Origin of the sequence: Mycobacterium pseudoshottsii JCM 15466, from assembly GCF_003584745.1 — a bacterium.
GTDB classification, from domain to species: Bacteria; Actinomycetota; Actinomycetes; order Mycobacteriales; family Mycobacteriaceae; genus Mycobacterium; species Mycobacterium marinum.
This window is the reverse complement of sequence record NZ_AP018410.1, coordinates 2,420,718-2,478,388: the sequence shown is the minus strand read 5'-3', so window position 1 is coordinate 2,478,388 and position 57,671 is coordinate 2,420,718. Positions and strand designations below refer to the sequence as shown.

Below are 57,671 nucleotides of genomic sequence, written 5' to 3'. Positions count from 1 at the left end.
GGCTGCTGTATTTTCCGTCTTCTCTGTTGCCTGTGATTCGGTGATTTCCAGTTCGTGTTCAATGGCGCCGGTCAAGCGTTCCCGCACCTCTGGAACCGCGATTTTGGAGATGATCTCGCCGAAGAAACCACGGATCACCAACCGGCGGGCCTGCTCTTCGGGGATGCCCCGAGAGCGCAGGTAGAACAGTTGCTCATCGTCGAAACGCCCGGTCGCACTGGCGTGGCCGGCGCCGGCAATCTCGCCGGTCTCGATCTCCAGATTGGGCACCGAGTCCGCACGAGCCCCGTCGGTGAGCACCAGGTTGCGGTTCACTTCGAAGGTGTCGGTGCCGGTGGCGGCGGCACGGATCAGCACGTCACCCACCCACACGGTGTGCGCGTCCGGCAGGGCCGACCCCGGATCGCCTTGCAGTGCACCCTTGTACAGCACGTTGGACTTGCAGTCCGGCTGAGCGTGATCGACCAGCAGCCGCGACTCCAGGTGCTGGCCGTCGTCAGCGAAGTACAGGCCCAGCAGGTCGGCATCGCCCCCGGGTGCGGTGAAGCGCACGTTGGCCGACATCCGCACCACTTCGCCGCCCAATGTCACGGTCACGTGGCGCAATACCGCGTCCTTGCCCAGCTTGGCGTGATGTGCGCTCAGGTGAACGGTGTCATCAGCCCAGTCCGCGATCCACACCACGGTGAGCCGGGCACAGTCGCCGACCACGAACTCGACGTTGTCGGCGTAGGTTCCACTGCCGCGGTGGTCGACCACCACGACGGCTTCACCCAGCTCCTCGACCCTGATCTGCAGGTGCCCGTAGGCAACCGCGCCTTCACCGGGGCCGGTGATGGTGATGTTTACCGGCTCGCCCAGCTGGGTGTCCCGCCCGACGGTGACCAACGTTGCCGAGTTGAACGATGAGAAAGCCTGGGCGGCAACACGATCGGCGGGAACACCGCCCTGGCCCAACCGCTCGTCGCCGCGGCGTACCGTCTCTACCCGCAGACCGGCCTGTTCACCGACGGTGAGCTGGGCACTGCCCGAGGCAGCTGCGGAGCCGTCGTGCAGACCGCGCAACCGCTTCAGCGGAGTGAACCGCCAAAGCTCGTCGCGGCCGTGCGGAACCTCGAAGGCGTCGACGTCGAAAGATGCGAAGAGCTCACCTTTGTTCAGTGCGGCGGCCGTCGTCAGATTGTCAACGGTCATCCGACCGCACCCTCCATCTGCAGCTCGATTAGCCGGTTGAGCTCGAGCGCGTACTCCATCGGCAGTTCCTTGGCGATCGGCTCGACAAAGCCGCGCACCACCATCGCCATCGCCTCGTCTTCGGTCAACCCACGGCTCATCAGGTAGAACAGCTGGTTTTCACTGACCTTGGACACGGTGGCCTCGTGGCCCATCGTGACGTCGTCCTCGCGGATGTCAACGTAGGGGTAGGTGTCACTGCGGCTGATCGTATCGACCAGCAGCGCATCACATTTCACACTGGACCGCGACCCGTGTGCACCCTTGTTGACCTGAACCAGGCCCCGGTAGGAGGTGCGGCCGCCACCGCGCGCGACCGACTTGGACACGATGTTGCTCGACGTGTTGGGCGCCAGGTGCAGCATCTTGGCGCCGGTGTCCTGGTGCTGGTCCTCGCCCGCGAACGCCACCGACAGCACTTCGCCCTTGGCGTGTTCGCCGGTCATCCACACCGCCGGGTACTTCATGGTGACCTTGGATCCGATGTTGCCGTCGATCCACTCCATGGTGGCGCCGGCCTCGGCGCGGGCCCGCTTGGTGACCAGGTTGTAGACGTTGTTCGACCAGTTCTGAATGGTGGTGTAGCGCACCCGCGCATGCGGTTTCACGATGATCTCGACGACGGCCGAGTGCAGCGAGTCCGACTTGTAGATCGGCGCGGTGCAGCCCTCGACGTAGTGCACGTAGGAACCCTCGTCGGCGATGATCAGCGTCCGCTCGAACTGACCCATGTTCTCGGTGTTGATCCGGAAGTAGGCCTGCAGCGGGATGTCGACGTGCACGCCCGGCGGGACGTAGATGAAACTTCCGCCCGACCACACCGCGGTATTCAGCGCGGAGAACTTGTTGTCCCCGGCCGGGATCACGGTGCCGAAGTACTGCTTGAAGATCTCCGGGTGTTCGCGCAGACCGGTGTCGGTGTCCAAGAAGATGACGCCCTGGGCCTCCAGATCCTCGCGGATCTGGTGGTAGACCACCTCTGACTCATACTGGGCCGCCACACCGGCGACCAGGCGCTGCTTCTCGGCTTCCGGAATGCCCAGGCGATCGTAGGTGTTGCGGATGTCTTCGGGCAGATCGTCCCAGCTGGCAGCCTGCTTCTCGGTGGAGCGCACGAAGTACTTGATGTTGTCGAAGTCGATGCCCGCGAGGTTGGAGCCCCAATTCGGCATGGGCTTGCGCTCGAAGATGCGCAGCGCCTTGAGCCGAGTTTGCAGCATCCATTCGGGCTCGTTCTTCTTGGCGGAGATATCGCGGACCACGGCCTCGGACAACCCGCGCTGCGCGGCCGCGCCGGCCGCGTCGGAGTCCGACCAGCCGTAGCCATAGTTGCCCAGTGAGGCGATGGCCTCATCCTGGGTCAGCGGTTCGGCCGCGGTCTTGGCTTCTGGTGTGAGTGTCATGCGGACGCTCCTCCGGTGCTCGTCAGGTGTTGGCGCGGGCTGGGCGCCGGGGTTAGGGGCACGTGGGTGGTGCAGGCACAGTCTCCGTTGACGATGGTCGCCAACCGCTGTACGTGAGTGCCGAGCACCTCCGCGATGGCCTGCTGCTCGGCTTCACACAACTCCGGGAATTCCTCGGCCACATGGGACACCGGGCAGTGGTGCTGGCAGATTTGCACACCGTGGATCGGCCCACCCACCCGGGTGGTTGTGGCGACGTAGCCCGTCTTGGTCAGTGCACTGGCGACACGCTCGGCCGCCGCTTCGACCGCGGCGTCGTCAGGGCTGGCAGCGGCCGGCACACCGGCCAGGATGGCATCGATCCGGCGCCGGGCGAACGTGCGCACCGCGTCATCACCACCGATTTCACGGAGTTGGCGCATCGCCGCCGCCGCCAGGTCATCGTAGGAGTGCTCGAGCTTGGCCCGGCCTCCCGGCGTCAGCCGGTAGCGCTTGGCGGGCCGTCCACGTCCCGCCTGCTGCCACGGGGCGGCAGGCGCGGATTCGGCGTCGCCCGCGTCGATCAAGGCATCGAGATGGCGACGTACACCGGCAGCCGAGAGCCCGAGCCGGTCCCCGATCTCGCCGGCGGTGATGGATCCGGATTCCAGGAGCAACCGCACGATGGCCCTGCGGGTGTGGCCATCCGACCCGGCCACCAGAGCTGCACTGTGGGCAGCACTGAACTCCGGTTGGATTTTCACAACACCAGTGTGACGCAATTCCGGGCATCGGTCTAGCAAGGATGCCCTGGCTAGGGGGTTGCGCTGGTCACACCCGAGCGACGCGACGGCACCGCGTGGTGTGCCGCTACGCTGCTCTGATGGCAGCCCGCCACCACACGCTGAGCTCATCGATCGCCAGCTTGCACGGCGACGAGCAGGCGGTGGGCTCGCCGCTGAACGCCGCCGAACTCACCGCACTGGCACGAACTCGCCTGTTCGGGGCCACCGGAACCGTCCTGATGAGCATCGGCGCGCTGGGTGCCGGCGCCAGGCCAGTAGTCCAGGACCCCACGTTCGGAGTGCGGTTACTCAACCTTCCGTCGCGAATACAGACGGTGTCATTGACCATGACGACCACCGGTGCGGTCATGATGGCGCTGGCTTGGCTGATGCTCGGCCGGTTCGCGCTGGGCAAGCGGCGGATGTCGCGCGGGGAACTGGACCGCACGCTGGTGTTGTGGATGCTGCCGCTGCTGATCGCACCACCGATGTACAGCAAGGACGTCTACTCCTACCTGGCCCAAAGCCAGATCTCGAGGGACGGGCTGGACCCCTACCGGGTGGGACCGGCATCGGGTCTGGGACTGGGCCACGTCTTCACGCTGTCGGTCCCCAGCTTGTGGCGGGAAACGCCGGCACCCTACGGCCCCCTGTTCTTGTGGATCGGCCGCGGAATCTCGGATTTGACCGGCGAGAACATCGTCGCCGCGGTGCTCTTCCACCGACTGGTGGTGTTGATCGGCGTGGCGTTGATCGTGTGGGCAACCCCACGCCTGGCCCAACGCTGCGGGGTGGCCGAGGTCAGCGCGCTATGGCTGGGCGCGGCCAATCCGCTGCTGTTCATGCACCTGGTTGCCGGCATCCACAACGAGGCACTGATGCTCGGACTGATGCTGACCGGCGCCGAGTTCGCGCTGCGAGGTCTTGACGCGCCGCGGCTCATACCGCTTTCCGGGCGGCCCCGTCCGGCGCCCAGGCGCGCCAGTAGCGCGGAGCGCAGCCGGGCAATCAAGGCTCGTGCCGCCGCCTGGGAACCGCTGGGCATGCTGGCGGGCGGGGCGATCCTGATCGCGCTGTCGTCGCAGGTGAAGTTGCCGTCGCTGCTGGCGCTGGGCTTTATCACGATGGCATTGGCGTACCGCTATGGCGGCACGATCAAGGCGCTGCTGGTGTGCGGCAGCGCGATGTCCGCGCTGGCGCTGTCGGTGATGGCCGTGGTCGGCTGGGCCAGCGGGCTGGGGTTCGGCTGGATGTCCACCCTGGGAACCGCCAACGTGGTGCGCAGCTGGATGTCGCCGCCAACGCTGCTGGCGCTGGGCACCGGGCAGGTCGGGATCCTGCTGCGCCTGGGTGATCACACCACCGCGGTGCTGTCGCTGACCCGCGCCATGGGCGTCTTGATCATCATGGTGATGGTCAGCTGGCTGCTGCTCGCCGTGTTCCGCGGCCGCCTGCACCCGATCGGAGGGCTTGGCGTCGCGCTGGGCCTCACGGTGCTGTTGTTTCCGGTTGTGCAGCCCTGGTATCTGCTCTGGGCGATCATTCCGATGGCCGCCTGGGCCACCCGCACCGGATTCCGGGTGGCAACCATCATCATCACCCTCATCGTCGGCATCTTCGGCCCTACCGCCAATGGCGATCGGTTCGCGCTATTCCAAATCGTTGATGCCACCCTGGCCAGCGCGATCATCGTGTTGGTGCTGATGGCCCTCACCTACCACCGGTTGCCTTGGAGGGCGCTGCCGGTCGAGTCGCCCCCTCCGGCCGAGGTGACCCAACCGGCGGAAGCGAGTCAGCAGGCCGAACCAAACCAACAGGGCGAATCGAATCAGCCGGAGACCGCGGACCCGGCCGCCAAGCCTCCGGCGACCCGGCGACCGACGTCGACAACCGACGCCTACGCTGACTCGACGTGAGCTCGGACCCCAAATACCCCGCAGCAGGCCGGGGCACCGAAATCGTGGTGAGGCTGCGCGGGGTCGGCAAACAGTACGGCTCTGTGACGGCGGTCTCCAACCTCGATTTGGAGGTGCGCGCCGCAGAGGTGATGGCCCTGCTGGGGCCTAACGGAGCCGGGAAGACCACAACCGTCGAGATGTGTGAGGGCTTCGTGCGCCCGGACGCCGGCAGCATCGAGGTGCTGGGGCTGGACCCGATCGCCGATAACGCACGCCTGCGGCCCCGCATCGGTGTGATGCTGCAGGGCGGGGGCGGCTATCCGGCGGCACGCGCCGGCGAGATGCTCGACCTGGTCGCTTCCTACGCCGCCGACCCGCTAGATCCACGCTGGTTGTTGGACACCCTCGGACTGACCGATGCGGCACGGACCACCTACCGGCGCCTGTCCGGGGGACAACAGCAGCGCCTCGCCCTGGCCTGCGCCCTGGTGGGGCGTCCCGAGCTGGTGTTTCTGGACGAGCCCACCGCCGGGATGGACGCTCATGCCCGCCTGTTGGTGTGGGAATTGATCGACGCCCTGCGCCGCGACGGGGTGACGGTGGTGCTGACCACCCACCAACTCAAGGAGGCCGAGGAGCTCGCCGACCGGCTGGTCATCATCGATCATGGCGTCATGGTGGCTGAGGGAACCCCGAGCGAATTGATGCGCAGCGGCGCTAAAGACCAATTGAGATTCACCGCGCCACCGCGGCTTGACCTGTCGTTGTTGGTGTCGGCGCTGCCGGAGGATTACCGGGTCACCGAGGTGACTCCGGGCGAATACCTGGTCGAAGGCAACGTCGATCCGCAGGTGCTGGCGGCGGTCACGGCGTGGTGCGCGCGCATCGACGTCCTGGCCACCGACATGCGGGTCGAGCAACGCAGCCTCGAGGACGTGTTCCTCGATCTCACCGGTAGGAAGTTGCGATCGTGACGCAGACCAACGGCGAAGGCACCTTTCCCGTAGGCACCTTCACCCCGGACCCGCGGCCGAGTGCCGTGCCCCGGATGCTGGCCGCTCAGTTCGGTCTGGAGCTGAAACTGCTGCTGCGCAACGGTGAGCAGCTGCTACTGACCATGTTCATCCCGATCACCCTGCTGATTGGTCTGACACTGCTGCCCCTCGGCTCTTTCGGCCAGCACCGAGCCGCCACCTTTGTGCCGGTGATCATGGCGCTGGCCGTGATCTCCACCGCATTCACCGGGCAGGCCATCGCGGTGGCATTCGACCGCCGATACGGGGCACTCAAACGGCTCGGAGCAACCCCGCTGCCCGTCTGGGGGATCATCGCCGGCAAGTCGCTGGCCGTCGTCGCCGTGGTGTTCCTGCAGGCAATCGTGCTGGGCGCCATCGGCTTCGCCCTGGGCTGGCGCCCGGCGCTGGCCGCGCTGGCGCTGGGTGGCGCGGTGATTGCCCTGGGTACCGCCGGTTTCGCGGCTCTCGGCCTGCTGCTCGGCGGCACGTTACGGGCCGAGATCGTGCTGGCGGTCGCCAACCTGATGTGGTTCGTGTTCGCCGGCTTCGGCGCGCTGACGGTCGAAACCGATGTGATTCCCACCGCGGTCAAGTGGGCGGCGCGGCTCACTCCGTCGGGTGCGCTCACCGAGGCGCTGTCGCGGGCGATGGTCCTGTCGGTGGACTGGTTCGGCGTGGTTGTGCTGGCCGTGTGGGGAACGCTGGCGGCGCTGGCGGCGCGGCGCTGGTTCCGCTTCACCTGATACCCGTTCTACTACGTGACGTAGTTGTCGCTACGATCGGGCGGTGGCCCTCGGACGAGTCTTGCTGCGGTTGGTTGACCTGCTCCCCGACCCGAGCCTGCGCGTTCAGCGGATCATCGCCGCGGCCGTCATCCTGACCCAGGGCGGCATCGCCGTCACCGGCGCAATCGTCCGCGTCACGGCCTCGGGCCTGGGTTGTCCGACCTGGCCACAGTGTTTTCCCGGCAGCTTCACCCCGGTGGCGGTCGCCGAGGTGCCCCGAATCCATCAGGCCGTCGAGTTCGGAAATCGGATGATCACCTTCGCGGTGGTCATCACCGCGGCGCTGGCCGTGTTGGCCGTCACCCGGGCACGGCGGCGCACCGAGGTGCTGGTCTATGCGTGGCTGATGCCGGCCTCCACGGTGGTGCAGGCCGTGATCGGTGGCATCACGGTGCGCACCGGGCTGCTGTGGTGGACGGTAGCCATCCATCTGCTGGCATCGATGACGATGGTCTGGTTGTCGGTGTTGCTCTATGCCAAAGTCGGCCAGCCCGACGAAGGCGTTGCGCACGAACTTGTGGTCAGGCCGCTGCGCGCCCTCGCCGTGCTCAGCGCGGTGAATCTGGCCGCGGTCCTGGTAACGGGCACGTTGGTGACGGCGGCCGGCCCGCATGCGGGCGACAAGAGCCCCAGCCGGACGGTGCCGCGACTGAAAATCGAGATCACCGATCTGGTGCACCTGCACTCATCGCTGCTGGTTTCCTACCTCGCGTTGCTGGTCGGGCTGGGGTTCGGGCTCCTGGCCGTCGGCGCCACCCACGCGATCCTGCGGCGGCTGACCGTCCTGGTGGTGTTGGTTTTCGCCCAAGCCGGTGTGGGCACCGTGCAGTACTACACGGGAGTGCCCGCCGCTCTGGTTGCCGTCCACGTGGCGGGGGCCGCGGCCTGTACCGCAGCGACCGCGGCGCTATGGGCGTCGATGCGAGAACGGACCCAGGCCGAGGCCTCCCAGGGCTGACTGGACGCTCAGCGCGAACTCACGCTGGGCCCGGTCTCGGGTGGCTGTGTCCAAGCGCCGCCAGCCCAACGACGGGTCGATCAATTGCAGTTCCAGTAGCCGAGTACCGACCAGGTGGGCCCGGGCGCAGAGCAGCTCCCCCGCCTGCACGCCGGCCGCGGCGGCCGCGGCCCGCAACGCCGCAGCACCGATATCCCAGATCTCGAAGTCCGGCTCGCCCTGACGTAGCGCGTTTTCCTGGGTGGTGAACGCGTGCGAGGGCCGCCCACCCACAAAAATCAGCACCGCCTCGGGAACCGGATCACCGACGTGCACCAGCGCCGATTGTCCTGCCGCGTGGAGTTCATCGACATATTCCGCGGCCTTGGCGTGATCACTGAAACGCCGCGTGCCGGTGCCTACGCCGGGGCCGATGAACACCTGAGGTGCTGGCAGCGACCGCAACCGCTCCCCCGGCCGGCACATCTGGCTGGGTAGCATCGGCACGCCCCTGTTCGCCAGGTCGTCCAAGTAGCGCCGGTGTGCATTCCAGGCCACCACCGCGGGCGGGTTGAGCAGATTGCGGACGCCGCCGGTCCAGGCCACAAACTCGTCGAGCCGACGGGCGTAGTCGCGGGTGGCCCGCAGGATCACCAGGTCCGCGCCACTGATGTCGGGATCGTCCCACGACAACCAATGCGCGTGCAGACCGCGGCGGCGCAGGGCCGCAACCAGCCCGGCGTCGTCGCCATCACCGGCTGGTTGGTGCGGCCAACCCGCCAAGACGACGCGCGGATGGAAGACGTCCGGCCGGGCCAACTTCATGGTCGGGCATGATAGCGGCGTGCACGCAATTGAAGTCAGCCAAACAGGCGGTCCCGAAGTCCTCAGCTACGTCGAGCGGCCGCAACCCGAGCCCGGTCATGGCGAGCTGGTGATCAAGGCCGAGGCGATCGGTGTCAACTTCATCGACACCTACTTCCGGTCGGGAAGTTATCCACGGGAGCTCCCGTTCGTCATCGGCTCGGAGGTATGCGGAACCGTGGTAGCCCTCGGCCCGGGCGCCACGGCGGCCGATGCCGGCGGGATTGCTGTGGGCGACCGCGTGGTCGGCGCCTCCGCGAACGGCGGCTACGCCGAATTCTGCACTGCACCGGCGGCTCTGACCGCCAAGGTGCCCGACGGTGTCAGCGCCGAAGTGGCCGCATCGGCACTGCTGAAGGGCCTCACCGCGCACTATCTCCTGAAGTCGGTGTACCCGGTTGCCGACGGCGACGCCATCTTGGTGCATGCCGGCGCCGGCGGCGTCGGGCTGATTCTGACGCAATGGGCTACTCACCTGGGGGCACGGGTGATCAGCACCGTCTCAACTCCGGAAAAGGCCAAGCTCCCCAGGGATGCCGGCGCGGCCGAAGTGCTGGACTACCCTACCGACGCTTGGCAGTTCGGCGGACAGGTGCGCGCCCTGACTGATGGTGCCGGTGTGGCCGCCGTCTACGACGGAGTCGGGGCAACGACGTTCGACGCCAGCCTGGCCAGCCTGGCCGTACGCGGGACGCTCGCATTGTTCGGCGCCGCCAGTGGTCCCGTTCCTCCAGTCGAACCGCAACGGCTCAATGCGGCCGGCTCGGTGTATCTCACCCGTCCGTCGCTGTTCCACTTCATCCGCACCGCCGAGGAATTCAGCTGGCGGGCCAGCGAACTTTTCGACGCGATCAGCAGCGGGGTAATCACCATCGAGGTTGGCGGGCGGTATCGGCTGGCCGATGCGATGAAGGCCCATCAAGATCTGGAAGCCCGCAAGACTATTGGGTCGGTCGTGTTGTTGCCCTAGCCATTTCGGGGCAACTCGGGCAGCAACTGCCGAAGCGCCGGACGCCCCCAGACTCAGGGCCGCTGTTCCGGCGGGGTGCGGTCGTCTGGTTTGCCTGCCCCACTCGCGGCGGGATTGCCGGGTTGTTTGCTGCGCCACTGCAAAACCTCGAGAGCGACGGCAACGCGAACCGTGGTGTCCTCGAGAGGCTTGGGAAGCAGGCGCTGCGCGGTTTCGAGTCGGTGCATCAACGTGTTGCGATGGGTGTACAGCAGCCGCGCGGCACGAGATGCATTGCACTGTTGGCTGATAAAGGTCAGCAGGGTGTGTTGCAGAGCCGGGGAGGCTTCCTCGAAGTCGCCGAGCGTGTTCTTGATGAATTCATCCGCACCGTCCGGGTTCTCGGTGAGCAGGGCAATCATCTCGACGTCGCCGAAGAAGGCAACTTGCTGGGGTGAGCGCAGCCGGATCAACATGCGTGCGGCGGTAAGCGCATCGCGGCGGCTACGACGGAACCCGTCAACTCCCGGTTCGGTGGTTCCGATGGCGATGCGCACGTGCGGCAATTCGCGCATCACCTGACGAATCTGACTGCAGTCGAAGACATCTACGTCACGCACCCAGACCCAGCGTGTCGTGGCGGCAGACATGATGGCCAGCGAGCTTGCGCACCCGACGGCATTGCAGAACGCGTCCACGGCTCGGTCCAGGTCGCGGTGGTCACCGTTGGGGCGGTCACTCCAAATGATGGCGGCGGTATGCGACCGATCCAGGGGGTAACCCAACCGGGATTCGGCGGAATCGCGGCTGATGGGTGCGCCATTGAGAAGCAGCACGACAATGCGGCGGCGCTCGGCGCAGATATTGCGCGACAGCTCGTGGTGCTCGAGCTCCATTTGCGCGGCGATGCCCGCAAGCGTGGTGTCGATGAACGCCGCCGCCGACCGAAACGGCACATCGAGCAGTTCGCGCAGCTCCTGGGGGTCGGTGGTGAGGCCGAACACAATGTCGGTCCACCGCTGCCAAGCCACGTTTTGCCCGACGCGGTAGACATCGAGAGCCAGCGTGTCAAGGCCGAGGCGTACCAAATCCCTGGCCATCCGCAGCGGCTCGGCACCCAGGTTCGCCGGTACCGGGTCGCCCGGATTTCGCAGGTTGGACGCCGCGAAGTGGCGTAGGTTGGCGCGACTCGCCCGGCTGATGACGGTCGCCAAATCCGGGTTCTCGGCGATTGGCGGCGCTGCGGCCAGCGTCGCACGGTCGAATTCTTCGAGCCATTGTTGACTGGGGTTGAGCGCAACCCGCGCCGCTTCACGGATCAGGTCACGCACCCGCGGCGATAACTCGCGTGACTTCACAGGACGATATTAAGTCACTTGGGCCAAATTCATCGGCTCTTTGTACTGCATAGAGCAGCTCGCGGGACACCGGCGCGACGGCGCCAGTGGAACAACGAGTTACGGCGCTGCCGGGGTTGACGGCCCGCTAGCTGAATCGAACGGTGCTTCCCGGCAACAGCCGCTCCACCCGTCCATGGCATTCCACTTCGACCGGCGGCACATCACGCGGCTCGACGCTGATCTCCGCACCCTTCCCACTTACCCTCAGATGTAGGTGGTTACCACGGTAGTGAATCGGAAATCCAAGTGCACCAAGGTATTCCGGCCAGTGCGGGGACAACACAATGCGATCGGCACGGATCTCCAGTCCGGTGAAGCAGCGTTGCACGAAGTCCACGCTGCCGGCCATCGCGGCCAGGTGGACGCCCTCCGCGGTGGTGCCGCCCTGGATGTCGGCAACGTCGGACTCGAGCACCTGCTGAAAGAACTCTAGGGCGCGATCCCGATTGGCGCGGGCCAGCACCCATCCGTGAACCGCGGCGCTCAGCGTCGACCCATGGGAAGTACGCGCCATGTAATAGTCCACCATCTCCGGGATCTGGTCCCGTTCCATGTGGTAGCCGAGCCGGTCCAGCAACTCCCCCAGTTCGTCCGCGGACAACAGATAGAGCAGCATCAGCGCGTCGGCCTGCTTGGACGCCCGATAGCGATTGACATCGTCGTCCTCGGCTTCAAGGATGCGGTCGAGCCGCTGGATGTTGCCGTATCGCTGCCGGTAGGCGTCCCAATCCAGTTCCGCCAACTGCTCATATCCGTCAAACTGGCTGATCACGCCGTCGTGGAACGGGACGAACATGCGCCGGCTCACGTGGTCCCACTGCGCCAGCTCCTCTTCGGTCAGTGCCAGCTTTTCGTACAAATCCAACCGGTTCGGCAGCGGCATCAGCAGCAGCGCGTCGATCGCCCGCAGGATCACCCAGGCCGCCATCACATTGGTGTACGCGTTGTCGTCCACGCCGTCGTAGGGCCGGTCGGGGTAACCGGAATGGAATTCATCGGGTCCGATGACGCCCTTGATGTGGTACCGATCGCGCTCGGCATCATAGGTCGCCCTACTCACCCAGAATCGGGCTATCTCGGCCATCATCTCGGTCCCGTAATCGATCATGAACGCGAGATCGCCGGTGACTTGGTAGAACTGCCAGACGTTGTATGCGACGGCGATGCCGATATGGTGCGCACGGTGGCTGGCATCGGGTATCCATCGGCCCGACCGCGGGTTCAGGTGCTGCTCGGGGCTTTCCTCTCGCCCGTCGCTGCCGGACTGCCACGGATACATCGCACCGCGGTAGCCGGCCAGTTTGGCCGCGCGCTGGGCCTCGAGCAGGCGCCGGTAGCGATACAGCAGCAGCGATCGGGTCACCGCGGGAAGGCGCAGGTTCAGCACCGGGAAGATGAACAGCTCGTCCCAGAAAATGTGTCCCCGGTAGGCCTCACCGTGCAGCCCGCGGGCTGGGACTCCGACATCGAGATCCGCACTGTTGTAGGACACCGTCTGCAGCAGGTGCAGCAGGTGCAGGCGCAATACGCGCAGTTCTTCGGTGTGGTTGGAGAATTCGATCGACAACCGTTCCCATAGATGCGACCAGGCAATCCGGTGGGCGTCACAAATCTCGGCAAACCGTCCCTGGCGACCGAGTCGGCGCTCGGCTCCGATGGCCGGGTGTGAGGTGGCCACATCAAGCCCGCTCACCAAGGTGACGATCTTCTCCACGGTCAACGGCTGGCCCAGTTTGGCCTCGGTGAAGATCTCGTGGCCGATTTCGAATTCCTCGTCGAGCAACCGGTACGTTGCCGCGACCGGCTCGTCCGCGCGCCACAGGCTGGTCCTGGCCGCCACCGCGACCGGGATCTTCGACTGCGTGGTCTCCACGGCCATCGACACCGAATTCTCAGACAGCACAGCCTTTTGCAGACCCTGCAGATGATTGCTGGCCAGATTTCGGTACCGCTCCACCCCGGAATTGCGGACGTTGCCGTCGATGGTGGACCGGATTTCGATCGTCCCCGACCAGTCGTGGCCGACGATGGTGGTTTGCAGCGCCGCCACATGCGCCTGGTTCATCGAAACGAAGCGGTGCTGGGTTACCGAACTGGTGCGCCCGGCGTCGTCACGGAAGGTCAGCTCCCGGGTCAGCACCGCACCGCGCAGGTCAAGCGTCTGACGGTAGGACAACAACGTCACCGCGTCGACGTCAAACCAGTCGCCGCCGTCGATCCGGAAGGTCAGTGGCAGCCAGTTGGGCAGGTTCACCAGGCTTTCGTGAGCTGTCCTGGTACCCCCGATCAGGTCGTCCAGCCGGTTGAACACGCCGCCGGCATATGTTCCCGGATAGTGGACCTGCCCCGCCTTCGATTCGGGTGCGGCACCGCGGGTGGCGAAGTAACCGTTGCCGACGGTGCACAGCGCTTCGCGCAGCTTCTCGTTGGGCGGATCGTAGCCTTCGAATGTGAAAGTCCAACCGCGCGACTGCGTCTCGTGCGCATGCGCCAGCCACCCGGCGCCGCGTCGAACGAAGTCACGGACTTCGTTTGGGTTGCGCAGCGTGAAGTTGGCGGCGGTGGGTCGGTCACCGTCCTCGTCGTGACGGACCACGATCCCCACGCCGCTGAACCGCAGCGCATCGAACGCGTCCTCATCGGTGAGGTCATCACCCACGTACATCGGCAGCACCCGCGAGTCTTCGAAGATGAGCGAGCGAATCCAGGCCAGCGCGGCACCCTTGTCCCAGTCGATGTCGGGTCGCAGCTCGACGACCTTGCGGCCACTGGTCACCCGAAGGCCATATTCGCGGCGGTATCGGTGGGTGGTCGCGATCACCTGGGCCACGTGCTCACGGGCGACATTGCGATAGTGCACCGCGACGCCAAAACGCTTGTGTTCGACACTCACGCCCGGGATCTGGGCCAGCTCGTGACGAAGGTCCTTGGCCGCACTCGCCAGCACGTCAACCGCGGCGGCGGCCGCCTCATGCTGGTGGTGAGTACCGTCAGGCGCGATCAGCTCGAAGCCGTGGCTGCCCGCGTACCAGATGCCCGGTACCCCTACCCGGTCGCGGATGTCGGTCAAATCGCGGCCGGACAGAATCGCGACCGGGCATTGGGTCGACAAGTGCGCCAGCGCCTCGGCGGCGCCATCGACCAGGGTGGCGGCATCGGGCTCCGACACGATTTCGGACAGCGTGCCGTCGTAGTCCATACAGACGAACAATTGCCGACCGGCGACCATCCCGATCACCTGACCGTAGGAATCCAGCGCGTTGGGGCACTGAGATAGGCGTTCGTCGCCGGTACGCACGGTGACTTCGGCAAGATCGGCAGCGACGACGTCCGCGCCGCGGCGCAGGAGTTCCTCGGCCCGCCCGTCCCGGTCAAATCCGATGACGAAGGCGAAGCCGCACTCGCGGGCAGCCTCCACCCCGCCATCCATGCCGGCCACGACTGCCAACCGTTGGACAGCGGCCCCCAACTTGGCGGCGGCAGCCGAGAGGCCGACGCAGTAGGGCTTCGCCCGCGAGGCTTCTGGCGGTGCACTGACTTGCTCTGGCTCGAACAACCCTGCCGCATCGAGCACTCGCACGCTCTCATCCGCGGGCGAATAGACGGCGGTTCCCACTCCGACCTGCCAGAGCTTTCGGGCCAGTGCGACGGTCGGCTCCCAGATCGACTGTTCGTGTCCGTCCCCGTCGAGGACGAAGATCACTCCATCGTGGCGACGCGGATCGATCGTGAACGACTTCATCTTGGCGATCCCCTAGCCCGAGTGTGTTGTCGCCCCATGGTCGCGCGCACCCGCAGCGAAATGAACGTCTTCGCACCCATCGGAGCACTTCGGCCAAGGATTGGTGACAAAAGTCCCGGCCGCTGACCCCATCCTGCTGGGCGCACAGCGCTACCCGGCCTAGTAAGCGCGCTACCTCCAACCCGCTAGTTGGCTCCCCGGGATGCAGGGCTCCGGCGTTGTTGATTAGCAGGCTTGTGAGCTGGGTTGATGATCTTTGGTGCCGCGCTATTGGGGCCGGAGTGTAGGCACGGGCTATCTGGAGAACGATCGAGTTGGTTACTGTTCGTCGTTGGTCTGGAGTTGCCCGTGCCTACCGTTTCAGTATTGCCTGTGTCGTCGGTTCCAGCAGGGCTCCGGCGTTGTTGATTAGCAGGCTTGTGAGCTGGGGGATTGTGGATTGAGGAGGTCTAGGCGGCGGTTGGCGGTCAAAGCGGTGATCCGGCAGGCTTCGGCGATGTTGTCGGCGCCGTTGAGGCGGTGCAGATTGATCGCGGTGTTGCGTAGCGTTGCTAGGACCTGTGCGCCGTTTCCGGTATGTGCCCTTTGACGGTCTTCGTCGAAGGTGACGTCGCGTATCCAGTGCAGGCTGTTCTCGATTCCCCAGTGTTGACGCATCCAGGTCATGATCGCGGTAGGGCGGGCGTGCTCGAACGGCAGGCTGCAGATGGCATAGACCACCTCCACGCTGCGCTGGTCGGTGGCGGTGATCAAGCGTTCACGAGTGATCCGGATGATTTGTTTTGCGTAGGGGAAGCCGATTCCTCGTGCAGCGGTGATGATTTGCGGGGTGCGGGTCTCGACACGGCCGTGGCCGCGGGAGTCGTCGGTAGCGGCTGCGGGCACCTCGGCCCAGGGCAGCGCGGTGATACGCGCAAGTATTTTGGCTTGGTTGGACTTGACGATCATCAGGTAGTGCGACTTCAAGGTGGCGCAGATCAACTTCGCGGTGACGACCTGGGTATGCATCGCATCCACGGTGACCAGCCACCGCAAGCTACCCGGCAGCAGCGTGAGCAGGGCACGTACGCAGGGAATTTCATTGCTTTTCTCGGCGACAGCGAGTTGACCGAGCACCAATCGGGCACGGTGGGCGAACACCGACACGAGATGCGTGGCTGTCGCTTTGGCGCGTAAAGCACCACGCAGCATCTTGCCGTCCAACGCGATCGGCACCAATCCACTGGGGTCGCTGCTGGCCACGTGTGCAGTGAAGTAACTGCCCATCCTGGCGTTGAGGTCGGCGGGGTCTAGCCGAGACAAAACAGCGCGGAAGGTCTTCTCACTGGGCCGCCGGAACCGGACCCCTAATTGGGCCAACACATCATCGGGAGCGGTGGCCGCCCATGTGGCAAAACCAGCATAGCCGCGCATCCCCGCGGCAGTGGCCAGAACCGCGATCGCCAACAAAGCCATCAGCGAATACCTCCGACCGCGTGGGCCCCTCGGGTCTGGCACCGAGGCCAACACATCGAGAAACTCCGATCCGATGAGCTCGCTGCGCTCACCAGGACTCCAGCAGTCGAACACCTCTGGAACCGACGACACAGGCAGTACTGAAACGGTAGGCACGGGCAACTCCAGACCAACGACGAACAGTAACCAACTCGATCGTTCTCCAGATAGCCCGTGCCTACACTCCGGCCCCAATAGCGCGGCACCAAAGATCATCAACCCAGCTCACAAGCCTGCTAATCAACAACGCCGGAGCCCTGCGGGTCACCTGAACAGCCGGGATGCCAAGAAGCGGCCCTGGGTGAATTACATACCCAACTCAAAAAAGTTGGTGTGACGCTGAAGACCACCGTTCTGACGAAGGCATGGCCGAAGTTTTTCCCCCATGTGTCGCAATCCGCGATCGCGAACGGCTTCTACGACGATCTGGAGTCGCTGCAAGGCCAGGGTGACATTTTCTACCTCGGCGGCGCCCCGGGTTTCGAGAGTCTCGAGCACACGATCACCTATAGCTACGGGCTGGTCGACCAGCATTTCCCGGCAATCCGCTCGGGCAGCTAGCGATCGATCACCGAAAGGCAGCGGGAAATACCGGTTGAGATTCACCACGCCGGGCCGGTGCCACCGGTGCGCTGCACGGTTAGCCGAGCAGCGTCGGCAGCCCGATCGCCGAGTCGACGGCCAGCGCGCAGAACACCAACGCCAGGTAGTTGTTGGATTGCAGGAACAACCGCAGCGGCTTGACCGCCTCGCCGGCGCGCACTCCGGCGTAGAGCTGATGCGCCATGGTCAAAAACCACGCCCCCGCCACCGCGGCAACCGCCGCGTAAAGCCACCCAGCCGCCGGCGTCAGCGCCAACGTTGCCAACACGGTCAGCCAGGTATAGATCAGGATCTGCTTGGTTACCTGACGTTCGGTCGCCACGGCCGGCAGCATCGGCACGCCGGCCTCTTTGTAGTCGTCCTTGTACCGCATCGCCAACGCCCAGGTATGCGGCGGCGTCCAGAAGAAGATGATCGCGAACATCGCCAGCGCCGGCCAGGCGAGGGTGCCCGTGACCGCGGACCAACCGATCATCACCGGCATGCACCCGGCGGCCCCGCCCCACACCACGTTTTGCGACGTGCGGCGCTTGAGCAACAGCGTGTAGATGAACACGTAGAACGCCACGGTGGCCAGGGCCAACAGCCCGGACAACAGATTGGCACTCAACCACAGCCAGAAGAACGAAATCACGGTCAGCGCCAAACCGAAGATCAGCGCGCTTCTGGTCGGCACCGCGGCTCGTGCGAGCGGGCGGCGCGCCGTGCGCTTCATCACCTTGTCGATATCGGCGTCGGCCACACAGTTGAGCGTGTTGGCGCCGGCGGCAGCCATCATGCCGCCGATCAGCGTGTTCGCGATGATCAACCGATGAACGGCACCGCGGTCGGCCAGCAGCATCGCCGGGATCGCGGTAACCAACAACAGTTCGATGACCCGCGGCTTGGTCAACGCCAGATAGGCCAGCACCGTACCGAGCACGCGGCTCCTCCACGTGCCGGTACCCGGCTCGCTACGCTGCCGGGCGGTGCCAGCTACCTGGCCCGGCGCGACGCGCCCGTGAACGCTCACGCAATAACTCCTCGAGGATTCGCAGCCGCGCACAGCTTCTACTACGCACGATGGTAGACGGCACCACCACAGCAGCACTGCCGCAGGGTCGATTCACAGTAATTTCCCCGCCAGAACGGCACTGTCTGTAACGCCGCTGTGGCCGGCAGGATATTTTCACTGTGCTTATCCGAGCTTTTCCTGACAGGCCCGATGGGTACTCCAGATCGAGGCCTGCAACCACCTGCAATCCCACACTAGGGTGGGGTTGATCAGTTTGATGACCCTGAGAACTGAGGACTGTATTTGTGACCACTCTCGAAGAGATCTCTGCGCTCACCCAACCGCGCCATCCCGACGACTGGACCGAGATCGATTCGGCTGCGGTTGACACGGCCCGAGTGCTGGCAGCCGACGCCGTGCAAAAGGTCGGCAATGGACACCCGGGAACGGCGATGAGCCTGGCCCCGCTGGCCTACACGTTGTTTCAGCGCGCGATGCGCCACGACCCCAGCGACACCACTTGGTTGGGCCGGGACCGGTTCGTCCTGTCCTGCGGACACAGCAGCCTGACCCTCTACATACAGCTCTACCTGGGCGGCTTCGGGCTTGAATTGTCCGACATCGAGTCGCTGCGCACCTGGGGGTCCAAGACTCCCGGGCATCCCGAGTTCCGCCACACCGCCGGGGTGGAGATCACCACGGGTCCGCTGGGCCAGGGCCTGGCTTCAGCGGTGGGCATGGCCATGGCGGCACGCTATGAGCGTGGCCTGTTCGACCCCGACGCCAAACCCGGAACCAGCCCCTTCGACCATCACATTTACGTGATCGCCTCCGACGGTGACATCGAAGAGGGAGTCACCTCCGAGGCGTCGTCTCTTGCGGCCGTTCAACAGCTGGGCAACCTCATCGTCTTCTACGACCACAACAAGATCTCGATCGAGGACGACACCAACATCGCGCTGTGCGAAGACACCGCTGCTCGCTACCGCGCCTACGGCTGGCACGTGCAAGAGGTGGAGGGCGGCGAGAACGTCACCGGCATCGAGGAGGCGATCGCCAACGCGAAGGCGGTCACCGATCGGCCCTCGTTCATCTCGCTGCGCACCATCATCGGCTACCCGGCGCCGAACATGATGAACACGGGCAAGGTGCATGGTGCGGCGCTTGGTGACGAGGAAGTGGCGGCCGTCAAGACAGTCCTCGGATTCGATCCCAACAAGGCGTTCGAAGTGCGCGAAGACGTCATCACGCACACCCGCGGGTTGGTGGCGCGCGGCAAGGAGGCGCACGAAAGCTGGCAGGCCGACTTTGAGGCCTGGGCGCAGCGGGAACCGCAGCGCAAGGCCTTGCTGGACCGTCTGACGGCCCAGCAGCTGCCCGACGGCTGGGATGCCGACATGCCGCGCTGGGAGCCCGGTTCCAAAGCACTGGCCACGCGGGCAGCGTCCGGACAGGTGCTGGCCGCGATCGGCCCCAAACTCCCCGAGTTGTGGGGCGGTTCGGCTGACCTTGCCGGCAGCAACAACACCACCATCAAGGGCGCGGACTCATTCGGCCCGCCAGCGATCTCTACCGATGACTACACCGCGCACTGGTACGGCCGCACGCTGCACTTCGGTGTTCGCGAGCACGCGGTGGGCGCCATCCTCTCCGGGATCGCGCTGCACGGACCCACCCGCGCCTACGGTGGCACGTTCCTGCAGTTCTCCGATTACATGCGCCCGGCAGTGCGGCTGGCGGCACTGATGGACATCGACCCCATTTACGTCTGGACCCACGATTCGATCGGACTGGGTGAAGACGGCCCGACCCACCAGCCGATCGAGCACCTTTCGGCGTTGCGCGCGATCCCCCGGCTCGCGGTGGTGCGCCCGGCCGACGCCAATGAGACGGCGTACGCCTGGAGCACGATCCTGGCCCGGGGCGCCACCAGCGGTCCGGTCGGGCTGATCCTGACCCGGCAGGGTGTGCCGGTGCTAGCGGGCACCAACGCCGAGGGCGTTGCCCGCGGTGGCTACGTGCTCAGCGATGGCGCCGATGGTGACTCGTCCGAAGACCCCGACGTCGTTTTGATCGCCACCGGTTCCGAGGTGCAGCTTGCGGTCGAAGCACGGAAGTTGTTGGCGGATAACGACATCATCGCGCGAGTGGTATCGATGCCGTGCGTGGAGTGGTTTGAGTCCCAGCCTGAGGAATACCGCGACAGCGTGTTGCCGCCGTCGGTTTCGGCCCGGGTGGCCGTCGAGGCCGGCATCGCACAGTGCTGGCACAAGCTGGTCGGTGACACCGGCAAGATCGTTTCGATCGAGCACTACGGAGAGTCCGCCGACTACAAGACATTGTTCCGCGAGTACGGCTTTACCGCCGAAGCTGTTGCCGCTGCCGCGGAACGAGCATTGGAAAATTGAGAAAGGGTGGTTCAGATGGCCAGTCAGAACCCAAACCTCGCCGCACTCAGTGCCGCGGGCGTATCAGTGTGGCTCGATGACTTGTCCCGCGACCGGTTGCGCTCAGGCAACCTGCAAGAGCTGATCGACACCAAGAGTGTCGTCGGCGTGACCACCAACCCGTCCATCTTCCAGAAGGCGTTGTCGGAAGGCCACGACTACGACGCCCAGGTTGCCGACCTCGCCGAACGCGGCGCCCATGTCGACGCCACCATCCGCACCGTCACCACCGACGACGTGCGCAACGCCTGCGATGTGCTGGCCCCCCGGTGGGAGGCCTCCGGGGGGGTCGACGGGCGGGTGTCGATCGAGGTCGACCCGCGGCTGGCGCACGAGACCGACAAGACAATCCAGCAGGCTGTCGAGCTGTGGAAGATTGTCGACCGGCCCAACTTGCTCATCAAGATCCCGGCGACCAAGGCCGGCTTGCCGGCTATTGCCGCCGTTCTGGCCGAAGGTATCTCGGTCAACGTCACGCTCATCTTCTCCGTCGACCGCCACCGCGGGGTGATGGATGCCTACTTGACCGGTATGGAGAAGGCCGCCCAAGCCGGACACGATCTATCCAAGATTCATTCGGTGGCATCGTTTTTCGTCTCCCGCGTGGATACCGAAATCGATAACCGACTGGAACAGATCGGCTCCGCGGAGGCTCTCGCGTTGCGCGGTCAGGCCGGTGTCGCCAACGCCCGACTCGCCTACGCGGCCTATCAAGAGGTGTTCGAAGGCGATGCGCGCTACCAAGCGCTCAAGGAACGTGGTGCCCGGGTGCAGCGCCCCCTGTGGGCGTCCACGGGCGTGAAGAACCCCGACTACTCCGACACCCTCTACGTCACCGAGTTGGTTGCACCGCACACGGTCAACACGATGCCGGAGAAGACCCTCGACGCTGTCGCCGATCACGGTGTGGTCAAGGGAGACTCGATCACTGGCACTTCCGGCGATGCCCAACAGGTATTCGACAAGCTCGAGGCGATCGGCATCGATCTGTCCGACGTGTTTGACGTGCTGGAGAGCGAAGGCGTGGAGAAGTTCGAGGCGTCGTGGAAAGAGCTGCTTGATGCAACGCAGGCGCAGCTCGACGCGCTCGCCAAATGAGCTCGCCTCACTCTGAGTCCGGGGTCGCGCAGTGGCAGAACCCATTGCGCGACAAGCTGGATAAGCGTCTGCCTCGCATCGCCGGTTCTTGCGGCATGGTGATTTTCGGTGTTACCGGCGACCTGGCCCGCAAGAAGGTGATGCCGGCCATCTACGATCTGGCCAACCGCGGGCTGCTACCACCTACGTTTGCACTGGTCGGCTTCGCCCGCCGGGACTGGGATACCGAAGATTTCGGCCAGGTGGTCTACCAAGCGGTCAAGGAGCACTGCCGAACCCCGTTCCGGCAGGCGAACTGGGACCGGCTGGCCGAGGGATTCCGTTTCGTCTCAGGATCTTTCGACGACGACGAAGCGTTCGGCCGGTTGGCCGAGACATTGGAGAAGCTCGACACCGAGCGCGGCACCGGCGGCAATCATGCCTTTTACCTCGCGATTCCGCCCAAGTCCTTTCCCGTGGTCTGCGGCCAACTGCACAAATCCGGGCTGGCGCGCCCGCAGGGCGACAGGTGGAGCCGGGTCGTCATCGAAAAGCCGTTCGGCCACGATCTGCAAAGCGCGCGCGACCTGAACAGGGCGGTCAATGCGGTGTTCCCGGAGGAATCGGTCTTCCGCATCGACCACTACCTGGGCAAGGAGACGGTTCAGAACATCTTGGCGCTGCGGTTCGCCAACCAGCTGTTTGATCCGATCTGGAACGCGCACTACGTCGACCACGTGCAAATCACCATGGCCGAGGACATCGGACTGGGCGGACGCGCCGGTTATTACGACGGCATCGGCGCGGCCCGCGATGTCATTCAGAACCACCTGATGCAGTTGTTGGCGCTGACCGCAATGGAAGAACCGGTCAGCTTCAATCCGACCGCCCTGCAGACCGAGAAAATCAAGGTGCTCTCCGCCACTCAACTTGCCGAGCCGCTCGACGAGACCACCAGCCGCGGCCAGTACACGGCCGGTTGGCAGGGCGGCGAGAAAGTGGTCGGTTTGCTCGACGAGGAGGGGTTTTCCAAGACCTCGACCACCGAGACCTTCGCGGCCATCACGCTCGAGGTGAACAGTCGCCGCTGGGCCGGCGTTCCGTTCTATCTTCGCACCGGAAAACGGCTGGGCCGCAGGGTAACCGAGATCGCACTGGTGTTCAAGCGGGCTCCGCACCTTCCGTTCGATGCCACCATGACCGATGAGTTGGGCACCAACGCGCTGGTGATCCGCGTTCAGCCGGATGAGGGAATGACGCTGCGGTTCGGTTCGAAGGTGCCGGGCAGCGCGATGGAAGTCCGCGACGTCAACATGGACTTCTCGTATGGCTCAGCGTTCGCCGAGGACTCGCCGGAGGCCTATGAACGGTTGATCCTTGATGTGCTGCTCGGCGAACCGTCCCTTTTCCCGGTCAACGCGGAAGTCGAATTGGCTTGGGAGATCCTGGATCCGGCGCTGGATAATTGGGCGTCCAGCGGCAAGCCCGACCCCTACGAAGCCGGCACCTGGGGCCCGGAATCGGCATTCGAGATGCTGCGACGCACCGGCCGGGAATGGCGACGGCCGTGATCCCCGCCAGCGACGATGCAGAGCGAAGCGATGAGAAGGAGCGGCGCAGATGATCGTCGACCTGCCCGACACCACCACCACCGCGGTCAACAAGAAGCTCGATGAGCTTCGCGAAAAGATCGGTGCCGTCACGATGGGGCGGGTCTTGACGCTGATCATCGTGCCGGACAGCGAGACCATGGTCGAAGAGTCCATCGACGCGGCCAACGATGCCAGCCATGAACATCCCAGTCGCATCATCGTGACGATGAGGGGCGACCCATACGCCGACGAACCGCGTCTGGACGCACAATTGCGCGCGGGTGGGGACGCCGGGTCCGGCGAGGTCGTGGTGCTGCGGCTATCCGGGCCGCTGGCCGGCCATGCCGAAAGCGTCGTCACCCCGTTCCTGCTGCCCGACATCCCGGTGGTTGCCTGGTGGCCTGACATCGCCCCGGCCGTGCCTGCGCAAGATCCACTGGGCAAGTTGGCGATTCGGCGCATCACCGATGCGACCAACGGGATCGACCCACTGTCGGCGATCAAGAGCCGGTTGCCCGGATACACCGCGGGCGACACCGATCTGGCCTGGAGTCGGATCACCTATTGGCGGGCGCTGTTGACCTCGGCCGTCGATCAGCCGCCGCACGAGCCGATCGTGTCCGCGCTGGTTTCCGGATTGCGGACCGAGCCGGCGCTCGACATCCTGGCCGGCTGGCTGGCCAGCCGGATCGACGGTCCGGTGCGCCGCGCGGTGGGCGAGCTCCGAGTGGAGTTGGAGCGCCCCAGCGAAAACATCGTGCTCAGCCGGCCGCAAGAAGGGATCACCGCAACCCTGAGCCGCACCGCCAAGCCCGATGCCCTGGTTCCGTTGGCGCGCAGGGTCGTCGGGGAGTGTCTGGCCGAAGATCTGCGCCGGCTCGACGCCGACGAGATCTACTTCGCCGCCCTGGAGGGCATCAAGAAAGTGCAATACGTGTGAGCCTGGACGTCGAGATCTTCCCTGACAGCGACATGCTGATCGGAGCCGCTGGACAACGCCTGATCCAGACCATCGGCAGCGCGGTGGCCGAGCGTGGACAAGCCCTGATCGTGCTGACCGGCGGCGGCAACGGTATTGGGCTGCTGCGGTATCTGGGCAGTCAAGGCCCGCAGATCGACTGGTCCAAGGTTCATCTGTTCTGGGGCGACGACCGCTACGTTCCCGAGGATGACGACGAGCGCAACGACAAGCAGGCGCGCGAGGCATTGCTCGATCACGTTGACATACCGGCGAGCCAGGTGCACCCGATGGCCGCCAGCGACGGCGAGTTCGGCGCCGACCTGGACGCCGCGGCCCTGGCCTACGAACAGGTACTGGCGGCCAGTGCAGTCCCCGGAAACCGGGCGCCGGACTTCGATGTGCACCTTTTGGGCATGGGGCCAGAGGGCCATATCAATTCGCTTTTCCCGGGCACTCAGGCCGTGCGTGAGACCACCCGTCTGGTGGTCCCGGTCGGCGACTCCCCCAAACCACCGCCACAACGAATCACCCTGACGCTTCCGGCAATTCAGCGTTCACGCGAAGTCTGGTTGATGGTTTCCGGTGGGACCAAAGCGGAGGCGGTGGCCGCTGCCATCGGCGGTGCGGACCCGGTGTTGTTGCCGGCGGCGGGTGCCATCGGGCGCGAAAGCACGCGCTGGCTGCTGGACCGCGATGCCGCGGCCAGGCTGCCTGGCTGACATCAGGGCTGTCGCCGCACGGTGAGTTATCCCTTGTCAAGGGGTGATAATGACCGTTATGGCAGATAGAGGCGGCCGCCCGACGCCAGCTCGACAGCGGATGAAGACCCTGACCCAGGCGGCGTTGAACGCCGACAAGACGGTGGAACAGGTCGAAGACGTACTCGACGGATTGGGTAAGACCATGAACGAGCTGAACAGCTCGTTGTCGGCCCTCAACGCCACGGTCGAACGCCTGGAGGGCGGCCTGGATCACCTGGAGGGCACGCTGTCCAGCCTGGACGAGCTGGCCAAGCGCCTCATCGTGCTGGTGGAACCGGTGGAGGCCATCGTCGATCGGATCGACTACATCGTCAGCCTGGGGGAAACGGTGATGTCCCCGCTGTCGATCACCGAGCACACCGTTCGTGGATTCCTGGACAAGCTGCGGAATAGAACAGCGTACTAGAACGCCCGTCCAGGTTTGGGCCGTTCCGGCAAATTAGTGCGGACCGGTCACGACAATTCGGCATTTGGCCGGGAAAAACCGCATACACTGCGGCGATGTCGGCAGTACTAGTGGTGGCCCCGGAGGCGTTGAGCGCGGCGGCAGCGAACATAGCGGGAATCGGTTCGTCACTGGGTGCGGCCAATGCGGCCGCGGTGACCCCGACCACCACGGTGCTGGCCGCTGGCACCGACGAGGTCTCGGGGGCCATCGCAACCCTGTTCTGCGGCTACGCCCGCGACTACCAAAACCTCAGCACCCAGCTGGCCGACTTTCACCAGCAGTTCCTGCAGGCCCTGACCGGAAGCGCAAACTCCTACACGGCCGCCGAAGCCGCCAACACCAACCCATTACAAGCCCTCGAACAGCAACTACTCGCCGCGATCAACGCACCCACCCAAACCCTGCTGGGCCGCCCCCTGATCGGCAACGGCGCCAACGGGGCGCCCGGCCAAAACGGCGCCGACGGCGGACTGCTGTGGGGCACCGGCGGCACCGGCGACGCCACCCACCCGGCCGGCGGCAACGGCGGCAACGCCGGACTGATCGGCAACGGCGGCGCCGGCGGCACCGGCTACAGCCCGGCCACCGGCACCGGCGCCGGCGGCGGAGCGGGCGGCAGCGGCGGACGCGGCGGCTTCTTTTTCGGCAGTGGCGGCGCCGGCGGGGACGGCGGTGCCGGCGCTGGCGGCACCAGCCCTGGGGGCCAAAGCGCCGGCGCGGGTGGCAACGGCGGCAGCGGCGGTGCAACGGGGCTGTGCGGCACTGGCGGCGCCGGCGGCAAAGGCGGGTCGTCAGGCGCTACCGCTAGCCTCGGCGGGATCGGGGGCAGCGGCGGCGCCGGTGGTGACGGCGGGTGGATGTACGGCGACGGTGGGGCGGGCGGCGCTGGCGGCAAAGGCGGCACGGGCGGTCAGGGCTTGGGCATCGGCGGCATCGGCGGCATCGGCGGCGACGGCGGCGGCGGGGGCGATGGAGGCGCGGGCGGCAATGGCGGCTGGGTGGTCGGCAACGGCGGCATTGCCGGCGCGGGCGGCCACGGCGGCACTGCGGGCTCCGGCGGCCAGTCCAGCGGCAACGCCGATGGCGGTGACGGCGGCAACGGCGGAGCCGGCGGCACCGGCGGACGGCTGCTCGGCAGTGCCGGTGACGGCGGCGGCGGCGGAGATGGCGGCTTGTCCGTTGGCCCCCACAGCGGCCGCGGCGCGGGTGGCGGTGGCGGTGGCGGCGGTAGCGCGCTGCTGATCGGGAACGGGGGCAATGGCGGGGCCGGTGGCACCGGCTTACCGGAGGGAACCGGCGGCAACGGCGGCACCGGCGGACTGCTCTTCGGCACACCCGGGATGCACGGGTAGCCGTCCAGGGCGGCCAGCCGCGATCAGCCGCTGTTTCTTAGCGCGCTGGCCAGCCCGTTCATCGTCAGCAGAATGCCGCGCAGCACGGATTCGTCGTCCTCACCGCTGCGGTAACGGCGGAGCAGTTCGACTTGAAGGTGGTTGAGCGGTTCCAAGTAGGGGAACCGGTTGAACACCGAGCGCGCCAGGGCCGGGTTGTCGGCAAGTAGGTCGTCTTGTCCGGTGATTCGCTTGTACATGGCGATGGTGCGGTGGTGCTCGTCGGCGATTTTGTCGAACACCCGGCGCCGCAGCGTTTCGTCGGCCACCAGTTCGGAGTAGCGGGCCGCCAGTTCCAGGTCGCTCTTGGCCATCACCTGCGCCATGTTGGACAGCACGCTGCGGAAAAACGGCCACCGCTGATACAGGTCGTGCAGCACCTGCAGCCGGTCGGCCTCACTTTCGGGACCCGCCGCTAGCCATTGCTCGAATGCCGAGCCAGTGCCGTACCAGCCGGGAAGCATCACCCGCGACTGGCTCCAAGCCAGCACCCACGGGATGGCCCGCAGGTCGGCGATGGAAGCGGTGGGTTTGCGCGAGGTCGGCCGGCTGCCGATGTTCAGCGCCCCGATTTCGCTGACTGGGGTGGAAGCCTTGAAGTACTCGACGAAACCCGGTGTCTCGTGCACCAATTCGGCGTAGGCACGTTGCGCCAATGCCGCCACCTCGTCGAGCACCGCATAGGCCGGCGCCGCCGTATCGCCCAACCCCTCGACGTCCAGCAGCGTCGACTCCAGGGTGGCGGCCAGCAGGCTCTCCAGATTGCGTCGGGCCATCTGCGGTTCGGCGTACTTGGCGGCGATCACTTCACCCTGTTCGGTGAGCCGCAACGATCCGCTTACCGCACCCGGCGGCTGCGCCAGGATGGCCTGGTAGCTGGGTCCGCCACCGCGGCCGACCGTGCCGCCACGGCCATGGAAGAGCCGCAGCCGGATTCCGGTCTTGCGCGCCGTCTCCACCAGCGCGAGTTCGGCTCGATACACCGCCCAGTTGGCGGCCAGATACCCGCCGTCCTTGTTCGAGTCCGAGTAGCCGAGCATCACCTCCTGGCAACCACCCCGGGCCGTCACCAAAGCGCGATAGAGCGGAAGATCCAACATCGCTTGCAGAATGGCCGCCCCGTTGTGCAGGTCCTCGATCGTCTCGAACAGCGGCGAGATACCCACCGGGCAATAGGGTTCCGACTCGGAAGCGTCCAGTAGGCCGACCTCTTTGAGCAGGACCGCGGCTTCCAGCATGTCCGATACCGACCGGCACATCGAGATGATGTAGTTGGGCACCGCGGCGGGACCAAAGGTCCAGACGGCGTGGGCGGCGGCCGCCAGAACGCCCAGTTCGCTGCGAGCCAAATCGGAAAGCTGCGCGCCATCGCGGATCAGCGGCCGGCGGGTGCTCAGTTCGGCCGCCAACAGCTCGACCCGCTCCGCTTCGGCCAGCGAGGTGTAGTCCGGGTGCACGCCCGCCCACGCGAGCAGCTCTCCGACCACCTGCTCGTGGACGTCGGAGTTCTGTCGCATGTCCAGGCCGGAGAGATGAAATCCGAAGACCCGCACCGCTTCACGCAGCCGGGCCAGCCGGTCGTCGGCCAACAACCCGGCGCCGTGGTTATGCAGTGAGGCATCGATGGTGTCCAGATCGGCCCGCAGTTCGGCCGCGGTGGCATATGGCGGCAAGCCCAACTCCAGCGTGTGCTGCGGTTGCTGGTCCAGGATTTCGGCCGCGGTGGCGCTGAGCCGGCCGCGCACGACCTGCAAGGCGCGCCGGTACGGCTCGTCGGGGCGGGCACCCGCCGGACAGGCATCGGCCAGCGTGGCCAATTCGGGGGTGACGGTGATCAGTCGCGCCGACATCGAAAGCTCCTGCGCAAGTGCCGTCAGTTCGGCCAGGTAGTGCGCCAGCGCGGTGAAAGCGGCACTGCCGGTGGCCAGCCGAACCACCTCGGCGGTGACGTTCGGGTTTCCGTCCCGGTCCCCGCCGATCCACGAGCCCGGCCGCAAAATGGGTTCGGAAAGCAGGTCGGCATCGGGCCAGCGGGCTCGCAACGCATCCCGCACCTCGGCATTCACCTGCGGAATCACCTCGAAGAGCGCCGCCGGGTAGTACCGCAACCCGACCTCGATCTCGTCGGAGATCTGTAACCGAAACAGCCGGATCAGCGCGGTCTGCCACAACCTCAAGACCTGCCGACGCAATTCGACTTCGATGCCGCGCCCGTCGTCGGTTTCGGTGTGGCCTTCCGCGTGCAACCGCATCAACTGGGTGATCCGGTGCTGGGTCTCGAAAATGGTGCGCCGCCGGGTCTCGGTCGGATGGGCGGTGATGACCGGAGACACTAGTGCGCCCTTCAGCGCTTCGGCGATGGTTGCCGAATCCAACTGGGCCGCGTCAAGTTTCATGTACGTGGCGGCCAGACTGCTGTCCTGCGGCGGCTCACCGGCGGCGACGTGAATGCTGCGACGGCGCTCCCGGTGGATGTCTTCGGCCACATTGGCCAGCAACGCGAAGTGACTGAACGCACGGATGATCGGGATGGCGTGGTGGATGTCGATGCCCTCGAACATGCGCGCCATCTCGGCGCGGTCGATCTCGGAGTGCCGCACCCGAAAGGCCTCCACCCGCGCCCGCTCCACCAACTCGAAGACCTCGTCACCGTTTTGCTCACGGACGGTATCCCCGAGGATGGCGCCCAGCAGTCTGATGTCGGCTCGCATTGGTTCGGTAGCCTCGCGGCCAATCCGGGTCCGGTGGACGTCGCCAATGGGCTCGAGTGCGGTATCGGACACCTCAACCATGTGTCCCAGTATCAAGGACCAACTCGCCCGGCGCCTGTTGTCGATCGGTTGTTCGGTAGGCTGCTGGTCATGGAGTTGGCCCTGCAGATCACCTTGGTGATCACCAGTGTGCTGGTGGTGTTGCTGGTGCTGCTGCACCGCGCGAAGGGTGGCGGCCTGTCAACGCTGTTCGGCGGCGGTGTGCAGTCCTCGCTGTCCGGGTCCACCGTGGTGGAGAAGAATCTCGACCGGTTGACCCTGTTCATCACCGGGATCTGGCTGGTATCGATCGTCGGCGTGGCATTGCTGATCAAGTACCGCTGACGCGGCACACCTCGGTGAGCTATCCCCACCAACCGGCGCCGTACCCGCATGATCGCCCCCACATCAGGCTTATCCGCCCGCACCGCACGGCTACGTCCAGCCGAGCCCGGGTTCCGGCGGAATCGCGGTAACGACTCAGTACTTCCCGCTGGGGTTCATGTTGGCGCTGTTCAAGCCCAAGATTTTCATCAATGGCTTCGAGGTACCGGTTGCCGGTTGGGGTCGTACGGTCGTGCCCGTGCAACCGGGACGGCACCGGGTGCACGTGCATGTGCCCTACTGGTTGCCGTCGCAGATCGGGCCGGCGGACACCCTGGTGGATGTCTACCCTGGGCACTTGGCCGAATTGGAGTACAAGGCGCCGGTTTGGGGGTACAGCGCCGGGTCGCTGGGCACCCCGCCGCAAAGCTACAACGGCGTCGGAATCACCATCGCCGTGCTCACGATCGTCGCGGCCTTGGTGTTCGTACTGCCGATCATCGTGGCGTTGTTTCTGGCCTGACTCAGCGGACCCGCAGCACTGCAGCCGCTGCAGTCAGCTGGCGACAATCCGGATCAGGACGTCGCGGTTGATCCGAAGATGTTCGGAGATTAGCTGCGTCGAACGTTGCTCGTCGCGGTCGCGAAGCGCCTCATACATTGCTTTGTGCTCACCGAATGCCTTTGCCGCATCGGTCTTGTACTCGCCCTCGCTAGCCTCGAGAATGGCCAGCGCATAGAGCATCTCGGCCTCGATCGCCGCAAAAAAGCGATCCACGCGCGGGCTGTCGAGGAGGCCGATGATTGCCGCGTGGAAGTCAAGGTCAGACTTGACGATCAGCCCGGAATCGGTCCCCCGCGAGGCCTGCTCCAGCCGGCCAAGCGCCTCGGCCAGGCGGTGGAATCGGTACCCGGAATCCACCTCGCCTGCCCTACACCACCGTTTTGCGGCATCGAGTTCGAGGACCTCGCGCGACCGGTACATATCGGTGATGTCTTCAGCACTGAAGTCGACCACGGTCGAGCCCTTGTGCCGCTGATGGCGAACCAGCCCGTTGGACTCCAATACCCGAAGCGCATCTCGAACCGTGCGACGAGACACCTGATACCGGTCGGCAATCAATTCTTCGCGCAGCGGCGCACCGCGCTTTGCCTCGCCGGACAGGATCGACTCCTGGATCAGATCCGCGACCTGTTCGCCGATGGTGCCGCGCGCCGGTAACCGCCCGCACGTCTGATCTGGACTATCCGCCCTTGGGATCACCACCGCTTCTTCCTCGAGCATTCGTCGTTTCAAAACATTGTTACCACGACGGTTTACACCGCCAATGAGCACGCGCCCGGCGGCCGGCCGAAGTCTTCGGTTCGCGCTTACCGAGATCGGCGCGTATCGTCTACCGACGAATCGTGTTATTGTGATATTGGTGATCAATCTTTCCTCGCAAATCTACACACCTCTAGGTGGGAGGCCAAGCATGCAAGACGGTTCGACGCAGTTGATCAGACCGGTGCCATCGTGAGTCAGCCCACAGGCGAACCACGGCTGCGCCGGGCGTTGGGCGTGGCCGGGCTGGTTGCATTCGGCTTGGCCTACATCGACCCGCTCGCCATGTTCGACACATTCGGCGTCGTCAGCCAAACGACGCACGGCCACGTGCCTACCGCCTACGTCGTGACATTTGTTGCGATGCTGTTCACCGCCGCAAGCTACGCCGTGCTCGTCCACGCCTACCCCAGCGCCGGGAGCGCCTACACTTTCGCGCGCCGCTCCTTCGGCGGCAACGTCGGCTTTCTGACCGGCTGGGCATTGATGCTCGACTACCTGCTGTTGCCCCTGGTCAACTACCTATTGATCGGGATCTACCTCAACGCGCAGTTCCCCGCCGTCCCGGCGCCCGTCTTCTGCTTGGCCGCAATCGCCTTGGTCACCACCGTCAACATTGTCGGCGTCGTCATCATGAACCGCCTCAACTTCGCGCTCGTCGGTTTGCAGCTGGCGTTCGTCCTGGTCTTCATCACGGTGTCGCTGCTGTACCTGCGCGACCACCCGGACGCGTCGCTGCTACAGCCGCTCTACAGCGCCGGATTCCGCGGCGGAGACATCCTCGGCGGGGCGGCCGTCGTCGCCTTGAGCTTCGTTGGGTTCGACGCGGTGTCAACGATGGCTGAGGAGGCGCGCAACCCGCGCCGCACGGTTCCGCTGGCGATCATCCTCACGGTGCTCATCGGCGGTGCGACCTTCTTGTCAGTCTCCTACTGTGCCACCCTGGTCGAGCCGGACTACCGCGCAATCACCACGCCAAACTCGGCCGCATTGCAGATTGTCGTCTCCGCCGGCGGCCATTCGCTGCAAACATTTTTTATCATCGCCTACATGTGCGCCTGCAGCGCCGCCGCGCTGTCATCGCAAGTCAGCGTCACCCGCATCCTCTACGCCATGGGACGCGACGGTGTGTTGCCCCGTGCGGTGTTTGGCCGGATCAGCCGACGATTCCGCACCCCGATCGGAGCGGCGCTGGTCGTCTCGGCAGTCTCCACGCTGGCGCTGATCGCGGACCTCGAGACGATGGCGTCGATCGTCAGTTTCGGCGCATTGGCCGCCTTCACCCTGGTACATCTCGCGGTCACCAAACACTTCCTGATCGATCAGCGCCGGCGCGGCTGGCGAAGCTGGGCGCTGTACGCAGCTATGCCTGCCGTCGGTGTGGTCCTCACGGGCTGGCTTTGGACCAGCCTGTCCGTCGGTGCCTTTGCCATCGGGTTTGCCTGGCTCGGGATCGGAACCAGCTACCTGGCCGTACTGACGCGCGGATTTCGCAAGCCAGCACCGGCGGTGGATTTCGACGCCGACGCCGCGCCCATCCAGACCGAAATTGATCTCACCAAAGAAGGGACCCTGCAGTGAAACCCGTGAAAGCCGCGACGGGCTTCGACTTCTTCGCGCACCCGGAACTGCCGGGGCCGCCGGTCAACGAACGCGATGCCGAGAAGTTTGTCGTCGAGAACTACGAAATCAGCGCTTGCGCCAGGAGTCTGGGAAGCCAGCAGGACGCCAACTTCTTGATGACAGATCCCCACGGCAACACGGTCGGGGTGCTCAAGGTGGCCAACGCGGTGTTCAGCACCGAAGAGATCGACGCCCAGGTCGAAGCCGTTGAATGGGTGGCCGAACGCGACAGCGCACTACGACTCCCCCGCGCCATCCCGGACCGCCGGGGCCAGCGCCACGCTCCCATGTCGATCGGGCAGGAAATGCTGGGAGTGGCCCGCCTGCTGACCTTCCTACCGGGCGGCGCCATGTCGCAGTCCGGATACCTCGCACCGAAGATTCTCGCCGGGATGGGCAATGTGACGGGTCGTGTCAGCCGGGCGCTTGCCTCATTCGAGCATCCTGGGTTGGATCGCGTGCTGCAGTGGGATCCACGCTTCGCGAGCGAGTCCGTCGATGCCCTCATCGGGCATGTAGCCGAACCCGCGGAGGCTCACCGCCTAGCGGTCGCCACCGCCACGGCGGTCAACAGCCTGCAGCGCCTTGACCCACAACTGCCGCGACAGGCCGTTCATCTCGATATCGCCGACACCAACATGGTGGGGTCCCCGGGCAGCGACGGTCGCCGCCACCCCGATGGCGTCATCGACTTCGGCGACCTGACCAAGACCTGGGCGATCGCCGAGCTTGCCACCACCGTGGCCTCCTGCCTGTACCACGCGGGCGCCGAGCCGGCCACCATTCTTCCGGTCGTCGCCGCCTTCCACGCCATTCGTCCCCTCAGCGGCGACGAGATCGAAGCGCTGTGGCCCATGGTGATCGCGCGGGCTGCCGTGCTACTGGTCAGCGACCTGCAACAGATCGCCATCGACCCCGGCAACGAATACGCCGCCAACACCGTCCAACGCGAACGGGTCATCCTCGACCAGGCTCTGCTGGTGCCGGCCCCGGTGATGACCGGCCTCATCCGCGACCGGCTCGGCATCGCGCAACCGCAGCACCACCCGCTCCCCAAACCGCACCGACCGATCATCGATATCGACCCAAAGTCCATTGTGAGATTGGACTTTTCCGTGGAGTCCGACGCGGCGAACCGGGGCGCCTGGCTCGATGGCGCCCTCGCCCACGAGCTGGCAGACTCCGCACTTTCATCCAACGCACTCGCCGCAGCGACGCGCTACGCGGCCACCCGCGCGGATTACATCGCACCGTTGCACCCACGAAGCAGCCCCACCATCGCCACCGGCATCGATTTCTGGCTACGCGAAGACACGGAGCTCGTTGCCCCGTGGGCCGGGGACGTCGTCGCCAGCACCGGGGCCATCACCCTACGCACCGACTCCCATGAGCTGCAGCTCACCGGCGCAGAGCCGGTGCCGACTAGCGGCCAGCGGGTCCAAGCGGGCCAGCCCTGGGCCAAAGCCCCCTTTGGCCAACGCATTCACCTCGCGCTACGCCCGACCGACGCGCCCACCGCGCCCCACACGGTACGTCCCGAGTACGCACCTGGCTGGTTGGCCGTCACCGAAGATCCGGCCGCGCTGCTGGGCTTGGAGCCAGCCCCCTCTGATGGGCTCGACGTGCTGGAACGGCGCGCCGCCACATTCGCCGAAGTGCAGGAGCACTATTACGACGACCCGCCTCAGATCGAACGAGGCTGGCGGCACTACTTGCTGTCCACGGCGGGGCGAAGCTATCTGGACATGGTCAACAACGTCACCGTTCTGGGACATGCCCACCCAGGTGTGGCCGCGGCGGCGGCGCGCCAACTGGAGCGGCTCAACACCAACTCGCGATTCAACTACGCGGTGGTGGTCGAGTTCTGCGAACGACTTACCCAGCTGCTGCCGGATCCCCTCGACACCGTATTCCTGGTCAACTCCGGTTCGAAGGCCGGCGACCTCGCATTGCGGCTGGCGATGGCGGCCACCGGCCGGCGCGATGTCGTCGCGGTCGGCGAGGCGTATCACGGCTGGACCTACGCCACCGACGCGGTATCCACGTCGACCGCGGACAACCCCAACGCGTTGAACACCCGCCCGGACTGGGTGCACACCGTGGAGTCCCCGAACAGTTTCCGCGGAAAGTACCGCGGTGCCGGGGCGTCCCAGTACGCCCACGACGCCGTCGCCGCCATCGAGGACCTGGTGCAGTCGGGCCGTGCGCCCGCGGCATTTATCGCCGAAACCGTCTATGGCAGCGCCGGAGGGATGGCACTTCCCGATGGATATCTGGACGCGGTATACACCGCCATTCGTGCCGCGGGCGGCCTGACCATCGCCGATGAGGTCCAGGTCGGGTACGGCAGGCTCGGCAAGTGGTTCTGGGGATTCGAGCAACAAGGCGTTGTGCCCGATATCGTGGCGATCGCCAAAGCGACGGGCAACGGTCATCCCGTCGGCGCCGTCATCACCAGCAAGGCCATCGCGCAGCGATTCCGTTCGCAGGGCTACTTCTTCTCGTCCACGGGTGGCAGCCCGCTGTCGAGCGCAATCGGGATCGCGGTACTCGACGCCCTGAAAAGCGAACGGCTACAACACTATGCCCTGGCCGTCGGCAGTCACCTGATCGCCCGGATACGCAAGCTGGCCACCAAACACCCGCTGATCGGTACCGTCCACGGTTTCGGCCTCTACATCGGCGTCGAGATGGTCCGCGACCGCAAGACACTGGAGCCAGCGGCCGAAGAGACCGCTGCCATCTGCGACCGGATGCTCGAACTCGGAGTCATCATCCAACCAACCGGCGAGCGGATGAACATTCTGAAGACCAAGCCACCGCTGTGCATCGACATGACCGCGGCGGACTACTTCGCCGATACGCTGGACCGAGTGCTCACCGAGGGTTGGTGAGCACTCGGTGAGCACTCGCGGGACCGCTCGCCGTGACTGCCCGGTTACGGCAGCGGTCCCCCGGCGGCGATGGCCGCCAGCGTCGCAAACTGTTCACCGTCCAACGACGCGCCACCCACCAGGCCACCGTCGACGTCCGCCTGCGCGATCAGTTCGCCGATGTTCTTCGCGTTGACCGAGCCGCCGTAGAGCACCCGAACCGCGTCGGCGATCTGCGGCGAGGCCAGCGAACCAAGCTCGCTGCGGATTGCCGCACAGACTTCCTGGGCGTCGGCTGCGCCGGCTACCCGCCCGGTGCCGATCGCCCAGACCGGCTCGTAGGCGATGACCACCTTGCTGATCTGCTCTGCTGAAAGCCCGGACAGCGAACCGCGCAGTTGTTCGACGTTGTGCGCCACGTGATTTCCCGCCTCACGCACATCGAGGTGCTCGCCGGTGCAGACGATCGGAGTCAGGTCGTGCTTGAGCGCCGCGGCAGCCTTGGCGGCCACTAGAGCGTCGTCCTCGTTGTGGTAGGTGCGCCGTTCCGAATGCCCCACGACGACGAAGCTGCAGCCCAGTTTGGCCAGAAATGCCCCACTGATGTCACCGGTATAGGCACCGGAGTCGTGCTGGGACAGGTCTTGACCGCCATAGGTCAGGCGCAGCTTGTCACCGTCGACCAAGGTCTGTACACTGCGCAAGTCGGTGAACGGCGGAATGACCGTCACATCGACTTTGTCGTAGTACTTGTCCGGCAACGAGAATGCGATCTTCTGCACCAGAGCGATCGCCTCGAAGTGATTGAGGTTCATCTTCCAGTTGCCGGCGATCAACGGCTTGCGGCTCATGCGGGTCCTCCGCCCTCGGTTTGGCCGGGCTGGGGTCTACCGAGCACCTCGATGCCGGGCAGCGTCTTGCCCTCCAGGTATTCCAGCGACGCGCCGCCGCCGGTGGAAATGTGCGAGAACGATCCCTCCGAAATGCCAAGCGCGCGAACCGCGGCGGCGGAGTCACCGCCGCCGACCACGCTGAACGCACCCTTGCCGGTCGCCGCGACAATCGCCTCGGCGATGCCCCTGGTGCCCGTCGCGTACGCCGGGAATTCGAATACGCCCATCGGGCCATTCCAGAAGATAGTCTTGGCGTTGGACAGCAGCGCGGCGAACCTCTTGACCGATCCCGGCCCGATATCCAAGCCCATCGTGTCGGCCGGGATCGCATCCGCGGCAACGGTTTGAGGTGGTGAATCGGCGGCGAACTTCTCGGTCACCACCACGTCGACGGGTAGCCGCAGCACATCGTGGTAGGTGTCGAGCAGCCTTCGACAGGTGTCGATCATCTCTTTTTCCAGCAGCGACGTGCCGACCGAGTAACCTTGGGCGGCAAGGAATGTGAAACACATTCCGCCGCCGATCACGATGCTGTCGGCCTTGGTTGCCAGCGACTCGATGACACCGAGCTTGTCGGATACCTTCGACCCGCCCAGCACCACCGCGTACGGCCGCTCGGTCGAACTGGTCAACTGCTCGAGCACGCGGATTTCATCAGCCACCAGCCTGCCGACATAGTGCGGCAGCAACGTGGCGACGTCATACACCGAAGCTTGCTTGCGGTGCACCACGCCAAAGCCATCCGAGACGAAAGCACCTCCCGGGCTGACCAGTTCGGCGAGCTGCTTGGCGAAAGCGAGGCGCTCGCCGTCGTCCTTGCTGGTTTCGCGCTTGTCGAAGCGGATGTTCTCCAGCAGCAGGACGTCGCCGTCGGTCAGCCCTTCGGCACGAGCGAGCGCATCGGTGCCGACGATGTCTCCGGCCAACTGCACGTGCCGGCCCAGTTGCTCGCCAAGAGCCGCGGCAACCGGCTCCAGAGACAGCTTCGGGTCGGGCCCATCCTTGGGACGACCCAAATGCGCTGCGACGACGACCTTGGCGCCGCCGTCGAGCAGCGCCTTCAACGTCGGTACCGACGCGGTGATACGGCCCGCGTCGGTAATGACACCGTTCTCGTCGAGCGGCACATTCAGATCGGAGCGCACCAGCACCCCGCGACCCGAAACACCTTCAGCGAGAAGGTCTTCAAGGGAATGGATGGTCACGGCTGCCGGAACCTAGAGGGACTTGCCGACCAGCGCGACCAGGTCGATGAGCCGGTTGGAGTAACCCCATTCGTTGTCGTACCAAGACACCACCTTGGCCTGGTCATCGATCACCTTGGTCAGCCCGGAATCGAAGATCGAGCTGTGCGGGTCGGTGACGATGTCGCTGGACACAATCGGGGCGTCGTAGTACTTCAGAATGCCCTTGAGTCTGCCCTCGGCCGCGGCTTTGAACGCCGCGTTGATCTCTTCGGCGGTCGCGGCCTTGGCCAATTCCGCGGTCAGGTCGGTCACCGAACCGGTCGGGATCGGCACCCGCAGCGCGTAACCGTCGAGCTTGCCCTTGAGCTCGGGCATCACCAGACCGATGGCTTTGGCGGCGCCGGTAGAAGTCGGCACGATGTTGAGCGCGGCGGCCCGGGCACGACGCAAGTCCTTGTGCGGCCCATCCTGCAGGTTCTGGTCCTGGGTGTAGGCGTGGATGGTGGTCATCAGGCCCTTGACGATGCCGAACTCGTCGTGCAGCACCTTGGCCAACGGCGCCAGGCAGTTCGTCGTGCACGACGCGTTGGAGATGATGTTCTGGCTGCCGTCGTACTTGTCGTCGTTGACCCCCAGCACGATGGTGAGGTCCGGGTCGGTCGCAGGCGCCGAGATGATCACCTTCTTCGCACCCGCGTCCAGGTGGCCCTTGGCCTTGGCAGCGTTGGTGAAAAGACCGGTGGACTCGACGACGACATCGACCCCCAGGTCGCCCCAGGGCATCGCCGCCGGGCCCTCCCGCACCTCGAGGGCCTTGATCTTCACACCGCCGACGACGATGGTGTCCTCGCCCTCGAGACTCACGTCCTGGGGCAACCGGCCCAGAATCGAGTCGAATTTGAGCAGGTGGGCCAGCGTCTGGTTGTCGGTGATGTCATTGACGGCGATCACCTCGATGTCCGCGCTGCCCTGCTGTTGTTGAGCCAATAAGGCCCGGTAAAAGTTGCGGCCGATTCGACCAAAGCCGTTGATACCTACCCGGACCGTCACTTGCCTCTCCCTGCCTTCCATGTCCGCCTAAAAGCGCCTTGCCCGTCAGCCTAGATCAGTGACACGCGTCACCGCCCTGCCGGTAACAAATGCCAGAACTCTGCGGCCGCGAAAGCCCCGGCGCGGCGCGGCGGGTTCGCCGGCCCCGGCGGACAGGGCCGGAAGGGGATTCGAGGGGAAACGTCACCATTTGGAAACGGCGCGGTGCGGCGCGGCGCGTGTATCGCGGCGGCCGCTAACAATTGTGCCGGTCGGCTAGACACGAGTGCAGTAGGACCATGCGGTGTTACTGCACCAATTGATTGCAGAAGTACCGGGCGCGAATAAAGAGGAGTCGGCGTTGATGACGATCTTTGATCGGTTCAACTTCAAGGTAGTTGCCTGCGCTGGGCTGTGCGGAGCCGCTATTGCGTTGAGCCCACAAGCGGCAGCTGTCCCGCTGAAAACCGACGGCTACGCGTGCATCCAAGGGATGGCGGGCGAAGGCGGAGCACCGGCGGCGGGCGGTCCAGCTGCGGCGGGCGGTCCAGCTGCGGCCGGCGGTCCGGCAGCGGCCGGCGCGACATGCGCGGCCAGCGCTCCCATCAATGACATGGCTGGTGTTCCGATGGCGGTGCCAGGGCCCATTCCGGTGCTTCCGGCTGGTGCGCCACTGATCGATCTCGGTGGGGCCGCGGCGGCCGCACCGGTGCCGATCCCGGCCGCCGCACCGGTACCCATCCCGGCCGGCGCACCCGTGCCCATCCCGGCCGGCGCACCCATCCCCATCCCGGCCGGCGCACCCATCCCCATCCCGGCCGCCGCACCCATCCCCATCCCGGCCGCCGCACCCATCCCCATCACGGCCGCCGCACCGGTACCCATCCCGGCCGGCGCACCCATCCCCATCGCGGCCGGCGCACCGGTACCCATCCCGGCCGGCGTTCCGCTGATCGCGCTCGGGCCGGTGCCCGCGGGCGTTCCGGCGGCCGGAGCTCCCATCATCGATATGTCGGGAACCGGCAAGGACGGGCCAATCGGTCCGGCGCCGGTCGGCGGACCTGTGGCGGGTCAGCCGGTTCAGCCCGGCCCGTCGGGTGCGGGAGCCGGCTGAGACAGCCTCAGCGCCGCTTACGCAACCCCTGCAACGCCGATTCCGCGGCGTGGTAGCCACACAGTCCGTGGATTCCGGCGCCCGGCGGGGCGGATTGGGAACACAGATAGACACCGGGTACCCCGATCGCATACGGATCGAGGGCTATCCGCGGCCGGAAAATGACCTGGAGCCCGTCATTGGCCCCGCCGATGATGTCACCGCCGATGAAGTTGCGGTTGTAGGCCTGTATCTCGGCGGTCGACTTGCTGACGGTCGCGGTGATGCGATCGCGGAATCCGGGCGCGAATCGTTCTATCTGGTCGATGACGGCGGCAGTGGCGTCGCCGGCATAGCCGAACGGTACGTGTGCGTAGGCCCAGATCGGGTTGATGTTGCCCGCCGAACGCGACGGGTCGGCCAGGTATTGCTGCCCGATCAAGACGAACGGTCGTTGCACCATTCGACCTTGTGCGCGTTGGCGTTCGGTGTCCGCGATCTCGGCGAACGTGCCCCCGAGGTGGACGGTCCCGGCCCGCCGGCAGTCAGGATTGGTCCATGGAATGTCGCCTTCGATGGCGAAGTCGACCTTGAACGCCGACGATCCTTCCCGATAACGCCGGTAGGACCGCTTGATCCGCGCGGGCATCGCATCGCCGTACAGCGCCAGAACGTTGGCCGGGCTGAGGTCGAGCATGACGATGTCGGCATCGGGGATGTCACGGCGGCTGGTGACGGTTATCCCCGTGGCCACGACACCGCCGAGCGCGTCCAGGGCGGCTCCCAGTGCCGCGGTTATCGACCCGGAACCGCCTTGTGCGACGGGCCAGCCGTAGCGGTGGCCGCTGGCCAAGATCATCAACCCCAGCGACGCGGTCAGCGGCCGGTCCAGCCGGGTGTAGACGTGCGCGGCAGCGCCTCCGAACAGTGCGCGCGCCTGCTCGGTACGGAACCAGCGCGCCATCATGGTGGCGGGCAGCGCCGCCCGAGGCCCGAAGGCGGCCAGCCGAAGCGGGTGACGGGGAACGCCGAGCACCGGGCGGAGCAGGTCGCCCGCCAGTTCATCGAAACCGGCCGCCAGGTCCCCCACCGCACGGCGCCACCGTTTGCCGTCGGGCCCCATGCCCGCCGCCGTGCGTTCAATCGACTGGTACAGCACCCCGGCCGTGCCGTCGTCGAGCGGATGTGCGCAGTCGACTTCGGGCCAATTCCACGTCAACCCGTAGCTTTGAAGGTCGATCTCATTCCAGAACGGTGAGCCGACACCCAGTGGGTGAAACGCTGAGCAGTGATCGTGGATCACCCCGGGCACGGTCAGCTCACCCGAACGCGCTCCCCCACCGATGGTGTCGTGCGCTTCAAGCACCTGCACCTCGACCCCGTGCCTGGCCAACTGGATCGCGGCGGCCAGGCCGTTGGGCCCGGCCCCGACAACGACTGCCTTGGTCATTGGGCGGCGCGTTGAGTCGTCACGTGTACCGGAAATTCGTCGCCGGGCTCGGGCCACGGCTGCGGGGCAAGCATGTCCTCGACTGTGACGTACCCGGCTTCGATCAATCCGGTCTTGGCGTCGACGATGCGGTACCACTGCTTTTGGATGTGGATCGGTTGACCTTCAAGGATGATGACGCGCAGGTCGCCGTCGGCGAAATTGCAGCGCCGCTGCACGGCCTGTACCAGCTGCTCATTGTGCAGGTGGCCCTCGCCGAAGTTCCAGCCGACCAACGGCCCGGCCACGATTTCGCCCTCACGGACCTTGTACTCGGCTTCGTTGCCGATCGCCCGGGGCAACAACCCGTTGAGCGCCCTGCCGTGGGTATGCATGGCCCGGAACGCGGCCGTCTTGTCGGCCATGATTTCGGCCGTGTTCGCGTCGTAGAGCTTGGCCAACTGGTTGACCACCAGCGCGGAGCTCTTGACGACGCTGGCCTCGATCTTTTCCTCGGCCCCGGCACGGAAACACCACACGCTGGTGGCCCAGTTACCCGCGTAGTAGCGCATCGCCGGCAGGAACGAAATCTTCTCCGGGAAAAGGTTTCTCGCTACCACCACGGCGACAGCGGCGAGCACGATCGCCAGCAGCAGCGGGGATCGAAGATCTATGGCGCGGATCGAGCCGTAGTGCCCGAACAGATAGAACAGCGAAAAGATGAAGAACACATTCCACTCCAGCGGGACTCCCATGGGGAGGTTGGAGAGGATGTTGAGGTGGAAGATCACCATGAACCCGATCAGGAACCAGCGCCACGGCTGGTCACCGGCGACGAGCACCAGAACCGCCGGAACCAGGAACTCCGCCGTGGTCCCACCCACGTGGGCCATGATTTTCGGCAGCCAGGACGGGCGCAGGTCGTTGACGTGGTCGCGGTAGAGCAGATGCTTGATCGGATTGAACAGCCTGCCGCGCAGTAGCGCGTTATTGCTGGTCATCACCGCGACGACGTACGGAAAATGGTGGTTGAGCTTGGACGTGGCCGCTCCCCACCACAGGCAGAGCATGATGATCTTGAACGCCGCGATCTGATCGGTGAACGGGAAGAAGAACACGAACAGCTTCAGCCAATAGTGTTCCCCGCGCGCGGCCAAAAAGACCGTCTTGTCACGCAGACCCAGTAGCGCCAGCGCGATGATCGTCGGTACCACCAGGATCGGGTCGATCAGGCCGACGTCACCGCTGGCTGTCACCTGTCCCGCATGGCCGGGAGAAAACAGTGCCCACCCCCCGCTGATCAGGACGATGGCGTAGAGCGTCACATCCACCACGGTGCGAGTGTCCCCGTCGGTGAAGGGCACCTTTGCCGGCCAGGGTGGCAGGCGAATTGTCTTGGGTCGCAGCCAATAAAGGAATCCGCCAACCGGCGGCATGAACCGCCCGGTCAACGGTCCGGACCCGCAACCAAATCCGAGGACCTCGAACAGCAGTGTGAAGATGATGACCTTCTGATACACGATTGGTTGCGTCCACCAGTCGGCGATATGCCCCAGCCCACCCAAACCCGGCGTCAGCGAGATGATCGCCGCGGGGGCGGCGACGTAGATCCCGATCTTGAGCAAATAGAGCAGGTACACCGCATACGGGGTCCCGAAGCCATGTTCGGCCCAGTGCCGAGTAACAACCTGCAGTCGCGTTGCACGTGGCAGGGTATGCCAGGTTTCGTGATCGACGTCTGGCAAGTCCGGTGACATGAATCCCATAGCGGCCTCATTCTCGGTGCGAAACCCTGCTGGTGTGTCCCTTGCGGTTCCAATCTATCGGCACCACGCGGCCGACGAATAGATGCTTTGAATCCCGCCGTGCCTTCTCCGTCCGGCCGCGACGAAAAGCACTAGCACACAATGTCTTCACGGCCTTCATGGCCTTCAGGTTGCTGCACCGACACGGCAACTATCAGGGAAAGTCACGACCGATGTAAGCGGAGACCCCGGCCGCGATCGGAATTGTCGCACCGAAAGTCAGCAGCATGGCGTTGGTGGCAGGGATGAGTTGCAGGTTTTGATTGAAGCCGCTGAGGTTGCCGGCCGCCAGATCCTTGATCGCGTTGATCGAATAGTAGGTATCGGCGGTCAGAATGACCCCCGGCCCTTCGATCAAGATCGGCAACACCTGCCAGCCAACGTAGATCGCGTTGAGCAGTTCGGAAGAAGCGCCGTGCCTGGCGGCCTCGGCGGAGAGGTCGGCACCATATTGGTAGATACCCGATGTGATGGCGGGATTTATCTGCCCGTTGATGACGCTGTCGAGTGTGCGATACAGATGATCGAGCGGCCCGGCTATCGCACCGCCGAGCTGCGGTGGAACCGCAATGGCGCTAGGAACACTCGCCGGCCAGCCGGGGATGGGCGGCGCATTGCTCCATATTTCCGGCAGCAACGGCGCGGCCGGCAGATCCGGTAGCGGCGGTAGCCCCATGCCGGCCAGGCCATTATCGATCCCCCGCACCGCGCCCTCTACGAACGCGCCCGCGACCACGTTGGGATTGACATTGGCGGGGAACAACGACGCGGGGGTGGGAACATCCGCGTATCCGGTTCGGTCGTAGCCCAGGGCTCCTGCGTTGTTGATTAGCAGGCTTGTGAGCTGGGGAATTGTGGATTGAGGAGGTCTAGGCGGCGGTTGGCGGTCAAAGCGGTGATCCGGCAGGCTTCGGCGATGTTGTCGGCGCCGTTGAGGCGGTGCAGATTGATCGCGGTGTTGCGTAGCGTTGCTAGGACCTGTGCGCCGTTTCCGGTATGTGCCCTTTGACGGTCTTCGTCGAAGGTGACGTCGCGTATCCAGTGCAGGCTGTTCTCGATTCTCCAGTGTTGACGCATCCAGGTCATGATCGCGGTAGGGCGGGCGTGCTCGAACGGCAGGCTGCAGATGGCATAGACCACCTCCACGCTGCGCTGGTCGGTGGCGGTGATCAAGCGTTCACGAGTGATCCGGATGATTTGTTTTGCGTAGGGGAAGCCGATTCCTCGTGCAGCGGTGATGATTTGCGGGGTGCGGGTCTCGACACGGCCGTGGCCGCGGGAGTCGTCGGTAGCGGCTGTGGGCACCTCGGCCCAGGGCAGCGCGGTGATACGCGCAAGTATTTTGGCTTGGTTGGACTTGACGATCATCAGGTAGTGCGACTTCAAGGTGGCGCAGATCAACTTCGCGGTGACGACCTGGGTATGCATCGCATCCACGGTGACCAGCCACCGCAAGCTACCCGGCAGCAGCGTGAGCAGGGCACGTACGCAGGGAATTTCATTGCTTTTCTCGGCGACAGCGAGTTGACCGAGCACCAATCGGGCACGGTGGGCGAACACCGACACGAGATGCGTGGCTGTCGCTTTGGCGCGTAAAGCACCACGCAGCATCTTGCCGTCCAACGCGATCGGCACCAATCCACTGGGGTCGCTGCTGGCCACGTGTGCAGTGAAGTAACTGCCCATCCTGGCGTTGAGGTCGGCGGGGTCTAGCCGAGACAAAACAGCGCGGAAGGTCTTCTCACTGGGCCTCCGGAACCGGACCCCTAATTGGGCCAACACATCATCGGGAGCGGTGGCCGCCCATGTGGCAAAACCAGCATAGCCGCGCATCCCCGCGGCAGTGGCCAGAACCGCGATCGCCAACAAAGCCATCAGCGAATACCTCCGACCGCGTGGGCCCCTCGGGTCTGGCACCGAGGCCAACACATCGAGAAACTCCGATCCGATGAACTCGCTGCGCTCACCAGGACTCCAGCGGTCGAACACCTCTGGAACCGGCGACACAGGCAATACTGAAACGGTAGGCACGGGCAACTCCAGACCAACGACGAACAGTAACCAACTCGATCGTTCTCCAGATAGCCCGTGCCTACACTCCGGCCCCAATAGCGCGGCACCAAAGATCATCAACCCAGCTCACAAGCCTGCTAATCAACAACGCCGGAGCCCTGGGTCGTAGCCCAACTCAACGACGTCGCGCAGACCGGGCTCAATGCCATCGAGCACCGAATCGGGCACAATGCCGCGCAGTGGTTGCAACAAAGGCAAGTGCTCGTTCGGGATCAAGATATAGGTGGTGTTGACGTCCGGCGAGGACACCGGCAGCACCACGCCCGCCGCCACTTGATCAGGCGTGAGCCCGTAGTAGAGGCTGTGCGAATAGGAGATACCCAACAGCGCATTGACGTCCGCGACGACATTGAGCGGGTACTGCGGGAAATCGGCAAAGCCGTCATATTGGGTCGTGTAGACCGTCGTCGGGTACTCGGTGACCGGCGTCGCGCCATTGAATGTCAGACCCACTGATTGGATATACAGACCTGGAAAACGCGCCAGGATCCCGCCGTTCGGATTGTTCGGATTGCCGAGCAATACGAACGAGAGGTCCTCGGGGCTCGGCCTGCTGTCGATGGGCAGGCTCTGCAGATGCCGCATCTCCAGGGTCGCCACCGAAGCGCCCTGCGAAAAGCCGGCAACGACAACGCGATTCCCGTCGGCGAGTTGTTGCGTGATCGCGGCGTGCAAGTAGCTGGCTCCCGTAGCGGCCGATTCATCGAAGGTCAGGTTGGGAATCCCGGTGAACGGCTGGAACTGCGCGGGTGTCTGTACGCCGAAAAGCGAATCGCCAAAATAGTGCGGTGCGACGAACAGGTCGTAGACCTCCCGCATGAAGCGATACGACGCTCGCGGGGTTCCGGTGGAGCCCACGACCAAGACCGAGCACCCGCCGGACAGCAAGGCCGAACTCATCAGCGCGTCAACGCCGGACGCTCCCGCGGAGGCGGCGCCGGCCCCAGACCATGCCCTGCCCGGCGCCGTCAACCCGGTGAGTAACTCCTGCTGCACGTTGCGCAACAGCGCCGCGTTGCCGGTTTCCGCGTCCGCGTACCAACCCGCGGTCCGATCGAGGGCCTGCACCAATTGGTCGTGGTAGGTGGCCAGCTGGCCGCCCAGGAGCTGATATTCCTGGGCGTGGGTGCTCATCAACGCCGCGATCCCCGCCGATACCTCGTCAGCAGCCGCGGGAAGAAGCCGCGTGGTCAGGGCCGCGGCCGCCGCGTTGGCCGCCTCGATTGCCGATCCGATGCCCGTTAGTTGGGACGCCGCGGCGACCACCGTCTCCGGCGCGGTGACCACGAACGACATCCCACCCCCCCTCCGCCGCCTGACCCAGGCAGCTCTGGCAAGGTCAGCCGCCCAGCACATCTAGCAGGGCGGATGCTATCGCGATCCGGCGAACTCTGGTGGGTGATTCGCCGAGATCACTGCCGCCCACCCGGTGGGGCCGCCGGCCGCGGGACCAATTGGCGATCGGTACCATCGGTTGACCCACAGCGCCCATGGTCAGGGGATCTTCGTGAGCGATACCGACAACGACAAAGACATCGAGAAGTTCGACCCGGGCCTGACCCGGCGCATGATCGGTGTGATGCGGCCGGTGGTGAAGACGTACTTCCGCTCCGAGGTCCACGGCTTGGACTCGTTTCCGCCGGGCGGGGCGCTGGTGGTGGGCAACCACTCCGGTGGCATGTTCCCGATGGACGTCCCGATCTTCAGCGTCGACTTCTACGACAAGTTCGGTTATGACCGGCCGGTCTACACGCTCAGCCACGACATCCTGTTCATGGGCGCGACCGGGTCGTTCTTTCGGCGCACCGGCTACATCCGGGCCAGCCGAGACAATGCGGCAAAGGCATTGTGCTCCGGCGGGGTGGTGATCGTGTTTCCCGGTGGCGACTACGACGCGTACCGGCCCACGCTTTCGGAAAACGTCATCGACTTCAACGGCCGCAAGGGGTACGTCAGCACCGCGATCGAAGCCGGTGTCCCCATCGTGCCCGCGGTGTCCATCGGCGGACAGGAAACCCAGCTCTACCTGTCCCGGGGCACCTGGCTCGCCGAACGGCTTGGGCTAAAGCGGTTGCTGCGCAGCGATATTCTGCCCCTCTCGTTCGGCTTCCCGTTCGGATTCAGCGCGGCTATCCCGCCCAACCTGCCGCTGCCGACCAAGATCGTCACCGAGGTGCTGGATCCGATCGACGTCATCGCCCAATTCGGCGAGGATCCCGACGTGGACCAGGTCGACCAACATGTTCGTTCGGTGATGCAGGAGGCTCTCACCAGGCTGGCCGCCACTCGTCGATTCCCGATTCTGGGCTGAGCCATGGCGCCTCGCATCGACCAGATCCTGGGTCTGATCACCGCGTTGGCGCGGTCCGGTCTGATCGCCCCGATGCGACCGGACCGGTACCTGAAGATCGCCGCCGCCATGCGTCGCGAGGGGATGGGATTCACTGCGGGATTCGCGGCAGCCGCCCAGCGCTGCCCAGATCGGCCGGGCCTGGTCGACGAGTTGGGCACGCTGACCTGGCGGCAGCTCGACGAGCGCAGCAACGCGCTGGCCGCAGCGCTGCAGGCACTGCCGGCCGGCTCGCCCAAGGTCGTCGGAATCATGTGCCGCAACCATCGCGGGTTCGTCGAAGCGCTGGTGGCGGCCAACCGGATCGGTGCCGACATTCTGCTGCTCAATACCGCATTCGCGGGTCCGGCGCTGGCCGATGTGGTGGCCCGCGAAGGCCTCGACACCGTCATCTACGACGAAGAATTCACCGCCACGGTCGACCGCGCATTTGATGGCCGGCCACAGGCCACTCGAATCGTCGCGTGGTCTGATGGACAGCACGACCTGACCGCCGAACAGCTCGTCAACGCCCACCTGGGTGACCAGCCCGAGCGCACCGGCCGCACCGGGCGGCTGATCCTGCTGACTTCAGGCACCACCGGAACGCCTAAGGGCGCCAAGCATTCTGGAGGTAGCGGCGGAATCGGCACCCTGAAAGCGATTCTGGACCGCACACCGTGGCGAGCCGAACAGCCCATCGTGATCGTGGCGCCGATGTTCCACGCCTGGGGCTTCTCACAGCTGGTACTGGCCGCATCACTGGCATGCACGATCGTCACCCGCCGCAAGTTCGACCCGGAAGCGACGCTGGACCTCATCGACCGCCATCGGGCGACCGGCCTGGTGGTGGTGCCGGTGATGTTCGACCGCATCATGGAACTGCCCACCAAGGTGCTCAACCGCTACAGCGGCCGCACATTGCGGTTTGCCGCGGCGTCCGGTTCCCGGATGCGCCCCGACGTCGTCGTCGCGTTCATGAACCGATTCGGCGACGTGATCTACAACAACTACAACGCGACCGAGGCCGGGATGATCGCCACCGCGACGCCGGCAGACCTGCGTGCCGCACCCGACACCGCGGGCCGCCCCGCCGAAGGAACCGAAATCCGGATCCTGGAACAGGAATTCAACGAAGTGCCGGAGGGCGAGGTCGGCAGCATCTTTGTCTGCAACGACAGCCAGTTCGACGGATACACATCGGGCACCACCAAGGATTTCCAGGCCGGCTTCATGTCGTCGGGCGACGTGGGCTACCTGGACCGCAACGGACGGCTGTTCGTGGTCGGGCGCGACGACGAAATGATCGTCTCCGGAGGAGAGAACGTCTACCCGATCGAGGTGGAAAAGACCCTTGCTACCCATCCCGAAGTCGCGGAGGCCGCGGTGATCGGCGTCGACGATGAACAGTACGGACAGCGGCTGGCCGCATTCGTGGTGCTCGAACCCGACGCTGATCTTGATGAGAATGCCGCCCCCGAAACCCTCAAACAACATGTGCGCGACAACCTGGCCAACTACAAGGTGCCCCGCGAAATCGCGGTTCTCGACGAGTTGCCCCGCGGTAGTACCGGCAAGATATTGCGTGCCGAACTGCAGGCAAAGGTCTGCGGCACATGAGGGGCGATCGACTGCGCAAGCTGGCCCGCCGGCCCCGGCCCCTGACCCGGGCGACGGCCGAACTCGTCAACGCCGCCAACGGATTACGGCCCATCAGCCGCAACCCCTATGCCGCCTTTTTCGTGTTCTGGCTTGGCTGGCCGACCTCGGAGGTGCCTGGTCTTTACCTGACCGCGTCAGTGGTGGACGCGCTGCGCCGCGGACGACGCGGTGATTTCGCCGGGCCGAAGGGCAAAGTCGCGTTGGCCCTTACCGCCGCGGCCTGGGCAACGCTGGGCGTGATCCGCTACCGCGGCATCACCACCCCCGGCCCGGTCCTCGAGGAGGGGTTGACCGAAGGACTGGGGGCTGACTACGCCCAGGAGTTGGCCACCCTGCCGACCGAGCCGACGCGGCGGGGACGACGCAACCTCCCCCTGCGCACGACCGTGGCACGCCGACTCTATGTGGAGAAGACCAACATCGTGGCCTACGGCCCACACCGCCGTGCCAACCTGGCCGACATCTGGCGGCGACGCGATCTGCCGCGCGACGGCAAGGCCCCGGTGCTGGTGCAGGTGCCCGGTGGCGCCTGGGTCCTCGGATGGCGCCGCCCCCAGGCGTATCCCCTGATGAGCAACCTGGTTTCGCGTGGCTGGGTCTGTGTGTCGCTGAACTATCGGGTCTCTCCCCTACACACCTGGCCGGCGCATATCGTCGACGTCAAGCGCGCGCTGGCCTGGGTGAAAGAAAACATCGCCGACTACGGCGGCGACCCGGACTTCGTGGCGATCAGCGGCGGGTCAGCGGGCGGCCACCTGTCCGCGCTGGCGGCTCTGACCCCCAACGAACCCAGGTTTCAACCCGGCTTCGAGGAAGCCGACACCTCTGTGGCGGCAGCGGTTCCCATCTATGGCCGCTACGACTGGTATTCGACCGAGGCCGAGGGGCGACCTGAATTCGTCGAATTGCTAGCGCGTTTCGTGGTGAAACGGAAATTCCGCGACCACCGCGAGGTCTTCGTCGATGCTTCGCCAATCCACCATGTACGGGCCGACGCACCACCGTTCTTCGTGCTACACGGCCAAGACGACTCCCTCATCCCGGTGGTCGAAGCTCGAGAGTTCGTCGAAGAATTACGGGCGGTGTCGAAGTCCCCGGTCGCCTACGCCGAATTGCCCAACGCCCAGCATGCCTTCGACATCTTCGGTTCCCCACGCGCGCATAAGGCTTCCGAAGCCGTGGCCCGGTTCCTGTCCTGGGTGTACGTCACCAACGGCCCGGGCCCACGCTAGCTAGAGACCAGCCGCGCGTTCGAGCTCGGCCAGCGCCGGTTCGATGAGGTCGGCCATCTCGTCGATGTCATTGGCTACCTCGGGTGTCGTCACGAACCCGAAGTCCAGATGCTCCTGATACGAGAAGCAGGTGATGTTCAACGCCACGTCCATCACCGGCGGCCCTAGCGGCACCAAGGAGTCCAGCCGCGCACCCGCCATATAGAGGGGGAATTGCGGGCCGGGGACGTTGGATACGACGAGGTTGATCGGGGCCAGGTTATGGGAAAGCCCGGTAGCGGTGTACGCGCGGGCGGCCAGATGGAGCAGACCTGGCGGGGTGGTCTCGGTAAGCCCCATGATCTGATGCGCCGAGAGCGCCTTGGCCATCTCTTTGGCGTTCTGGGTGCTCTCGTGAATGGCCTTGAGACGCTCGGCCGGATCATTGATGTGGGTCGCCAGCGACGCCGTCATCGAGCTGATCTGGTTGCCGACGTCCTCCTTGGTTTGATCGGTGCGGGTGGACACCGGGATCTGCGCGATGAGCGGCTTGGCGGGCAGCTCGTCGCGCTTCTTCAGGTATTCCCGCGCCGCCCCGGCCACCGTCGCCAGCACAACGTCGTTGAGTTTGACGCCGAAGGCATCCTTGACCGCCTTGGCTCTTGCCAGTTCAATGCGGCACCCACTGACCCGCCGGTGCGGCGACACATGTGCGTTGAACCGGGTCTTGGGTGCATCGAAGTAGCGGGGTGGCCTGGCGCTCACGCCCAGCGCCGCGATCTGCTGGCGCACGGTTTGCTCCACCAGCCGTGCGATGCGGAACGGGGTCATGATTCCCACGTTGATCAGGGCACCCACCGCGCGGCGCTCCAGCCTGGGGATCTGGAATCCGACGAATCCAACTGTTTCCTCTTGCGGCGGCCGAGGTTCGGGCGTGACATCCAGCAGGATCTCACCTAACCCGGCACCCGAGACACCGTCGACAATGGCGTGGTGCACCTTGGTCAGGGTGGCGATGCGCCCGCCTTCGACACCCTCGATGACCCAGAGTTCCCACAGCGGTCGAGAGCGATCAAGCTTGTAGGACATGAGCCGACCGACGAGTTCCTCGAGCTCGCGCCGGCCGCCCGGCGCGGGGACTCCGATTCGCCGCACGTGAAAGTCGACGTCCAGATCCTGGTCTTCGACGAACCAGGGCCGGTCCAGCCCCAGCGGGGCCCCGGTGACTCTCCAGCGCAGCTGTGGGATCTCCGGGAGCCGTTCGATGAGTAGTTCGCGCAACCGCTGAAAGCTGTAGTCGGGCGCATCGGTCGGATCGCAAATCGCCAGCGCACCAACATGCATGTGCCAGCCTGCGGTCTCCGCAGACCAGAACGCCGCATCAACACTCGAGAGCCGCCTCATTGGGCGACCATAACCTCCCGTGAGCTGCTAGGGCCAGCACTCCCAGAAATCTCACAACGCGCCGTCGTCGTGCGACGGACCCGCAAGCAGTGCTTGCGCGGACTACGCATCCTCGAGCAAGTCGGGCGTCACCGCCGATTCGGTGTCGGGAATTCCTTCCACCTTCGCCTTGCGATCGGCCATCGACAGCAGCCGCCGAATCCGACCCGCCACAGCATCTTTCGTCATCGGTGGATCGGCGAGGCGGCCCAGCTCCTCCAGCGACGCCTGGCGATGCTCGACACGCAGTTTGCCGGCCGAGGCCAGATGATCGGGCACCGTGTCACCGAGGATCTCCAGCGCTCGTTCCACCCTGGCGGCCGCCGCCACCGCCGCGCGCGCCGAGCGGCGCAGATTGGCATCATCGAAATTGGCCAGCCGGTTGGCCGTCGCGCGCACCTCGCGACGCATCCGGCGCTCTTCCCAGACCAGCCTGGTGTCCTGCGCCCCCATTCGGGTCAGCAGGGCACCGATCGCCTCGCCGTCGCGCACCACCACGCGATCGGCTCCGCGGACCTCACGGGCCTTGGCACCCACCCCGAGCCTGCGGGCGGCCCCCACCAGCGCCAGGGCAGCTTCCGGGCCCGGGCAGCTGACCTCGAGGGCCGACGAGCGCCCGGGTTCGGTCAGTGACCCATGCGCCAGAAAGGCGCCCCGCCACGCGGCTTCCGCGTCGCCGATACTGCCGCCGACCACCTGGGCCGGCAGGCCACGCACCGGACGGCCCCGCATGTCGAGCAGTCCGGTCTGACGCGCCAGCGCTTCGCCGTCGTTGGCGACCCGCAGCACGTACCGGGTGTTCTTGCGGATCCCGCTGGCCGACAGCACGTGCACCACCGCGCTGTAGCCATAGAGGTCGAAGATGTCTTTGCGCAGCCGCCGCGCGATGCTGCCCAGATCCACCTCGGCCTCGACGACGACGCGCCCAGCCACTATGTGCAGGCCCCCGGCGAATCTGAGCAGCGAAGTGACCTCAGCGCGCCGGGCGCTGACCGATTTGACTACTAGGCGACTCAGTTCGTCCTTGACTTCAGTCGTCATCGCCACGCGTCGTCACCCTTCGGTTTGTTGCCACCCGCCCCGGGCCCGCCGGTCTGTTGACGTCCGCCCTCGATCGGTATCTCCTGCGGACTCGTCACCGGAGGCGTCGTGAGGTCCCTGTCACGGACCCGCACTGCATCCAGGACGGCCGCTAGCTTGCCCGGGTCATGTAAAGGTGTACCAGGTCGGGCAACGTCGGCGAAGTGGACCTCGGCCTGAAGCATTGTTGCCGTGCGGCGAAGTTGCTCCTTCTCTCGATCGCTAGGCACCCGGTCCGCGTCGATGATTATGTCGTGGACCGTGAACCCCGGGGCATGTTGGGCCAGGACGTGCAGGTGACGCTCAACCGAGAAACCGGCCGTCTCCCCCGGCTCGGCCACCAGGTTGAGCACCAGCGCGCGACGCGCCGACGTGGCCTGCAACGCCGCGAACAGCCCCGGCACCAGCACATGCGGAATCACACTGGTAAACCACGACCCGGGACCTAAGACGATGAGATCGGCAGCCATGATGGCGTCGACGGCCTGGCGGGTCGCCGGTGGGTCGGCCGGCCGCAACCGCACCCGTCTCACCTTTCCCGGGGTGGTGGCCACCGCCACCTGGCCGCGGATCAGCCGGAACATCCGCGGATCAGACTCCAGCCCGGAAACGTCGGCTTCGATCTGCAGCGCAATCGGACACATCGGCAGCACCCGGCCCTTGACACCGAGGATGCGTCCGAGTTCGTCGAGCGCGGCTACCGGATCGGCCAGCACCTCGGACAGGCCGGCCAGCAACAGGTTGCCGATCGGATGCCCGGCCAGCGCGCCGCTGCCACCGAACCGGTGCTGCAGAATGGTCGCCCAAAGTCGGCCGTACGGACTGTCGGATGCCAAGGCCGCCAGCGCCATTCGCAAATCACCCGGCGGTATCACGTCGAGTTCGCTACGTAGCCGACCCGAGGATCCACCGTCGTCGGCAACGGTCACGATCGCGGTGACGTAGGGAGTGAGCCGACGAGCCGCCGACAGCGTCGCGTATAGCCCGTGTCCGCCACCCAAAGCAACGATGCTGTGGCTCGCCCGTGAATTCATTCGCGGCCCAGATCCCGGTGCAGTACCCGCACCGAAAGTCGCGAATTCGACCGCAGCAGCCCCACCAGTGCTTCGGCGATGGCGACGCTGCGATGCTTGCCACCGGTGCAGCCGATCGCGACCGTCATGTAGCGCTTGCCCTCCCGGCGATAGCCCTCCACGACCAGGGATAGCAGCTCATGGTAGGTCTGCAGAAACTCGGACGCGCCAGGCCGGCCCAGGACGTAGTCGCTGACCGCCTGGTGTTGGCCGGTCAGTGGCCGCAGCTCGTCGACCCAGTGCGGGTTGGGCAAAAACCGCACGTCCATGACCATGTCCGCGTCCATCGGCAGTCCGTACTTGAAGCCGAAGGACTCCACGGTGACGCTGGTGATCGCCGCGGCGTCGCCGCCGAAAGCTCGTTCGATGTTCTCCCGCAGCCCGCGCACCGAGAGCGTGGACGTGTCGATGATGAGGTCAGCGGTGGCGCGCACCGGCTCGAGCATCTTGCGCTCGGCGGCGATCCCCTCAGCAAGTGTGTGCCCGCCCTGCAGCGGGTGGCTACGGCGATTCTGTTCGTAGCGGCGCACCAACATGTCGTCGGACGCCTCCATGAACACCACTCGGGGGGTGATGTTGCGGGTGGCCAGTTCGTTGCGCACCGAATCCAGGTCGCCGGTGAAGCCCCGTGACCGAACGTCCATCACCACGGCGAGTTGGGTGATGCGCGATCCGGCCGCCAGCCCGAAATCCACCATTCGGGTGATCAGCTGCGGAGGCAGGTTATCCGCGACATACCAGCCCAGGTCCTCTAGTACCTTGGCCGCCGTGCCGCGGCCCGCCCCGGACAGCCCGGTCACCAGCACCACGTCGATACCGGCCGAGGCGTCGCCTTCTGGACCGGGCAGATTTCCGCCACCCGCAATATGGTTGGTCATTGGGCACCCCCCGGCTGGTCGGGACGCAACGCCTCGAGCACGGCAGTTGCCGTTGCTACGCCAATACCCGGTACCGCGGTGATCTGGTCGACGGTGGCCTCCTTGAGGCGGGCTATCGATCCGAAATGGGTGACGAGCGCCTTGCGACGGTGCTCTCCCAATCCGGGCACCGCATCCAGCGCCGACGCCGTCATCCGCTTGGATCGCTTGCTCCGATGGTAGGTGATGCCGAATCGGTGCGCCTCGTCGCGCACCCGCTGCAGCAAGTAAAGGCCCTCGCTGTTACGCGGCATGATGATCGGATCCGGCTCGGAGGGCACCCATACTTCTTCCAGCCGCTTGGCCAGGCCGATCACCGCGACGTCGACGATACCCAGCTCCTCGAGAACGGCGCTGGCGGCGTTGGCCTGCGGCGCACCGCCGTCAACGACATAGAGATTGGGCGGATAGGCGAATCGGCGAGATTTTCCTTCCGGGGAAAGCAGATTCGGATCGTTCTGTTCACTCAGGTGGCGCTGGAACCGGCGTCGAGTCACTTCGGCAATGGATGCGACGTCGTCGGAGCGGCCCTGCCCAGCCGCTTCCCGGATGGCGAAGTGGCGGTAGTCGGACTTGCGCGGTAGGCCGTCCTCAAAGACCACCAGCGAGGCGACCACATCGGTGCCCTGCACGTGGCTGATGTCGACGCACTCGATGCGCAACGGCGCATCGGCCATCCCGAGCGCCTCCTGAATATTCTGCAGTGCAGCAGATCTGGCGTTGAAGTCACCGGCCCGCTTCAGCTTGTGCTGCTGCAGCGCCTCTTTCGCATTTCGCTGCACGGTTTCGGCCAGCGCGCGCTTGTCTCCGCGGCGCGGCACGCGCAGCGTGACCCGCGAGCCGCGCAAGCCGGACAACCAGCTGGACAGTTGGTCGGCGTTGGAGGGCAGGCACGGCACCAGTACCTCGCGGGGAACCGGGTTGACCGACTCATCGGCGGCACCGCCCAACTCCGCCTGGTCGCCATAGAACTGAGCCAGGAATTGCTCCACCAACTGTTCCTCGACCGAAACATCTGGTGCACTGGGCTTTTCGACCACCCAGCCGCGCTGACCGCGGACCCGACCGCCGCGGACATGGAACACCTGCACCGCCGCCTCGAGTTCGTCGTCGGCAAATGCCACCACGTCCGCGTCGGTGCCGTCCCCCAGCACCACCGCTTGCTTTTCCATCGCGCGCTTCAATGCAGACCGGTCATCTCGCAGCCGTGCGGCGCGCTCGAAGTCGAGGTTCTCCGCAGCGGCGTTCATCTGCTGTTCCAGCTCGCGGGCGTATCGGTCGGTCTTACCGGAGAGAAAGTCGCAGAAATCATCGACAATCTGGCGATGCTGCTCTTTGCTGACCCTGCCGATACAGGGAGCCGAGCACTTGTCGATATAGCCGAGCAGGCATGGCCTGTCTATCTGCTTGTGCCGCTTGAACACTCCCATCGAGCAGGTGCGCGCCGGAAACACCCGGGTAAGCAGATCCACTGTCTCGCGGATCGCCCACGCGTGCGAGTAGGGCCCGAAATAGCGGACCCCTTTGCGCCGTGGACCGCGATAGACCATGAGCCGGGGAAAATCTTCGTTGAGCGTGACGGCCAGCACCGGATATGACTTGTCATCGCGGTAGCGAACGTTGAAGCGAGGATCGAATTCCTTGATCCAGTTGTACTCGAGCTGCAGCGCCTCGACTTCTGTGTTGACCACCGTCCACTCGACCTTTGCGGCGGTGGTCACCATCTGGCGGGTCCTCGGCTGCAAGTGCGCGATGTCGGCAAAATACGACGTCAGCCTGCTGCGCAGGCTCTTGGCCTTGCCGACATAGATGACTCGCCCATGCGGGTCCCGGAATCGGTACACCCCCGGCTCGACCGGGATGGACCCGGGCGCGGGGCGATACGTCGCGGGATCTGGCACGTACCCAGGCTAGTAGCCGCTAGAAGGGCGGCGGCTCGTCGGGACCGATTGTCGGCTCCGGGGTGTCGTACCGGTCGGCGTGGACGCCGCCGACGGCTTCCAGTGCCCTGCGATTGCATCGGCGCTCGGTGTCGATGCGATTCGCCCGGTTTTGTGCGCGGGTTCGGGCACGGGTCGGCATCCTCGCCGCTCGGCCAGCGCGGGGGCTGCCGGCCGTGCCCACGATTGGCGGTAGCTCCCCGGTCGGCACGCATAGGTTCCGAAACAGCAGCGCGCTACCCGGGGTGGTCACGTAGGTGTGCCCGTCGGGCAGCAGCCAGATCACCGTGCCGTCGGGTAGCTGCAGGTCGCGCCAGCCCCAGAACGTTTTCAGCAGATGGTGTTTGCGGCACAGGCACTTCAGGTTCGACGCGTGCGTGTGCCCGCCGTCACCGCATGCAACGGTATGGTCCAGATCACAGCAAACTGCCGGCTGGTCGCAGCCGGGTGCTCGACACGTCAGATCACGGCACCGCACGAATTCGGCGAGCCCCGCTGATGGCGCGTATCCGGACTCGGGGCGCCCTGACGGTCGCATCAGCGGCCGCAGTGTGGCGACCTTGGCCAGCTCGGCGATCAACGAGGCCGGGATCAGCCCTTCGGCGCCGAGCAACACAGCGGGCGTGTGACCGGTTCCGTCGACAGTCGATTGATCGGCAACGACGTGAATCACCACCTTGCTCGGAGCTGACCGCGCTGCGGCAGTGCAATCGGCGGACGTGCAGCCGCACGCCAACCGATCACTGCCCGCCACCAGCGCCCCCACCGCGTCGGCACGGCGCTGCTCACGGGTGCGCGGGTCGGCGGCGCACACCGTGTTCGCAAGCTCGTCGAGGCGCCGGTCAAAGGCTCGC

The 57,671-nt window shown here is 65.5% G+C and carries 44 protein-coding genes and 2 pseudogenes (2 of these 46 cut by a window edge); 22 read left to right on the top strand and 24 right to left on the bottom strand.

All coding sequences use genetic code 11. The annotated features are described in order from the left end of the window. The 3 genes in view from sufD to MPSD_RS11285 are tightly spaced (each overlapping or abutting the next) and all read right to left on the bottom strand, a layout consistent with a single transcriptional unit that may run on beyond the window. On the bottom strand, positions 1–1,194 hold the 5' portion of the coding sequence (sufD, locus tag MPSD_RS11295) for a Fe-S cluster assembly protein SufD (protein WP_012394023.1). The gene continues 6 nt to the left of window position 1, outside the view; the window shows 1,194 of its 1,200 coding nt (coding positions 1–1,194); the start codon lies at positions 1,192–1,194; its stop codon lies beyond the left edge, outside the window. Beyond that, a complete protein-coding gene (gene sufB, locus MPSD_RS11290) occupies positions 1,191–2,636 on the bottom strand; it encodes a Fe-S cluster assembly protein SufB (protein WP_012394022.1) in 1,446 nt (481 codons plus the stop codon). Before sufB ends, sufD begins: the two co-directional genes overlap by 4 nt. Beyond that, positions 2,633–3,418 (bottom strand): helix-turn-helix transcriptional regulator, encoded by a 786-nt coding sequence (locus MPSD_RS11285; protein WP_086085739.1) that lies wholly within the window; start codon positions 3,416–3,418, stop codon positions 2,633–2,635. Before MPSD_RS11285 ends, sufB begins: the two co-directional genes overlap by 4 nt. A gap of 80 nt (positions 3,419–3,498) precedes the next feature. Between MPSD_RS11285 and mptB the strand changes: the two genes are divergently transcribed. From mptB to MPSD_RS11265, 4 genes are all read left to right on the top strand, one after another. Beyond that, positions 3,499–5,316 (top strand): polyprenol phosphomannose-dependent alpha 1,6 mannosyltransferase MptB, encoded by a 1,818-nt coding sequence (gene mptB / locus MPSD_RS11280; protein ID WP_036426693.1) that lies wholly within the window; start codon positions 3,499–3,501, stop codon positions 5,314–5,316. Then, positions 5,313–6,272, top strand: a complete 960-nt coding sequence (locus tag MPSD_RS11275) for an ABC transporter ATP-binding protein (RefSeq protein WP_020787803.1) — start codon at positions 5,313–5,315, stop codon at positions 6,270–6,272. Before mptB ends, MPSD_RS11275 begins: the two co-directional genes overlap by 4 nt. Further along, positions 6,269–7,057, top strand: a complete 789-nt coding sequence (locus MPSD_RS11270) for an ABC transporter permease (protein ID WP_012394018.1) — start codon at positions 6,269–6,271, stop codon at positions 7,055–7,057. The genes MPSD_RS11275 and MPSD_RS11270 overlap by 4 nt, the downstream gene beginning before the upstream one ends. 70 nt (positions 7,058–7,127) lie before the next feature. Beyond that, positions 7,128–8,057: a COX15/CtaA family protein gene (locus MPSD_RS11265; protein ID WP_011739943.1), complete on the top strand. Its 930-nt coding sequence runs from the start codon at positions 7,128–7,130 to the stop codon at positions 8,055–8,057. Here the strand turns inward: MPSD_RS11265 and MPSD_RS11260 are convergent. Further along, positions 8,007–8,861, bottom strand: coding sequence for an ATP-grasp domain-containing protein (locus tag MPSD_RS11260; RefSeq protein WP_015356094.1), 855 nt, complete (start codon positions 8,859–8,861; stop codon positions 8,007–8,009). The genes MPSD_RS11265 and MPSD_RS11260 overlap by 51 nt on opposite strands. A gap of 19 nt (positions 8,862–8,880) precedes the next feature. Between MPSD_RS11260 and MPSD_RS11255 the strand changes: the two genes are divergently transcribed. Next, positions 8,881–9,870 (top strand): quinone oxidoreductase family protein, encoded by a 990-nt coding sequence (locus MPSD_RS11255; protein ID WP_020787806.1) that lies wholly within the window; start codon positions 8,881–8,883, stop codon positions 9,868–9,870. A gap of 53 nt (positions 9,871–9,923) precedes the next feature. Here MPSD_RS11255 and MPSD_RS11250 read toward each other — a convergent pair whose 3' ends face one another. Beyond that, positions 9,924–11,207, bottom strand: a complete 1,284-nt coding sequence (locus tag MPSD_RS11250; protein ID WP_020787807.1) for an Rv1453 family transcriptional regulator — start codon at positions 11,205–11,207, stop codon at positions 9,924–9,926. 127 nt (positions 11,208–11,334) lie between these two features. Further along, complete coding sequence (otsB, locus tag MPSD_RS11245) at positions 11,335–14,991, bottom strand: trehalose-phosphatase (RefSeq protein WP_086085738.1); 3,657 nt, start codon at positions 14,989–14,991, stop codon at positions 11,335–11,337. Between the two features lie 249 nt (positions 14,992–15,240). Between otsB and MPSD_RS28095 the strand changes: the two genes are divergently transcribed. Next, positions 15,241–15,399 carry a hypothetical protein gene (locus MPSD_RS28095; protein WP_167470887.1) on the top strand — a complete coding sequence of 53 codons (159 nt, stop codon included), beginning with the start codon at positions 15,241–15,243 and terminating at the stop codon, positions 15,397–15,399. Here the strand turns inward: MPSD_RS28095 and MPSD_RS11240 are convergent, their stop codons facing one another. Continuing rightward, positions 15,400–16,602 carry an ISAs1-like element IS2404/ISMul1 family transposase gene (locus MPSD_RS11240; protein WP_420811899.1) on the bottom strand — a complete coding sequence of 401 codons (1,203 nt, stop codon included), beginning with the start codon at positions 16,600–16,602 and terminating at the stop codon, positions 15,400–15,402. Positions 16,603–16,818: 216 nt separating this feature from the next. On the opposite strand from MPSD_RS11240, the gene MPSD_RS11230 reads away from it, so the two are divergent. Further along, complete coding sequence (locus MPSD_RS11230) at positions 16,819–17,046, top strand: hypothetical protein (protein WP_036426695.1); 228 nt, start codon at positions 16,819–16,821, stop codon at positions 17,044–17,046. Between the two features lie 79 nt (positions 17,047–17,125). Here MPSD_RS11230 and MPSD_RS11225 read toward each other — a convergent pair whose 3' ends face one another. Next, positions 17,126–18,100 (bottom strand): heme o synthase, encoded by a 975-nt coding sequence (locus MPSD_RS11225; RefSeq protein ID WP_084472605.1) that lies wholly within the window; start codon positions 18,098–18,100, stop codon positions 17,126–17,128. 287 nt (positions 18,101–18,387) lie between these two features. Between MPSD_RS11225 and tkt the strand changes: the two genes are divergently transcribed. From tkt to MPSD_RS11190, 7 genes are all read left to right on the top strand, one after another. After that, positions 18,388–20,490, top strand: a complete 2,103-nt coding sequence (tkt, locus tag MPSD_RS11220) for a transketolase (protein ID WP_020787811.1) — start codon at positions 18,388–18,390, stop codon at positions 20,488–20,490. A 15-nt stretch (positions 20,491–20,505) separates the two neighbouring features. Further along, a complete protein-coding gene (gene tal / locus MPSD_RS11215) occupies positions 20,506–21,627 on the top strand; it encodes a transaldolase (protein ID WP_036426697.1) in 1,122 nt (373 codons plus the stop codon). Next, positions 21,624–23,177 (top strand): glucose-6-phosphate dehydrogenase, encoded by a 1,554-nt coding sequence (gene zwf / locus MPSD_RS11210; RefSeq protein ID WP_086085580.1) that lies wholly within the window; start codon positions 21,624–21,626, stop codon positions 23,175–23,177. The genes tal and zwf overlap by 4 nt, the downstream gene beginning before the upstream one ends. Positions 23,178–23,226: 49 nt before the next feature. Beyond that, entirely contained in the window at positions 23,227–24,138 is a 912-nt protein-coding gene (gene opcA, locus MPSD_RS11205) for a glucose-6-phosphate dehydrogenase assembly protein OpcA (RefSeq protein ID WP_012394007.1), read from the top strand. Beyond that, entirely contained in the window at positions 24,135–24,878 is a 744-nt protein-coding gene (pgl, locus tag MPSD_RS11200; RefSeq protein ID WP_011739931.1) for a 6-phosphogluconolactonase, read from the top strand. Before opcA ends, pgl begins: the two co-directional genes overlap by 4 nt. 49 nt (positions 24,879–24,927) lie before the next feature. After that, positions 24,928–25,326, top strand: a complete 399-nt coding sequence (locus tag MPSD_RS11195) for a hypothetical protein (protein ID WP_011739930.1) — start codon at positions 24,928–24,930, stop codon at positions 25,324–25,326. 95 nt (positions 25,327–25,421) lie between these two features. Further along, positions 25,422–26,720, top strand: coding sequence for a PE family protein (locus tag MPSD_RS11190; protein WP_119571725.1), 1,299 nt, complete (start codon positions 25,422–25,424; stop codon positions 26,718–26,720). Between the two features lie 23 nt (positions 26,721–26,743). Here MPSD_RS11190 and ppc read toward each other — a convergent pair whose 3' ends face one another. Continuing rightward, positions 26,744–29,551 (bottom strand): phosphoenolpyruvate carboxylase, encoded by a 2,808-nt coding sequence (gene ppc / locus MPSD_RS11185; protein ID WP_036427397.1) that lies wholly within the window; start codon positions 29,549–29,551, stop codon positions 26,744–26,746. 69 nt (positions 29,552–29,620) lie between these two features. On the opposite strand from ppc, the gene secG reads away from it, so the two are divergent. Further along, positions 29,621–29,854 (top strand): preprotein translocase subunit SecG, encoded by a 234-nt coding sequence (gene secG, locus MPSD_RS11180; protein WP_011739926.1) that lies wholly within the window; start codon positions 29,621–29,623, stop codon positions 29,852–29,854. Between the two features lie 157 nt (positions 29,855–30,011). Further along, entirely contained in the window at positions 30,012–30,356 is a 345-nt protein-coding gene (locus MPSD_RS11175) for a hypothetical protein (RefSeq protein WP_011739925.1), read from the top strand. A 33-nt stretch (positions 30,357–30,389) separates the two neighbouring features. Here MPSD_RS11175 and MPSD_RS11170 read toward each other — a convergent pair whose 3' ends face one another. Next, complete coding sequence (locus MPSD_RS11170; protein WP_020787817.1) at positions 30,390–31,118, bottom strand: GntR family transcriptional regulator; 729 nt, start codon at positions 31,116–31,118, stop codon at positions 30,390–30,392. 231 nt (positions 31,119–31,349) lie between these two features. Between MPSD_RS11170 and MPSD_RS11165 the strand changes: the two genes are divergently transcribed. Further along, complete coding sequence (locus tag MPSD_RS11165) at positions 31,350–32,738, top strand: APC family permease (protein ID WP_012394002.1); 1,389 nt, start codon at positions 31,350–31,352, stop codon at positions 32,736–32,738. Then, positions 32,735–35,674 (top strand): aminotransferase, encoded by a 2,940-nt coding sequence (locus MPSD_RS11160; RefSeq protein ID WP_086085583.1) that lies wholly within the window; start codon positions 32,735–32,737, stop codon positions 35,672–35,674. The genes MPSD_RS11165 and MPSD_RS11160 overlap by 4 nt, the downstream gene beginning before the upstream one ends. Before the next feature lie 44 nt (positions 35,675–35,718). On the opposite strand, the gene tpiA is transcribed toward MPSD_RS11160, so the two are convergent. Genes tpiA through gap form a run of 3 tightly spaced genes read right to left on the bottom strand, consistent with a single transcriptional unit; the run spans position 35,719 to position 38,783 of the window. Continuing rightward, entirely contained in the window at positions 35,719–36,504 is a 786-nt protein-coding gene (gene tpiA, locus MPSD_RS11155) for a triose-phosphate isomerase (protein WP_086085584.1), read from the bottom strand. Then, complete coding sequence (locus MPSD_RS11150; RefSeq protein WP_086085585.1) at positions 36,501–37,751, bottom strand: phosphoglycerate kinase; 1,251 nt, start codon at positions 37,749–37,751, stop codon at positions 36,501–36,503. The genes tpiA and MPSD_RS11150 overlap by 4 nt, the downstream gene beginning before the upstream one ends. Before the next feature lie 12 nt (positions 37,752–37,763). Next, positions 37,764–38,783, bottom strand: a complete 1,020-nt coding sequence (gene gap, locus MPSD_RS11145; RefSeq protein WP_011739921.1) for a type I glyceraldehyde-3-phosphate dehydrogenase — start codon at positions 38,781–38,783, stop codon at positions 37,764–37,766. Between the two features lie 343 nt (positions 38,784–39,126). Here gap and MPSD_RS11140 point away from each other — a divergent pair, with 343 nt between their 5' ends. After that, complete coding sequence (locus MPSD_RS11140; protein WP_174524116.1) at positions 39,127–39,876, top strand: beta-xylosidase; 750 nt, start codon at positions 39,127–39,129, stop codon at positions 39,874–39,876. Positions 39,877–39,883: 7 nt separating this feature from the next. Here the strand turns inward: MPSD_RS11140 and MPSD_RS11135 are convergent, their stop codons facing one another. The 5 genes and pseudogenes from MPSD_RS11135 to MPSD_RS11110 all read right to left on the bottom strand — a co-directional run. Continuing rightward, positions 39,884–41,305 (bottom strand): phytoene desaturase family protein, encoded by a 1,422-nt coding sequence (locus MPSD_RS11135; RefSeq protein ID WP_086085587.1) that lies wholly within the window; start codon positions 41,303–41,305, stop codon positions 39,884–39,886. Next, the gene (locus MPSD_RS11130) at positions 41,302–43,050 is read right to left on the bottom strand and encodes a DUF3556 domain-containing protein (RefSeq protein WP_020787823.1); all 1,749 of its coding nucleotides are present in this window, start codon (positions 43,048–43,050) and stop codon (positions 41,302–41,304) included. The genes MPSD_RS11135 and MPSD_RS11130 overlap by 4 nt, the downstream gene beginning before the upstream one ends. Positions 43,051–43,243: 193 nt before the next feature. Next, positions 43,244–43,660: pseudogene (locus MPSD_RS30770) on the bottom strand (PE family protein); the annotation flags it as partial. 257 nt (positions 43,661–43,917) lie between these two features. Next, a complete protein-coding gene (locus MPSD_RS11120; RefSeq protein WP_420811898.1) occupies positions 43,918–45,120 on the bottom strand; it encodes an ISAs1-like element IS2404/ISMul1 family transposase in 1,203 nt (400 codons plus the stop codon). 144 nt (positions 45,121–45,264) lie between these two features. Then, a pseudogene (locus tag MPSD_RS11110) lies at positions 45,265–46,458 on the bottom strand (PE family protein); the annotation flags it as partial. Between the two features lie 271 nt (positions 46,459–46,729). Between MPSD_RS11110 and MPSD_RS11105 the strand changes: the two are divergent. From MPSD_RS11105 to MPSD_RS11095, 3 genes are read left to right on the top strand one after another with little or no spacing between them, the layout of a single operon-like run. After that, positions 46,730–47,473 (top strand): lysophospholipid acyltransferase family protein, encoded by a 744-nt coding sequence (locus MPSD_RS11105; protein WP_232022875.1) that lies wholly within the window; start codon positions 46,730–46,732, stop codon positions 47,471–47,473. Positions 47,474–47,476: 3 nt separating this feature from the next. Further along, on the top strand, positions 47,477–49,111 hold the full coding sequence (gene fadD12 / locus MPSD_RS11100) for an acyl-CoA ligase FadD12 (protein ID WP_020787827.1): 1,635 nt from the start codon (positions 47,477–47,479) through the stop codon (positions 49,109–49,111). Then, entirely contained in the window at positions 49,108–50,385 is a 1,278-nt protein-coding gene (locus MPSD_RS11095; protein ID WP_086084671.1) for an alpha/beta hydrolase, read from the top strand. Before fadD12 ends, MPSD_RS11095 begins: the two co-directional genes overlap by 4 nt. On the opposite strand, the gene MPSD_RS11090 is transcribed toward MPSD_RS11095, so the two are convergent. From MPSD_RS11090 to MPSD_RS11065, 6 genes are all read right to left on the bottom strand, one after another. Next, entirely contained in the window at positions 50,386–51,768 is a 1,383-nt protein-coding gene (locus MPSD_RS11090; RefSeq protein WP_086084670.1) for a WS/DGAT/MGAT family O-acyltransferase, read from the bottom strand. Between the two features lie 102 nt (positions 51,769–51,870). After that, a complete protein-coding gene (whiA, locus tag MPSD_RS11085) occupies positions 51,871–52,848 on the bottom strand; it encodes a DNA-binding protein WhiA (protein ID WP_012393992.1) in 978 nt (325 codons plus the stop codon). After that, positions 52,845–53,921 carry a YvcK family protein gene (locus MPSD_RS11080; RefSeq protein WP_086084669.1) on the bottom strand — a complete coding sequence of 359 codons (1,077 nt, stop codon included), beginning with the start codon at positions 53,919–53,921 and terminating at the stop codon, positions 52,845–52,847. Before MPSD_RS11080 ends, whiA begins: the two co-directional genes overlap by 4 nt. Further along, positions 53,918–54,838, bottom strand: a complete 921-nt coding sequence (gene rapZ / locus MPSD_RS11075; protein WP_020787829.1) for an RNase adapter RapZ — start codon at positions 54,836–54,838, stop codon at positions 53,918–53,920. The genes MPSD_RS11080 and rapZ overlap by 4 nt, the downstream gene beginning before the upstream one ends. Then, positions 54,835–56,778 carry an excinuclease ABC subunit UvrC gene (uvrC, locus tag MPSD_RS11070; protein ID WP_036426703.1) on the bottom strand — a complete coding sequence of 648 codons (1,944 nt, stop codon included), beginning with the start codon at positions 56,776–56,778 and terminating at the stop codon, positions 54,835–54,837. Before uvrC ends, rapZ begins: the two co-directional genes overlap by 4 nt. A 19-nt stretch (positions 56,779–56,797) precedes the next feature. Next, positions 56,798–57,671, bottom strand: partial view of an HNH endonuclease signature motif containing protein gene (locus MPSD_RS11065; RefSeq protein WP_020787831.1) — the 3' portion only. The gene runs 596 nt beyond the window's last position; the window shows 874 of its 1,470 coding nt (coding positions 597–1,470); its start codon lies beyond the right edge, outside the window; it ends in the stop codon at positions 56,798–56,800.

Bases quoted from the DNA above. Each gene is read 5' to 3' on its own strand.
- whiA (WP_012393992.1), bottom strand. From the start codon at position 52,848: ATGACGACTGAAGTCAAGGACGAACTGAGTCGCCTAGTAGTCAAATCG.
- MPSD_RS11105 (WP_232022875.1), top strand. From the start codon at position 46,730: ATGATCGGTGTGATGCGGCCGGTGGTGAAGACGTACTTCCGCTCCGAG.
- rapZ (WP_020787829.1), bottom strand. From the start codon at position 54,838: ATGACCAACCATATTGCGGGTGGCGGAAATCTGCCCGGTCCAGAAGGC.
- MPSD_RS11090 (WP_086084670.1), bottom strand. From the start codon at position 51,768: ATGAGGCGGCTCTCGAGTGTTGATGCGGCGTTCTGGTCTGCGGAGACC.
- secG (WP_011739926.1), top strand. From the start codon at position 29,621: ATGGAGTTGGCCCTGCAGATCACCTTGGTGATCACCAGTGTGCTGGTG.
- MPSD_RS11260 (WP_015356094.1), bottom strand. From the start codon at position 8,861: ATGAAGTTGGCCCGGCCGGACGTCTTCCATCCGCGCGTCGTCTTGGCG.
- ppc (WP_036427397.1), bottom strand. From the start codon at position 29,551: ATGGTTGAGGTGTCCGATACCGCACTCGAGCCCATTGGCGACGTCCAC.
- MPSD_RS11175 (WP_011739925.1), top strand. From the start codon at position 30,012: ATGTTGGCGCTGTTCAAGCCCAAGATTTTCATCAATGGCTTCGAGGTA.
- MPSD_RS28095 (WP_167470887.1), top strand. From the start codon at position 15,241: ATGATCTTTGGTGCCGCGCTATTGGGGCCGGAGTGTAGGCACGGGCTA.
- tal (WP_036426697.1), top strand. From the start codon at position 20,506: ATGGCCAGTCAGAACCCAAACCTCGCCGCACTCAGTGCCGCGGGCGTA.
- MPSD_RS11190 (WP_119571725.1), top strand. From the start codon at position 25,422: ATGTCGGCAGTACTAGTGGTGGCCCCGGAGGCGTTGAGCGCGGCGGCA.
- MPSD_RS11130 (WP_020787823.1), bottom strand. From the start codon at position 43,050: ATGGGATTCATGTCACCGGACTTGCCAGACGTCGATCACGAAACCTGG.
- sufB (WP_012394022.1), bottom strand. From the start codon at position 2,636: ATGACACTCACACCAGAAGCCAAGACCGCGGCCGAACCGCTGACCCAG.
- MPSD_RS11095 (WP_086084671.1), top strand. From the start codon at position 49,108: ATGAGGGGCGATCGACTGCGCAAGCTGGCCCGCCGGCCCCGGCCCCTG.
- otsB (WP_086085738.1), bottom strand. From the start codon at position 14,991: ATGAAGTCGTTCACGATCGATCCGCGTCGCCACGATGGAGTGATCTTC.
- MPSD_RS11080 (WP_086084669.1), bottom strand. From the start codon at position 53,921: ATGAATTCACGGGCGAGCCACAGCATCGTTGCTTTGGGTGGCGGACAC.
- MPSD_RS11170 (WP_020787817.1), bottom strand. From the start codon at position 31,118: ATGCTCGAGGAAGAAGCGGTGGTGATCCCAAGGGCGGATAGTCCAGAT.
- tpiA (WP_086085584.1), bottom strand. From the start codon at position 36,504: ATGAGCCGCAAGCCGTTGATCGCCGGCAACTGGAAGATGAACCTCAAT.
- zwf (WP_086085580.1), top strand. From the start codon at position 21,624: ATGAGCTCGCCTCACTCTGAGTCCGGGGTCGCGCAGTGGCAGAACCCA.
- MPSD_RS11140 (WP_174524116.1), top strand. From the start codon at position 39,127: ATGACGATCTTTGATCGGTTCAACTTCAAGGTAGTTGCCTGCGCTGGG.
- MPSD_RS11135 (WP_086085587.1), bottom strand. From the start codon at position 41,305: ATGACCAAGGCAGTCGTTGTCGGGGCCGGGCCCAACGGCCTGGCCGCC.
- opcA (WP_012394007.1), top strand. From the start codon at position 23,227: ATGATCGTCGACCTGCCCGACACCACCACCACCGCGGTCAACAAGAAG.
- mptB (WP_036426693.1), top strand. From the start codon at position 3,499: ATGGCAGCCCGCCACCACACGCTGAGCTCATCGATCGCCAGCTTGCAC.
- fadD12 (WP_020787827.1), top strand. From the start codon at position 47,477: ATGGCGCCTCGCATCGACCAGATCCTGGGTCTGATCACCGCGTTGGCG.
- MPSD_RS11195 (WP_011739930.1), top strand. From the start codon at position 24,928: ATGACCGTTATGGCAGATAGAGGCGGCCGCCCGACGCCAGCTCGACAG.